Annotated in this window: 46 protein-coding genes (1 of these 46 running past the window's edge); 34 read left to right on the forward strand and 12 right to left on the reverse strand. The window is 62.7% G+C overall.

Annotation, left to right across the window (positions count from 1 at the left end):
- Nucleotides 1-254, forward strand: partial view of an acyltransferase family protein gene (locus BFE01S_RS17715; protein ID WP_028226666.1) — the final stretch only. The gene continues 856 nt to the left of window position 1, outside the view; 254 of the gene's 1,110 nt are visible here — the last part of the coding sequence; the start codon falls outside the window, past its left edge; it ends in the stop codon at nt 252-254.
- A 139-nt stretch (nt 255-393) separates the two neighbouring features.
- Complete coding sequence (locus BFE01S_RS17720; protein ID WP_084170007.1) at nt 394-2,418, forward strand: acyltransferase family protein; 2,025 nt, start codon at nt 394-396, stop codon at nt 2,416-2,418.
- Nucleotides 2,419-2,509: 91 nt separating this feature from the next.
- On the opposite strand, the gene BFE01S_RS17725 is transcribed toward BFE01S_RS17720, so the two are convergent.
- The 5 genes from BFE01S_RS17725 to BFE01S_RS45060 form a co-directional block, all read right to left on the reverse strand.
- Nucleotides 2,510-3,802: an oligosaccharide flippase family protein gene (locus BFE01S_RS17725; protein ID WP_028226668.1), complete on the reverse strand. Its 1,293-nt coding sequence runs from the start codon at nt 3,800-3,802 to the stop codon at nt 2,510-2,512.
- Complete coding sequence (locus BFE01S_RS17730) at nt 3,790-5,754, reverse strand: HAD family hydrolase (protein ID WP_028226669.1); 1,965 nt, start codon at nt 5,752-5,754, stop codon at nt 3,790-3,792. The genes BFE01S_RS17725 and BFE01S_RS17730 overlap by 13 nt, the downstream gene beginning before the upstream one ends.
- A 294-nt stretch (nt 5,755-6,048) precedes the next feature.
- Entirely contained in the window at nt 6,049-7,623 is a 1,575-nt protein-coding gene (locus tag BFE01S_RS39110; protein WP_042337870.1) for a hypothetical protein, read from the reverse strand.
- Nucleotides 7,624-7,695: 72 nt separating this feature from the next.
- Nucleotides 7,696-8,706: a glycosyltransferase family 2 protein gene (locus tag BFE01S_RS39115; protein WP_084170009.1), complete on the reverse strand. Its 1,011-nt coding sequence runs from the start codon at nt 8,704-8,706 to the stop codon at nt 7,696-7,698.
- A 31-nt stretch (nt 8,707-8,737) separates the two neighbouring features.
- A complete protein-coding gene (locus tag BFE01S_RS45060) occupies nt 8,738-9,139 on the reverse strand; it encodes a GtrA family protein (protein WP_042337871.1) in 402 nt (133 codons plus the stop codon).
- Between the two features lie 341 nt (nt 9,140-9,480).
- Between BFE01S_RS45060 and BFE01S_RS17750 the strand changes: the two genes are divergently transcribed.
- From BFE01S_RS17750 to BFE01S_RS17810, 12 genes are all read left to right on the forward strand, one after another.
- Nucleotides 9,481-10,440, forward strand: a complete 960-nt coding sequence (locus BFE01S_RS17750) for a 4-hydroxyproline epimerase (protein WP_028226670.1) — start codon at nt 9,481-9,483, stop codon at nt 10,438-10,440.
- Nucleotides 10,440-11,597 carry an NAD(P)/FAD-dependent oxidoreductase gene (locus tag BFE01S_RS17755; RefSeq protein ID WP_028226671.1) on the forward strand — a complete coding sequence of 386 codons (1,158 nt, stop codon included), beginning with the start codon at nt 10,440-10,442 and terminating at the stop codon, nt 11,595-11,597. The genes BFE01S_RS17750 and BFE01S_RS17755 overlap by 1 nt, the downstream gene beginning before the upstream one ends.
- Complete coding sequence (locus tag BFE01S_RS17760) at nt 11,590-11,883, forward strand: 2Fe-2S iron-sulfur cluster-binding protein (RefSeq protein ID WP_028226672.1); 294 nt, start codon at nt 11,590-11,592, stop codon at nt 11,881-11,883. Before BFE01S_RS17755 ends, BFE01S_RS17760 begins: the two co-directional genes overlap by 8 nt.
- A complete protein-coding gene (locus BFE01S_RS17765; RefSeq protein WP_028226673.1) occupies nt 11,880-13,166 on the forward strand; it encodes an FAD-dependent oxidoreductase in 1,287 nt (428 codons plus the stop codon). The genes BFE01S_RS17760 and BFE01S_RS17765 overlap by 4 nt, the downstream gene beginning before the upstream one ends.
- Before the next feature lie 110 nt (nt 13,167-13,276).
- Complete coding sequence (locus BFE01S_RS39125; RefSeq protein WP_042337873.1) at nt 13,277-14,071, forward strand: AraC family transcriptional regulator; 795 nt, start codon at nt 13,277-13,279, stop codon at nt 14,069-14,071.
- Nucleotides 14,072-14,273: 202 nt separating this feature from the next.
- Entirely contained in the window at nt 14,274-15,194 is a 921-nt protein-coding gene (locus tag BFE01S_RS17775; RefSeq protein WP_028226674.1) for a dihydrodipicolinate synthase family protein, read from the forward strand.
- 64 nt (nt 15,195-15,258) lie between these two features.
- On the forward strand, nt 15,259-16,281 hold the full coding sequence (locus tag BFE01S_RS17780; protein WP_028226675.1) for an Ldh family oxidoreductase: 1,023 nt from the start codon (nt 15,259-15,261) through the stop codon (nt 16,279-16,281).
- Between the two features lie 181 nt (nt 16,282-16,462).
- Nucleotides 16,463-17,641 carry a branched-chain amino acid ABC transporter substrate-binding protein gene (locus BFE01S_RS17785; protein ID WP_084170013.1) on the forward strand — a complete coding sequence of 393 codons (1,179 nt, stop codon included), beginning with the start codon at nt 16,463-16,465 and terminating at the stop codon, nt 17,639-17,641.
- Between the two features lie 751 nt (nt 17,642-18,392).
- On the forward strand, nt 18,393-18,683 hold the full coding sequence (locus tag BFE01S_RS17795; protein ID WP_027816722.1) for a co-chaperone GroES: 291 nt from the start codon (nt 18,393-18,395) through the stop codon (nt 18,681-18,683).
- Nucleotides 18,684-18,727: 44 nt separating this feature from the next.
- Nucleotides 18,728-20,368, forward strand: a complete 1,641-nt coding sequence (gene groL / locus BFE01S_RS17800; protein WP_028226677.1) for a chaperonin GroEL — start codon at nt 18,728-18,730, stop codon at nt 20,366-20,368.
- Between the two features lie 338 nt (nt 20,369-20,706).
- Nucleotides 20,707-21,600: a glycosyltransferase family 9 protein gene (locus tag BFE01S_RS39130; RefSeq protein ID WP_042337874.1), complete on the forward strand. Its 894-nt coding sequence runs from the start codon at nt 20,707-20,709 to the stop codon at nt 21,598-21,600.
- Between the two features lie 13 nt (nt 21,601-21,613).
- Complete coding sequence (locus BFE01S_RS17810) at nt 21,614-22,897, forward strand: O-antigen ligase family protein (RefSeq protein WP_028226678.1); 1,284 nt, start codon at nt 21,614-21,616, stop codon at nt 22,895-22,897.
- 81 nt (nt 22,898-22,978) lie between these two features.
- Here BFE01S_RS17810 and BFE01S_RS17815 read toward each other — a convergent pair whose 3' ends face one another.
- The gene (locus tag BFE01S_RS17815; RefSeq protein ID WP_028226679.1) at nt 22,979-23,851 is read right to left on the reverse strand and encodes a hydroxymethylpyrimidine/phosphomethylpyrimidine kinase; all 873 of its coding nucleotides are present in this window, start codon (nt 23,849-23,851) and stop codon (nt 22,979-22,981) included.
- A 260-nt stretch (nt 23,852-24,111) separates the two neighbouring features.
- On the opposite strand from BFE01S_RS17815, the gene BFE01S_RS17820 reads away from it, so the two are divergent.
- From BFE01S_RS17820 to BFE01S_RS46570, 9 genes are all read left to right on the forward strand, one after another.
- Nucleotides 24,112-24,282 (forward strand): rubredoxin, encoded by a 171-nt coding sequence (locus BFE01S_RS17820; protein ID WP_008342674.1) that lies wholly within the window; start codon nt 24,112-24,114, stop codon nt 24,280-24,282.
- A 179-nt stretch (nt 24,283-24,461) separates the two neighbouring features.
- Nucleotides 24,462-25,946, forward strand: a complete 1,485-nt coding sequence (locus tag BFE01S_RS17825; protein ID WP_028226680.1) for a hypothetical protein — start codon at nt 24,462-24,464, stop codon at nt 25,944-25,946.
- Nucleotides 25,947-26,251: 305 nt separating this feature from the next.
- Nucleotides 26,252-26,830 carry a YqgE/AlgH family protein gene (locus tag BFE01S_RS17830; RefSeq protein ID WP_028226681.1) on the forward strand — a complete coding sequence of 193 codons (579 nt, stop codon included), beginning with the start codon at nt 26,252-26,254 and terminating at the stop codon, nt 26,828-26,830.
- Nucleotides 26,827-27,297 carry a Holliday junction resolvase RuvX gene (ruvX, locus tag BFE01S_RS17835; RefSeq protein ID WP_028226682.1) on the forward strand — a complete coding sequence of 157 codons (471 nt, stop codon included), beginning with the start codon at nt 26,827-26,829 and terminating at the stop codon, nt 27,295-27,297. Before BFE01S_RS17830 ends, ruvX begins: the two co-directional genes overlap by 4 nt.
- Complete coding sequence (gene pyrR, locus BFE01S_RS17840; RefSeq protein ID WP_028226683.1) at nt 27,294-27,860, forward strand: bifunctional pyr operon transcriptional regulator/uracil phosphoribosyltransferase PyrR; 567 nt, start codon at nt 27,294-27,296, stop codon at nt 27,858-27,860. The genes ruvX and pyrR overlap by 4 nt, the downstream gene beginning before the upstream one ends.
- 60 nt (nt 27,861-27,920) lie before the next feature.
- Nucleotides 27,921-28,943 carry an aspartate carbamoyltransferase catalytic subunit gene (locus tag BFE01S_RS17845; protein ID WP_028226684.1) on the forward strand — a complete coding sequence of 341 codons (1,023 nt, stop codon included), beginning with the start codon at nt 27,921-27,923 and terminating at the stop codon, nt 28,941-28,943.
- Between the two features lie 25 nt (nt 28,944-28,968).
- Complete coding sequence (locus BFE01S_RS17850; protein WP_028226685.1) at nt 28,969-30,246, forward strand: dihydroorotase; 1,278 nt, start codon at nt 28,969-28,971, stop codon at nt 30,244-30,246.
- Between the two features lie 64 nt (nt 30,247-30,310).
- Nucleotides 30,311-31,057 carry a lysophospholipid acyltransferase family protein gene (locus BFE01S_RS39135; protein ID WP_042337875.1) on the forward strand — a complete coding sequence of 249 codons (747 nt, stop codon included), beginning with the start codon at nt 30,311-30,313 and terminating at the stop codon, nt 31,055-31,057.
- A gap of 137 nt (nt 31,058-31,194) precedes the next feature.
- Nucleotides 31,195-31,389: a hypothetical protein gene (locus tag BFE01S_RS46570; protein ID WP_407668221.1), complete on the forward strand. Its 195-nt coding sequence runs from the start codon at nt 31,195-31,197 to the stop codon at nt 31,387-31,389.
- A gap of 618 nt (nt 31,390-32,007) precedes the next feature.
- Here BFE01S_RS46570 and BFE01S_RS17865 read toward each other — a convergent pair.
- On the reverse strand, nt 32,008-32,856 hold the full coding sequence (locus BFE01S_RS17865) for a symmetrical bis(5'-nucleosyl)-tetraphosphatase (RefSeq protein WP_028226687.1): 849 nt from the start codon (nt 32,854-32,856) through the stop codon (nt 32,008-32,010).
- Nucleotides 32,857-33,040: 184 nt separating this feature from the next.
- Between BFE01S_RS17865 and galU the strand changes: the two genes are divergently transcribed.
- The 10 genes from galU to BFE01S_RS39150 all read left to right on the forward strand — a co-directional run bounded on the left by galU (nt 33,041) and on the right by BFE01S_RS39150 (nt 43,644).
- Nucleotides 33,041-33,928 carry a UTP--glucose-1-phosphate uridylyltransferase GalU gene (gene galU, locus BFE01S_RS17870; RefSeq protein WP_028226688.1) on the forward strand — a complete coding sequence of 296 codons (888 nt, stop codon included), beginning with the start codon at nt 33,041-33,043 and terminating at the stop codon, nt 33,926-33,928.
- A 36-nt stretch (nt 33,929-33,964) separates the two neighbouring features.
- Nucleotides 33,965-35,020 carry a dTDP-glucose 4,6-dehydratase gene (rfbB, locus tag BFE01S_RS17875; protein ID WP_028226689.1) on the forward strand — a complete coding sequence of 352 codons (1,056 nt, stop codon included), beginning with the start codon at nt 33,965-33,967 and terminating at the stop codon, nt 35,018-35,020.
- Between the two features lie 19 nt (nt 35,021-35,039).
- Nucleotides 35,040-35,933, forward strand: coding sequence for a glucose-1-phosphate thymidylyltransferase RfbA (gene rfbA, locus BFE01S_RS17880; RefSeq protein WP_028226690.1), 894 nt, complete (start codon nt 35,040-35,042; stop codon nt 35,931-35,933).
- A complete protein-coding gene (gene rfbC, locus BFE01S_RS17885; protein WP_028226691.1) occupies nt 35,918-36,469 on the forward strand; it encodes a dTDP-4-dehydrorhamnose 3,5-epimerase in 552 nt (183 codons plus the stop codon). The genes rfbA and rfbC overlap by 16 nt, the downstream gene beginning before the upstream one ends.
- Nucleotides 36,462-37,427, forward strand: coding sequence for a dTDP-4-dehydrorhamnose reductase (rfbD, locus tag BFE01S_RS39145; RefSeq protein ID WP_042337876.1), 966 nt, complete (start codon nt 36,462-36,464; stop codon nt 37,425-37,427). Before rfbC ends, rfbD begins: the two co-directional genes overlap by 8 nt.
- Before the next feature lie 436 nt (nt 37,428-37,863).
- Nucleotides 37,864-38,736 carry an ABC transporter permease gene (locus tag BFE01S_RS17895; RefSeq protein WP_245621127.1) on the forward strand — a complete coding sequence of 291 codons (873 nt, stop codon included), beginning with the start codon at nt 37,864-37,866 and terminating at the stop codon, nt 38,734-38,736.
- Nucleotides 38,737-38,748: 12 nt separating this feature from the next.
- Entirely contained in the window at nt 38,749-39,477 is a 729-nt protein-coding gene (locus tag BFE01S_RS17900; RefSeq protein ID WP_028226693.1) for an ABC transporter ATP-binding protein, read from the forward strand.
- A gap of 66 nt (nt 39,478-39,543) precedes the next feature.
- Nucleotides 39,544-41,406, forward strand: a complete 1,863-nt coding sequence (locus BFE01S_RS17905) for a DUF4422 domain-containing protein (RefSeq protein WP_028226694.1) — start codon at nt 39,544-39,546, stop codon at nt 41,404-41,406.
- A 181-nt stretch (nt 41,407-41,587) separates the two neighbouring features.
- Nucleotides 41,588-42,739, forward strand: a complete 1,152-nt coding sequence (glf, locus tag BFE01S_RS17910) for a UDP-galactopyranose mutase (RefSeq protein ID WP_028226695.1) — start codon at nt 41,588-41,590, stop codon at nt 42,737-42,739.
- A complete protein-coding gene (locus BFE01S_RS39150) occupies nt 42,736-43,644 on the forward strand; it encodes a glycosyltransferase (protein ID WP_042337877.1) in 909 nt (302 codons plus the stop codon). Before glf ends, BFE01S_RS39150 begins: the two co-directional genes overlap by 4 nt.
- A gap of 43 nt (nt 43,645-43,687) precedes the next feature.
- Here BFE01S_RS39150 and BFE01S_RS41945 read toward each other — a convergent pair whose 3' ends face one another.
- The 3 genes from BFE01S_RS41945 to BFE01S_RS17930 all read right to left on the reverse strand — a co-directional run bounded on the left by BFE01S_RS41945 (nt 43,688) and on the right by BFE01S_RS17930 (nt 48,069).
- The gene (locus tag BFE01S_RS41945; RefSeq protein WP_084170016.1) at nt 43,688-45,232 is read right to left on the reverse strand and encodes a glycosyltransferase family 2 protein; all 1,545 of its coding nucleotides are present in this window, start codon (nt 45,230-45,232) and stop codon (nt 43,688-43,690) included.
- 6 nt (nt 45,233-45,238) lie between these two features.
- On the reverse strand, nt 45,239-46,378 hold the full coding sequence (locus tag BFE01S_RS17925) for a glycosyltransferase family 2 protein (protein ID WP_245621128.1): 1,140 nt from the start codon (nt 46,376-46,378) through the stop codon (nt 45,239-45,241).
- 416 nt (nt 46,379-46,794) lie between these two features.
- Entirely contained in the window at nt 46,795-48,069 is a 1,275-nt protein-coding gene (locus BFE01S_RS17930) for a polysialyltransferase family glycosyltransferase (RefSeq protein ID WP_028226698.1), read from the reverse strand.
- A gap of 432 nt (nt 48,070-48,501) precedes the next feature.
- Between BFE01S_RS17930 and BFE01S_RS17935 the strand changes: the two genes are divergently transcribed.
- The gene (locus BFE01S_RS17935) at nt 48,502-49,611 is read left to right on the forward strand and encodes an acyltransferase family protein (protein ID WP_028226699.1); all 1,110 of its coding nucleotides are present in this window, start codon (nt 48,502-48,504) and stop codon (nt 49,609-49,611) included.
- 41 nt (nt 49,612-49,652) lie between these two features.
- On the opposite strand, the gene BFE01S_RS17940 is transcribed toward BFE01S_RS17935, so the two are convergent.
- Both BFE01S_RS17940 and BFE01S_RS39160 read right to left on the reverse strand, forming a co-directional pair.
- Nucleotides 49,653-50,765 (reverse strand): acyltransferase family protein, encoded by a 1,113-nt coding sequence (locus tag BFE01S_RS17940; protein WP_042337879.1) that lies wholly within the window; start codon nt 50,763-50,765, stop codon nt 49,653-49,655.
- A 69-nt stretch (nt 50,766-50,834) separates the two neighbouring features.
- Nucleotides 50,835-51,623 (reverse strand): hypothetical protein, encoded by a 789-nt coding sequence (locus BFE01S_RS39160; protein WP_156967055.1) that lies wholly within the window; start codon nt 51,621-51,623, stop codon nt 50,835-50,837.
- Nucleotides 51,624-51,874 lie beyond the last annotated feature (251 nt).

Consider the following 51,874-nt stretch of genomic DNA (forward strand, 5'->3'; position numbering starts at 1 on the left):
TCGGTACGGTCTCCTATGGAATCTACATGCTGCACGTGCCCGTTCCCGCGTTGTTCCGGGTAACGCAGGGATTGTCGCCGCACGCCTCGCTGGTGCATACGCTGGCATTCGACGCCGGCCTGCTGGCCTCGGTGGTGCTGGCGGCCGCGCTCGCGGAGAAGATCTACGACCGCCCGATCAGGCGGTTGCTGCTTCAGGGCACGGGGTATCGCCGGCGCCATGCCGGAATCGGCGCAGCGCCGATCAATCAGTAGCGGCAGCGAGCCGCTTCAATGCGCGGACATTCCGCGCATGCTGTCTTGCCGTGGCATCGGGCGGTCCTGCGTTTGGGCCAGAGTCGCCGCCATACGCGTCAATGCAGTCAATGCACAATAAAACCGGGGTAGAACAACAGTGAGCGACACATCACGTCGGCCCGCAGCGGGCTATCGGCCGGACATCGATGGATTGCGCGCGGTCGCGATCGTATCGGTCGTCCTGTTTCATGCGTTTCCGGGCAATTTCGCGGGCGGTTTCGTCGGCGTGGATATTTTCTTTGCGATCTCCGGCTATCTGATTTCGCAGCACATCATCGAAACACTCGACCGGCGCCGCTTCAACCTCGTGGACTTTTACGCGCGCCGTATCAAGCGCATCTATCCGGCGCTCATCGTCGTGCTGCTCGCGAGCCTCACGGCCGGCCTTCTGCTGATGACCTCGGGCGAACTCGAACGGCTCGCGCATGAAGCGCTCGCGAGCGTCGCTTTCGTCGCGAACCTCTACTTCTATACGACGCGCGACTACTTCTCGCAGGACGCGAGCGCGAGCGTCCTGCTGCACCTGTGGTCGCTCGGGGTCGAGGAGCAGTACTACATCGTCTGGCCGGTCGCGCTCTTCCTGCTCTGGCGCGTGCCGGGCCGGCGCATGGCGACGCTCGCCATCGTGATGGCGATTCTGTTGTCGCTGGCGAGCAGCGTTTATCTGAGCGGCGCCCATGCCGTCGCGGCGTTTTACCTGCCGCTCACGCGATTCTGGGAATTGCTGCTGGGATCCCTGCTCGCGTGGGCGCAGTTTCACGCGAGCCAGCGTGACAAGGTTACCGGGCGCGACGGAACACCGGTACGACGGCTGTTGCTGCGTGATTTCGTTTCGGCCGTAGGCCTTTCGCTCATTGTGGCGAGTCTGTTGCTGCTGAATCCTCACAGCGTGTTTCCGGGCTGGCGCGCGGCGTTGCCCGCCGGGGGCGCCACGCTCGTGATCGCGGCCGGCCCGCATGCGTGGCTCAATCGCCGCGTGCTGGCGCTCAAGCCCTTTGTGCTGATCGGGCTCGTCAGCTATCCGCTCTACCTCTGGCATTGGCCAATACTGGTTTTTGTGCGCCTGCTGAGCGGCGGAGCGCCAACGCTCGCCGTGCTGCTGGCTGCCCTCGCCGGTGCGCTTGCCCTGTCGTTCGCGACGTTCAGGCTCGTCGAGGCGCCTGCCCGTTTCAGCCGCCCGGCGCGGCGCTACCCGGTGCGCGTGGCGGGTGCGCTCTTCGCGGTGATGATAGGCGTGGGCTTCTCCAGTTACGCGATCTCGCGCGACAACGGCCTGCCCGAGCGCTTCCCCGATGCAAGCTTCGGCTCGAACCCCGAGCACTGGGTATCGACCGAGGCGTGCAAGAAGACCTTTCCCGGTTCCGAATTCTGCGTCATGCCTGCGTCTCGCGGGCAGCCGGAAGTCGCCCTGCTCGGCGACAGCCATGCCAATCACTATTACGACGGACTCGCGCCGGGATTGGCCGCCGAAGGCGCCGGGCTCTTCGCGGTCGGCAGCGGCAACTGCCCGCCGTTCTATGGCGTCGACGTCGATCTTGCGGGGCACGTCAAACGCTGCTCGGCGCTCTTTGACCGTGTGCTCGACTATGTCGTGAAAACCCCCGACATTCACTGGGTCGTCCTGTCGAGCTACGCGATTTCGACGATTGCGGGCAGCCTCGACTACGGCGCGGGCGCGCATGTCCGCCTCGTGGCGGCACCGGCAAAGGGCGCGCAGAGCAATCTGGACATCTATCTTGCCGGGCTCGAGCAGACTTTGAGCCGGCTCGACGCAGCGGGCAAGCAGGTGGTTTTCGTGCTCGATACGCCGGAGCTGGACTTCGATCCCGCCGACTGCGTGTACCGTCCCGTGCAGTTCGGGACGCACCCGCTGTGCGCGGTGTCGCGCGCCAAGGTGGATCAGCGGCTGTCAACTGCGCAGACGCACATCCTCGCCGTGCTCGACACGTTTCCCAATGTGAAGGTGTTCAATCCGGTGCCTCTGCTGTGCGACGCGCAGCATTGCTATGCACGCAGGAACGGCGAGTTCCTGTACGCGGACCGGGATCATCTGTCGCCCGACGGCTCGCGTTACGTCGGCCGCAGGCTTCTGCAGGAGATCGGGCCCGGAGGCGGAGCCTGATCAGGGCGGGCATGGTCCCTGGGGGCGACACGATCGAATCGGCGATCGTGTCGCCCCCGTTTGCGACGTTAGCTCATCCTGCGACGTTAGCTCATCCTTCTTCGCGCGGCCGCAGGGCGAGCACGGTTTCGCGGGTCGAGAGGAATTCGCCGATCAATCCGGAGCGGAACAGGCACACGAGCAAAGCGGTCAGCAGCGTCAGTTCGCCGATCAGACGGGCGCACACCATGCCCATCGCCCCCCAGTGGCTCGCGAGCGGAATGGCGGCGACCAGGCTGATCACCGCGCTCGCCACGCCGGCACGTGCGAGCAGGCTCTCGCAGTGGCGGGGAATCAGGAAATAGATGCCGATGGCCTGGTTGACGACGCTCAGCGGCAAGACCAGCACAAAGAGCTTCAGCACCGGGACCGTGTGCTGAAAACCGTTGCCGAAGACCAGCGGAATGGCCCAGCCGGCAAGCAGCATCGTGCACGCGACCGCCGCAATGGCGCCGCACAGGAAGAAGGCCAGGATCCTGCGCGCGAGCCGGTTGGCTCTCGCCGGGTCGGTGCTGACCAGATACGTGACTTTCGGCACCAGGACCTGGGCCGCGGGCCCCATCAGGCTAAGCCCGGCGGCAATCAGACGCTCGGCCACGCCGAACGCGCTGACTTCGGTTTCGGGCGCCAGCACGGAGAGGATGTAGGTCGAGGCGCTGATCAGCAGAACGGAGGTGCCGGTGTAGATGAAAATGACCTTGGAGCGGTGGATCAACTGAATGCCGGCGCGGAGCGACGAGACCACGCCGGAGAACTCATGCCGGATCGAGCCATAGGCCAGCGCGAGCTGCACGATGGTCGAAGCCAACAGCAGCGGGAACACGTGCGAGAGATCGGCGGGGTGATGAACGAACGAGAAGATCAGCGTCAGCGACGTGATGAAGCCGATCACCTCGATCATGACACTGCGTCTCGCGCGGCCGGTACTGGTGAAGTACCAGCCCAGGTTGAACGCGGCGAGGAGGCCGAGAACCACGGCGGTGCAGCCGGGCAGCGGATGCGCCGAGAGCACGGGCGAGAGCGCGACGGCCCCCAGTCCGAAGATCGCGGTCGGGGCGCAGAGCAGCAACCGGCCTGTCATCTGGCTCGCGAGTATCGCGGCGCGTTCTTCGCCGTTTTTTGCGTGGACCGTGTCGCGGCCGCCAACAGTCGGGAATCCGAAGCTTACGAACTGCCAGATCGAATTCGATAGCGACATGCCGGCCAGTATGATGCCGTAGCCGCCCGGCCCCAGGGTTCTGCCGTAGAACGGGAGGAGCAGGAGCGGATAGACATAGCGCAGCACGTAGGCGACGTAGACCGCCACCAGTTCCGCCTTGCCCAGCGAAGGTTTTACCGGATCCATGATTTCACTGTGTAGCCGAATCTGAACGTCTTTTGCACGAGCCGGTGCGCGTGGGGAAACGCGCGCACTGCCGCGCCGCCGGGCCAAAGCGAGTGCTTGGCGGCGCGGAGCCGGTTCCATACGTTGCCGCGATCGCAGTTGCGCGCGGTAATCGAAATCCTCTCGTCGCGCCCGTAATCGACCGAACATTCGAGCCCGGCGAGCCGGTTGACCAGTTCCCGGTCTGGAAACATGATGTCGCGCTCGAGCCGGCGAGCCGCCTGCTCGAATGCGCCAAGCGAGGCGTCGGCCGTGCGCTGCTTCGCGCTCCGTACGATGTATTGCGCGATTTCTTCGAAGCGCGGGTTCGGCATCTGCGTCAGTTTCTGTTGCCAGCCCTCGCTTTCGAGGTTGGAGACGAGGGTGCCGTCGGGCCGTCTGTCGAAGCGGCGCACGCTTTCCAGGTCGGGCTCGACGATCGTCTCGATCAGATGCCAGAACGCGAGGATCGACGAGATGGCGTCGCCGGGCTTGTATCCGTTGCGCTCCGTCAGGAGACCCGTGAGAGCCGGAAAGTGCTCCCGCCCGAGATGTTTGTAGTCGAAGCGCGCGAGCTGCACGCAATGGCTCTCGTGCGCGAGGGCGCTTTGCCTGAGCATCTTGAACGTCGTGCCATAGAGGCCCGTGTCGCATAGCACCACGGCCTGCCTGCCGACGGTATGGGCGTGCCATACCTCGCGAAAGCGCCGCGCCTGCTCGACGATCTGCTCGTACAGGCGGTCTTCGCGGCCGGCGCGCAGGGCTTCGACGAATGCCCGTACGTCGGCGTAGTTGCCCTCCGGCGCCATTTCGGTGCCGCTCAGTGCGCGTGCCAGCGGACCGACGTCCCAGGGATCAAACGCGTATTCGAGTTCGGCGACGATGCCGGCGCCGCCGTACACAAGCGCGTCGCGCGCCGCGACGAGGCGCGAGATCATCAGCGGTTCGGCACGGATGTCCGCGCGCGCCGGCAATTGCCCGGCATAGCATTGATACAGGGTTTCGAGCCCGAGGCCGCCGCGCGCGCAGAAGAGCGCCACCGCCGAGCCTTCGATGGCCGCGGTCTGCTGAAGGTAGACGTGCAGCCTCAAGCAGTATTCCGCGAATACGGGGCCCAGCACGTCCGGGCCCAGCATGCCGGCCGCCGTGCCCGGGCGGTTGCCGGCCGCGTGCTGTTGCTGCCGCTGGCGGCGCCAGTGCTGCCAGCGCGACTGGCCGCGGGCGAACACCCGGTTGGCGCGCATCAGCGTGGCGTGCAGGCGCGAACGAGGGCAGCGGATCGCGGTCATGCCGCACTGGCGCGGCATGAGCCAGTCCGCCACCAGGTCGTCGCCGAGGTGCGCAATGCTCGACAGCGCAACGTCGGCGGCATCGGCCACCGCGGCGAAAATCGTTCCGTCGCGCTTGGTGAGCTGCAGGTCGGCGCTGGTATGGACTTCATGCCACCGAAATCCGGGCGGACACACGGCGATCAGCAATTGCCGCAATGCGTCGGCAGACAGGGGCGTATCGCTCACCACGCGGATCGGGAAACCCCGCGCCTGGAGTTGTTCGAGCACGCGTATCAGCGGCCGGTTGGGCAGCAGGCATTCGCGCTCCACCGCGAGCTCGCACGCGATCCATTCGGGCACGTAGGCGGTATCGATATGGACGAGCTCCAGCAGGCTCGCCGCGATGCTCTCGAGCCGCACCTCGCCGCGCGCAGCGACGTTGCGCGCGCGGTGGGCGAGCTGCTCCACCTGGAGGCGCCGCTGCGCGAGCGCGTGAGGGGCGAGTTCGGCGGGACTCAGGTCCAGACGCTCGCAGAAGAGCCTGGCAGTTTTCACGACGCGTTGTTCCAGCGAAATGGGCTTGCGAAGCAGTAGCGTGTCGAAGGCATCGACCGTCAGCAAAGAGCAGTGCGCTTGTTCCAGCGTTTCGGGGAGATACTTCACGAAGTTCATCCTCTTGGCAATCAGGCGGTGCTCGATCCGCCGTTTCGATGTGCGGCCTTTTTTTCGCGAGGCAGGGCTTCAGGGTTCGGGGCGCTGTGAGGAAAGGGTGCGCGCGTATGACACCATGTCTCATTGTGAACAATGTGGGGCGGCCTGTTTGTGCGAATACGTACGCACGTTCGGGCATTTGCCTGCCGCAATGGCCGGATGAACGGTCAGGCGAACGGTGAAGCGAACGGTCAAGCGAACGGTGAAGCGCGCCGCCTTGCGGGGCCGATGTCGATGATTGGCCCGTCAACGGCAGGTGCGTCTTTCGAAGAGCGACCATTCGCCCGCTTCCTTCACGAGCGCCACCTCGCATTCGTCGTTCTTGAAGAGATTGGCGGGAAGCGGCTGCGTATGCCGGACGAAGAAGTAGCGGTAGAGGCGCCCATGAACCGCGTGCCAGTCGAATGCCTCGGGCGTATCGCCCATGCTGGGCCGCATGGCGGGAATCCGGTCGGGCTTGAAGCGGACGATCTGCGGGAGAAAGGCCGCGAAGTTGAAATCGACGAAACCGTTCTTGTCCACCTGATACCAGACCGGATAGCTGTGGTAGGTGAACGGATTGTGGATGATGGCGCTATCGGGCGCGTAGACGAGGCTGAGTGCGCGCTGGCCGGGCTCGGCTGCTGCGAGCACGGTTTCGAAGGAGGCACTGTCTTGCGCGAACCGATGGGCGCGCACGCCGAGGGTGGTCAGATAGCACCAGCAGAACAGCATGACCGCGGCGCGTGCAAGCATGGGACGGTCGAACCATGACAGGCGCCGCGCGGTCGCGCGTTGTTCCGTCGCGGTGGGCGCCCGGAACATCAGCGCGTAGGCGGGCAGGAGGAAGATCGCGAAGCGCTGATACAGGAACGAGGTGCCGAGTGCGTCGGAGGGGACGACGAACCAGATGAGGAGGAGAGCGGCGAACGGAAGGAAAGCAGTCGGGTCCCTTCTGTTGAGTTTCGCTCCCATGAGCCACGGCGCGGCGAGCAAGACCAGCACGCCAGGCAGGAGGTACCAGTCCTTGCTTTGCGTGGCGACCGTATAGAGCAGGAAGGCGCCGCAGCGGTACAGGCTCCAGCCCCACTCCGTGCCGCTATAGGGCGCGACGCCCCCCGGCACGAGCAGCGCACTGTGGTGAAGATGGACATACCAGGCCAGCGCCAGGACGCCGAGCAACGCGTAGGGCGCGAGCGCCGCCGCGAACCGCGCGGGCGTGCGCCGGAAAAACGGAATGAATGCCGCACCGGTCGCGCAGGCGAGCAGGAAGACGAGGCCGTGCGAGAAAAAGAGCCCGACACCGGCGAGCAGGAGAGAGACGCCTGTGGAAAAGCCGCCTGCCTGCGCGAAACGCCGCGCGAGGATCAGGAACAGAAGGGCGACAGGCACGGCGACGATAAAACTGTAAAAGCCGAACTGGTAGGCGAAACCGAAGAAGCCCGGGACATAGAGCCAGTCGAGGCGCGAATCGGCGTTGAACGCCTGGCGCAGTTTGATGCCGGCGCCGACATAGGCATAGAACGCCAGCATCATCACGAGCTTGAGCGAGGCCACCACCGGCATGACGAACGAGAGCGCGAGCGCCAGTCCGTAGGCGAGCAGGTAAGGCGTGAAGTAGTTCACGCGTACGAGGTCGCTCCATGACGAGGTGCCCGTAACAAGATCGTGCAGCATCGCGATCTGGGCCGCGTGCTGGGGCAGGTCGCCCATGCCCGGGCGCGGCGCGATCCAGAACAAGATCCCGGCGATCGCCACCGTGCAGGTCAGCAGGACACGTTCGAGGCGTTCGGCGGAGGTCCAGCCGAGGCGCGTTCGAGAGACGTTGGAGACGGCGTTCATGCGTGGCCTCGTAAGCGAAAGGCTGCGGGCGCGGCGCCGCGGAGCCGCCGCTGTGTCCGGATGTCGGCCCGGTCAGAGACGATTGACGAGCTGGCCGTTGAAAAGATGGCCGAGATCGCTGCGCGGCGTGTCGTGGGCAGCGGGCTGCTCCAGCGTCTGATCGATGAGAAAACGCGGGCGTTGCTTGGTTTCCGCGTAGATCTTCGAGATGTAGCCGCCGATGATGCCGAGCGAGAGCAACTGGATGCCGCCGAGGAAGTAGAGCGGGACCACGGTGGAGGTCCAGCCCGGCAGCGTCTTGTGCGTGCAGAAGTGGAGGAAGATCGCCCACATGCCGAAGCCGAGCGATGCAACGGAGAGCAGCGCGCCGAGGCGGGTGCTCCATTTCAGCGGCTCGGCGGAAAACGACGTGATGCCGTCGAAGGCGAGGCCCAGCATCTTGGGGAGTGTGTACTTGCTCGTTCCCAGCGTGCGCGCATGGCGTTCGTACTCCACGATCGCGCTGCGAAAGCCGAGGAGCGGGATGATGCCGCGCAGGAACAGGTTGACCTCCTGATACTGGCGCAGGGCTTCGATCGCGCGGCGGCTCATCAGGCGAAAGTCCGCGTGACCCGGCAGCATGTCCACGCCGAACAGGCTCATGAGCTTGTAGTAGGCCCTGGCGCTCAGGCGCTTGAACATCGTGTCGGTTTCGCGCTTGTGGCGCACGCCGAAGACGATTTCCGCGCCGCGCGCGTGCTCTTCGAGCATGCGCGGAATGGCTTCGATGTCGTCCTGGAGGTCGGCGTCGAGACTGATCAGCACGTCGCCCGGCGCCGTCATCAGGCCGGCGAGCAGCGCGTTCTGGTGGCCGCGGTTGCGCGAGAGCTTGATGCCCCGCACGCGGTGGCCCTGGGCGTGCAGCGCCTCGATCAGCGACCAGGTCTTGTCGCGCGAACCGTCGTCCACGAACGCGATCGTGCTTTCGGTGCTGACCGTGCCGGCCACGATGAGACGCTCGAGCAGTGCCAGCAGCTTCGCCGAAGTGTCGGGCAGCACGTCCTCCTCGTTGTAGCAGGGCACGACGAGAGTCAGGGTGGGCATGGCATCGAACTCCTTGCAGCGAGTGTTCCGGCTACTGGGCGGCGGCTGTGCCCGAGGCGGGGAAGGCGAAATACTTCAGACCCAGAAAGCACACGACGGTGTAGACGGCCATGCCAGGAAGCTGTGTCCAGACAGCGCCGGTTCCGAAGTGCGCGAGAAATTCAGTAAGCACACCATAATTTGCAAGCCAGGCAACGGCGTAAGTCAGCGTGACGCGAACGAGGCTGGTCGTGATCGAGCCGCGATGCCCGAACGTCCAGTTCCGGTTCCAGATGAAACTCCAGACAAACCCGGCGGCATAGCCGGCCACGTTCGCAACGACATCCGCAAGACCCAGGAGCTTGAGGCAACAGCCGATCACCGCGAGACTGAGCGCCGTATTCGAGAGGCCGATCAGGGCAAACCGGAATAGCTGGGATTGCGTCGGTTTCATGGCTTGCCGGCGCACTCGCGCGCGTGGTTTCGTTGAGCGTTGGGGCGTTGCTTGCCGCGTACGGACCTCGTCGCGTCGGGCGAAGCCGGTTTTCATGCTCATTCTATGGATTGATGCACCGCAGATCGTTCGGGAGGACACACATGGGCGGGGTTTTAGCGGGTACGGGCGCAGATGCCGCACGTTTAGTCCAGAGGGGCAGATGACGAAATGGGGATTTCCCTGGCGGGGCAGGGCGACAGGCGGCCTGGCTGGCCCCGCGGCGCAATATGCCGAAATCGTCATCCCCGCAGGACCATTGGCACAAGACGCTAATGTGTCCCCGTCATACGATGCCTGCCATGAAAGCCTCCCATCACATCGACGTCATCGACTCCCACACCGGGGGCGAGCCCACCCGCCTCGTCGTCTCCGGCGGCCCGGATCTGGGGCGCGGCCCGCTGGCCGGGCGCCTCGCGATCTTCCGGCGCGATTTCGACGCCGTGCGCTCGGCCATCGTCAACGAACCGCGCGGCTCGGACGTGATGGTCGGCGCGCTGTTGTGCGAGCCGCACGATCCCACCTGCTCGGCGGGCGTGATCTTTTTCAACAACGTCGGTTTTCTCGGCATGTGCGGCCACGGCACGATTGGTCTGATCGTTTCGCTCGCGTATAAGGGCCGCATTACGCCGGGCCTGCACCGGATCGAGACCCCGGTGGGAGTGGTCGAAGCCGAACTGCATGACGACGGGAGCGTCACGGTGCACAACGTGCCGGCGTACCGCTACCGCACCGAGGTGCCCATCGACGTGCCGGGCTACGGCCGCATGCATGGCGACATTGCCTGGGGCGGCAACTGGTTCTTCCTCGTGGCCGACCATGGGCAATCGCTGGCGCTCGCCCATGTCGAGGCCCTGACCGAGGCAAGCTGGGCCATTCGCGGCGCGCTGGAGGCGAACGGCATTACCGGCGAAGGCGGTGCGCTGATCGATCACATCGAGCTTTTCGCCGAACCCGATAGTGCCGATTTCGACAGCCGCAACTTCGTGCTGTGCCCCGGCAAAGCCTATGACCGTTCGCCGTGCGGCACGGGCACGAGCGCAAAGGTCGCGTGTCTTGCGGCCGATGGCGTACTCGCGCCGGGCGCGCGCTGGCGCCAGGCCAGCATTCTCGGCAGCGTGTTCGAGGCGAGCTATGCGCTCGAACCGGGTTTGCCCGCGGGCTCCGTGCGTCCGAGCATTCGCGGCACGGCCTACGTGAACGCCGAGGCGCGATTGATCTTCTCCGCGGCCGATCCGTTTGCCTGGGGTATTCGTCAGTAATGGCAGCGGTGGGGGGCTCGCCCGACGTGATCGTGGTCGGCGCCGGCATTGTCGGTGCGGCCTGCGCGTATGAACTGGCTGCTGCGGGCGCGGACGTGCTGGTGCTGGAGCGTGCGGTCGTGGGCGGCGGCGTGACGGCGGCGGGCATGGGCCATCTCGTCGTGATGGACGACACGCCCGCCGAGTTTGCGCTTTCGGCCTGGTCGCGGCAGTTGTGGAACGAACTCGGGCCGCGCCTCGATGCGCGCCATGCGTTTGTCCGTTGCGGCACGCTCTGGGTGGCCGAGGACGACGAGGAATACGCGCTCGCGCAGACGCGCCGGCAATCGCTCGTGCGCGACGGCGTTGCGTGCGAGTGGCTCGACGCGCAGCAATTGCGCGAGGCCGAGCCGGCGCTGCGCGAAGGATTGCGCGGCGGCATGCGGGTGCCCGACGACGGCGTGGTCTACGCGCCGGCCGTGGCCGTGTGGCTGCTCGCCCAGCCGGTTGCCGGGCGCATCGCGACGCGGCTCGATGCCGGTGTCGAGCGCGTGACCCAGAACGGCGTAGCGCTCGCCGGCGGCGAGACGATCGAGGCGGGCGCGGTGCTGCTCGCCAACGGTCTTCAGGCCGCTGCGCTCTTGCCGGGGCTGCCGCTGCAAGCGAAGAAGGGCCATCTGCTCATTACCGACCGCTACCCCGGAACCGTGCGTCATCAGATTCTGGAACTCGGCTATATCAAGAGCGCGCACAACGCGAGCGGCACCTCCGTGGCCTTCAACGTGCAGCCGCGTCCCACCGGGCAGTTGCTGATCGGCTCGTCGCGCCAGTTCGACAGCGTGGACCCTGCCATCGATGCGGCTGTGCTCGCGCGCATGCTGGCGAGGGCGGCGCATTACCTGCCGGGCTTGCCCGGGCTCAACGCGATTCGCGCCTGGACGGGTTTTCGTCCGGCCACCCCCGACGGCTTGCCCCTGATCGGACCCGCGGACCCCTTCGCCGGCGAAGACATGCATCGCTCGACGTGGCTCGCCACGGGGCACGAAGGACTCGGCGTGACTACGGCGCTCGCCACCGGAAAGCTGATCGCGGCCCAGATGACCGGCGCCGGCACGCCAATCGACGCTTCCCCGTATTGGCCCCGGCGCTTCGCACGCCAGGAGGTGAGCCATGGTTGAGCTGCAGGTTGCCGTGACCATGACCGTGGACGGGCAGACGGTTCAGGTGCAGGAAGGCAGCTCGGTGGTCGCGGCGATTGCGCAGGCCGCGCGCGCCGCGAGCGCGACGATCTCGGGCGCCGTGGTAACGCGCCGCTCCGTAACCGGCGAATTGCGCGGCCCGCTTTGCGGCATGGGCGTGTGCCAGGAATGCCGCGTGACGATCGACGGCGTGCCGCATCGGCTTGCATGCCAGACGCTGTGCGCACGAGGCATGACGGTAGCCACGGGGAAAGCGCTCGCATGAAATTCGATGTCCTTATCGTTGGAGCGGGGCCGGCCGGCTTGCATGCGGCGCTTGTCGCAACGCAGTCGGGCGCGCGAGTCGGTCTGGTGGACGACAACGCCCGCATGGGCGGCCAGATCTGGCGCCAGGGGCCGCGGCATCGCGCCGGCGGCCGTGCCCGCACAGTGCTCGACGGCCTCGACGCGCAGGTGCATCACGGCAATCTGCAGGTTCTCACCGGCACGCGTATCGTGCAGGCGCTGCCGGGGCGGCAACTGCTGGCCGAAGCGGCGCAGGGGGGCAGCCTGCTCGGCTACGACAAGCTGATCGTCGCAAGCGGCGCGCGCGAACGCTTCCTGCCTTATCCCGGTTGGACGCTCCCCGGCGTGACGGGGGCGGGCGGCTTGCAGGCGCTCATTAAAGGCGGGATGGACGTGCAAGGGCAGCGCATCGTGATTGCGGGCAGCGGTCCGCTGTTGTTCGCGGCGGCGGTGACTGCGCGCGCACAGGGCGCGCGCGTCGTCGCAATCGTCGAGCAGGCCCGCGCGGCTGCCGTGCGGCGCTTCGCCATGCAACTCTCTTCTACGCCGGCCAGGCTCGTCCAGGCGCTGCGCATGCGTTACGACCTGCGCGATACGCCGTACTGGCTCGATGCGAATGTGACCGAGGCGTGCGGAGAGGGACAACTGACTCATGCGAGGATCCGCCGCGGCCATGAAGCGATTCGCGTGGACTGCGACCGCCTTGCGTGTGCTTACGGGCTCGTGCCGAACACGTCGCTCGGCGCCATGCTCGGATGCCGGATCGACGACGGGGTGCCGGGCAGCGAGGCGCCGGCCATCGTCGTCGATACCGGGCAGGCGACCTCGGTCGAGCATGTCTATGCGGCGGGGGAATGCACGGGAGTCGGCGGTATGGAGCTCGCCGCCGCCGAGGGCAGCATTGCCGCTTATGCGGCACTCGGCCAGCGCGAGCGCGCCCAGGCGCAGTTCGCCGAACGCGAGCGCTACCGGCGCTTTGCCACGCGCCTGCATGCGGCTTTCGCGCTCGATCCGCGCCTGCGCGAGCTGGCCGCGCCGCACACTACCTTGTGCCGCTGCGAAGATGTCGCCTTCGGCGACGTGGCGCAGCACCGCTCCTGGCGCGACGCGAAGCTGCACACGCGCTGCGGAATGGGGCCGTGCCAGGGCGCGATCTGCGGCACGGCGGCGTCATTCTGCTTCGGCTGGACTCCGGGCGCGCCGCGGCCGCCGCTCGCGCCCACCCGCATCGGCACGCTGCTGGAGATCGACAAGGCCGCTTGACCACCGCGAATGGCCGTGAATGCCCGTCCCGGTCCGCCTGTTATTGATGGGGATGCGTTGCGGCGCGCGAGACGGCACAATGCCTCACACTCTTCGTTCGCCTTGCCGCCATGGTCGATCTGGTTCTGCCCGCCATTGAAAATGCCACGCTTGCCCAGATGGTGGCGCATTTTTCCGTGCTCGAACCGGTGTTCGACACCATGCCCGACGTCGTGTTCTTCGTGAAGGACCACGAGGCGCGCTATGTGCTCGTGAACACGACGCTCGCCGCGCGCTGCGGCTTCAAGGAGAAGCGCGCGCTGATCGGCAAGCTGGCCGCCGAGGTGTTTCCCGCGCGCTTCGGGCGCGTCTATACGGCGCAGGACGAGGCCGTCCTGCGGCTGGACAGCAAGCTCATCGACCAGCTCGAACTGCATCTCTATCCGGGGCGGCAGCCGGGCTGGTGCCTGACCTCGAAGGTGCCGCTGCACGACGCGCAGGGCACGGTGCTCGGCGTGGCCGGCATTTCGCGCGACCTGCAGGCCGCGGAGGGCACGCATCCCGCCTATCAGCGTCTTGCCGCCGCCGCGCGCTACATCCAGGAGCACTATGCGCAGCCGCTCAAGCTGAGCCATCTGGCCACGCTTGCCAACATGTCCGTCGCGCAGATCGAGCGGTACTTCCACAAGGTGTTTCACCTCACGCCGCGGCAGATGCTGCTCAAGACGCGCCTCGACGCCGCGTCGGAACTGCTGGCCGGCGACCTGAGCATCACGGATATCGCCGTACGCTGCGGCTATACCGATCACAGCGCCTTCACGCGCCAGTTCAAGGCCACGGTGGGCGTGACCCCGAGCGAGTACCGCACGCTGCTGCACCCCCAGGCGCCGGGCGGTGCCACGGCGGGCGAGGCCGCCACCTGCTGAACCTGCGCGCGCGGGCCTTATGCGGGTTTTCTCGGGGGAACTGCGAGCGCGCGCCGCGCGGCGGTGCGTTCGCCCGGCGCCACTATGCCGATTTCGTCATCCCGGGCCGCCAAAGTCTCCAAGCCGGCGCCGTTATGGCTGGCGATACTCCTTCGCATCGCCAGCCTTCTGGCACAACCTTTCAGCGAAGGAGTGAGTTACCGTGAGCCGCAACGCCATCCAGTGGAGTGGGGTTTTTCCTGCCGTCAGCACCCAGTTCAAACCCGATTTCTCGCTTGACCTCGAAGCGACCCACCGCGTCGTCGGCAATCTCGTGAAGGACGGTGTGTCGGGTCTCGTGGTGTGCGGGACGGTGGGCGAAAACACCTCGCTCGCCACCGCCGAAAAGATCGCCGTGATCGAAGCGGCGCGCGATGCCGCCGGCGGCAAGGTGCCCGTGATCGCGGGCGTGGCGGAGTTCACCACCGAATTCGCGCGGCAGACCGTACGGGAGGCAGCCCGCGTGGGCGTGGACGGCGTGATGGTGATGCCGGCGCTCGTGTATTCGGCCAAACCGCACGAGACGGCGGCGCACTTCCGGGCCGTCGCGTCGAGCACCGATCTGCCGGTGATGGTCTACAACAACCCGCCCATTTACAAGAACGATGTCACGCCCGACGTGCTGATCGCACTGCAGGACTGCGAAAACATCGTCTGCTTCAAGGATTCCTCGGGCGATACGCGCCGTTTCATCGACCTGCGCAATGCCGTGGGCGATCGCTTCGTGCTGTTCGCGGGCCTCGACGACGTGGTGGTCGAAAGTATTGCCGTGGGCGCCGAGGGCTGGGTCTCGGGCATGTCGAACGTATTCCCGAAGGAAGGCGAGACGCTGTTCCGCCTCGCGAAGCAAAAGCGTTTCGACGAAGCGCTCGCGCTCTATCGCTGGTTCATGCCGCTGCTGCACCTCGACGCGCGGCCCGATCTCGTCCAGTGCATCAAGCTGTGCGAGGAACTGGTGGGCCGCGGCAGCGCGCGCACGCGTCCGCCGCGCCTGGCGCTCGAAGGCGAAGCGCTCGCGCACGTGAAGACGGTTGTCGAGAAGGCGCTGGCGACGCGCCCCTCGTTGCCGGATGTCGGCCTCTGAGGCGCGAGGGGGGGATGGTGCGCGACACGTATCGGGAGTGCGAAATGCGGCAGCGGAGGCCACGATGAGCGAAGCCGGCGCGGACGTCATTCTCTCGCTCGACGAACTCGACTCGCTGGCGCGCGAAGTGCTCTTGCGCCATGGCGCATCGCCGGCGCACGCGGATGCCATCGCGCGCGTGATCGTGCAGGGCCAGCGCGACGAATGCCATTCGCACGGCATCTACCGGCTGATCGGCTGCGTGCGCTCGATCAGGAGCGGCAAGGTCGATCCGCGCGCCGAGCCGGCGTTGCGCGACATCGCGCCGGGCCTGCTCGCCGTCGATGCCAACCACGGCTTCTCGCTGCTGGCGTTCGAGACCGGCCTGCCGCGGCTTGCCGACAAGGCACGGTCGCAGGGCATTGCGGCCATGGCGATCAACCGCTGTTTCCATTTTTCCGCGCTGTGGCCCGAAGTCGAAGCCATTGCCGCGCTGGGTCTCGTCGGTCTCGCGATGAATCCGAGCCACAGTTGGGTCGCGCCGGAAGGCGGCAAGCGGCCGGTGTTCGGCACCAATCCCATCGCGTTTGCGTGGCCGCGCCCGGGCAGCAATCCGTTCGTGTTCGACTTCGCGACGAGTGCGATTGCGCGCGGCGACATCGAACTGCATGCGCGCGAAGGCAAGCCGATACCGGAGCATTGGGCATTCGATAGCGACGGCATGCCGACGACCGACGCGCGCGCCGCGCTCGATGGCGCGATGCGGACTTTCGGCGGCCACAAGGGATCGGCACTGGCCGCGATGGTGGAATTGCTCGCGGGGGCATTGATTGGCGATTTGATTAGCATGGAGTCCCAGGCATTCGATGCGGGGGCGGGCGCGAGTCCCTACCACGGCGAGCTTGTGATCGCCATCGATCCGCGGCGTTTTCTCGGCGACGACTACCGGGCCGGGCAGGCACGCGCCGAAAAGCTGTTCGAAGCGGTGACGGGGCAGGGCGCTCGTCTGCCTTCGCAACGCCGCTTTGAAGCGCGCTCACGCAGCGAACGCAACGGCGTGCGTATTCCCGCGCAGTTGCATCGAGACGTGATGGCGTTGCGCGCATGAAAGTGTTGCCAACGAATTTTTTGCCTGAGAGGATCGGGTCCGGGATGCCTTCGGTCTGGTCCTTGCGCAGTTGAAGGATGAGTATGATTTGATGTACTGATTAATTCGGGGTGTTAGAAGGCGTAAAGCCAGAACAACGCGGCGTTCGTGAACAACGTGAAATTGTGAGGAGAGAGATCCAATGAGCTATTCCCCATCCCGTCTGCCGGTGCGTGCGGGCGCTATCTACACCGTGGTTGCCGCCGTGGCTTGCGCGGCCGCCGCGATGGACAGCAGCGCGGCCTTCGCTCAGGCCACCGATGTGAAGATCGGCTTTGCCGCGCCGCTCACCGGCGGCCAGGCTCACTACGGCGCCGACTTCAAAAGCGGCGTGCAGCTGGCGATCGAAGACATGAACGCATCGAACCCGGTGATCGGCGGCAAGCCGGTGCACTTCGTGCTCGACGCGCAGGACGACCAGGCCGATCCGCGCACCGGCACGACGGTCGCACAAAAGCTCGTGGACGACGGCGTGGTCGCCGTGATCGGCCATTACAACTCGGGCACGAGCATCCCGGCCGCGCCGATCTACGCGAAGGCGGGCATTCCCGAAATCGCCATGGCCACGGCGCCTGCCTATACGCGTCTCGGCCTGCCCACCACCTTCCGCCTTCTGACCTCGGACACGCAACTGGGCAGCGTGCTGGGCGAGTACGCCGTAAAGGGCCTCAAGTTCAAGCGCTTTGCGATCGTCGACGACCGCACGGCCTACGGGCAGGGCGTGGCCGAAGAGTTCAGCAAGGCAGTGAAGGCGGCCGGCGCGACGGTTGTCGATCAGGAATACACGAACGACAAGGCGGTTGACTTCCGCGCGATTCTTACCAAGATCAAGGCGGCGAACGTCGATGCGGTGTTCTACGGCGGCGCCGATACCCAGGCCGCGCCGATGCTCAAGCAGATGCGCTCGCTCGCGATCAAGGCACCGCTGATCGGCCCGGACATGGTGCAGTCCGACAACCTGATCAAGGTGGCGGGACCGGCATCCGAAGGCACGCTGGCAGCGTCGGAGGGCAGCCCGCTCGAGCAGATGCCGAGCGGCAAGGAGTTCGCCGAGCACTACATGAAACGCTTCAACCAGCCCGTGGAGTTGTACGCGCCGTATGCCTACGACGGCACGATGGCCGTGTTCAACGCGATGAAGAAGGCGAACTCGACCGATCCGCATGTCTATCTGGCTGCGCTCAAGGCCACGAACATGAAGGGCGTGACCACCAACGAGCTTTCTTACGACCAGTATGGCGATCTGAAGTACGGCGGCGTGACGGTGTACAAGGTCGTCGATGGCAAGTGGGTGCCTTCGCAGACCGTGGGCGTGAAGTAAGCAGCAAGGAACCAGCAGGAACCAGCGGGAACAGCCGGCGGGTATCCGGCTGCGGCGGGCGCCAGCGGAGTGCTTCTCCATCCGTTGTTGCGCTCGCCGGATTTGGCACGGGCTACGCCTTGGGCGGCAGCCCGTTTTTTGTTCGTGGTTCGTCGCGCGTCGCCAGATAGTAGAAGCCGGATTCATGGCCGATATAGAAGCGCCTGCAGCGCCGGTCGCAGAGTGGCGCGGGCTTCATCGGCCGGCGCGGGATGGTACGGCGTGCAGCGCGGGATGAGGCCCGCCTTGAATTGGGGCGCGATTTGGCGAGTGCCCGATGCCGGAAGGCACTTCCCAGGGGCAGGGTCGTTTGCGGATCACGTTCGCCGCCCGGAAACCCTAACCAGGGAATTCACCAGGTCTCGTTTCATACGAGGCGCGGCGTGCTTTACGGCTTCCGGCGGCGGCACGTTGCCCTGCGTCAATCCGCTGGCCAAGGCAGCGGGCTTTCTCCCTACTTCCTTGTTTTCATTGATAAATGGCGATTTTTCCATCGCCTGGCCGGGGTTTCTGCGGCTCGGTTCGAGCGTACAAAATTCCGGCTCAAGAAGGATTCAACATTCCCATCCGCCCCCGTTCTTGAATTTGTCACTACCCGTCCATATAATTAGCACTCGTCGCACGAGAGTGCTAACAATTCGCTGGCTGGCCAACCGGTCCGTCAGGTTTGCTTGAGTTTTCAAGTCCCAATCAAGAGAGAGAGGATCTATCCATGAACCTTCGTCCTTTGCATGATCGCGTGATCGTCAAGCGCCTGGATCAAGAAACCAAGACCGCTTCGGGCATCGTGATCCCGGACGCAGCGGCAGAAAAGCCGGATCAAGGTGAAGTCCTGGCCACGGGCCCGGGCAAGCGCGACGACAAGGGCTCCCTGATCGCCCTCGACGTCAAGGTCGGCGATCGCGTCCTGTTCGGCAAGTACGCTGGCCAGACCGTCAAGGTCGATGGCAACGAACTGCTCGTGATGCGCGAAGAAGACATCATGGCCGTGGTGCAGAAGTAAGCTCAGCCCACCGCTCATTCATCAAGAATTCAAGGAGTTAGAAGATGGCAGCTAAAGACGTCGTGTTCGGCGATTCCGCCCGTTCCAAGATGGTTGAAGGCGTGAACATTCTCGCCAATGCAGTGAAGGTCACGCTGGGTCCGAAGGGCCGCAACGTGGTCCTCGAGCGCTCGTTCGGCGGCCCGACGGTCACCAAGGACGGTGTCTCGGTCGCGAAGGAAATCGAGCTGAAGGACAAGCTCCAGAACATGGGCGCGCAAATGGTCAAGGAAGTCGCTTCCAAGACCAGCGACAACGCCGGCGACGGCACGACGACGGCTACGGTTCTGGCCCAGTCGATCGTCCGCGAAGGCATGAAGTACGTCGCATCGGGCATGAACCCGATGGACCTGAAGCGCGGCATCGACAAGGCCGTCGCAGCAGCAATCGAAGAGCTGCGCAAGATCAGCAAGCCCTGCACGACCAACAAGGAAATCGCGCAAGTCGGCTCGATCTCGGCGAACAGCGATTCGTCGATCGGCGACCGTATCGCTGAAGCGATGGACAAGGTCGGCAAGGAAGGCGTCATCACCGTCGAAGACGGCAAGTCGCTGCAAGACGAGCTGGAAGTCGTCGAAGGCATGCAGTTCGACCGCGGCTACCTCTCGCCGTACTTCATCAACAACCCGGACAAGCAAGTCGCCGTGCTGGAAAGCCCGTTCGTGCTGCTGTTCGACAAGAAGATCTCGAACATCCGCGATCTGCTGCCGGTTCTGGAACAAGTCGCGAAGGCTGGCCGTCCGCTCCTGATCATCGCTGAAGACGTCGAAGGCGAAGCGCTCGCAACGCTGGTCGTCAACAACATCCGCGGCATCCTGAAGACCGTTGCCGTGAAGGCCCCGGGCTTCGGCGACCGTCGCAAGGCCATGCTGGAAGACATCGCGATCCTGACCGGCGGCCAGGTTATCGCGGAAGAAACCGGCCTCACGCTCGAAAAGGCAACGCTGAACGAACTCGGTCAGGCGAAGCGCATCGAAGTGGGCAAGGAAAACACGACGATCATCGACGGCGCTGGCGTTGCTGCGAACATCGAAGCGCGCGTGAAGCAAATCCGCACGCAGATCGAAGAAGCGACCTCGGACTACGACCGCGAAAAGCTGCAAGAGCGCGTTGCCAAGCTGGCAGGCGGCGTGGCAGTGATCAAGGTTGGCGCTGCAACCGAAGTCGAAATGAAGGAAAAGAAGGCACGCGTGGAAGACGCGCTGCACGCAACCCGCGCTGCCGTTGAAGAAGGCATCGTCCCGGGCGGCGGCGTTGCGCTGATCCGTGCACGCACGGCTATCGCCAGCGTGAAGGGCGCCAACGCAGACCAGGACGCCGGTATCAAGATCGTCCTGCGCGCGATGGAAGAGCCGCTGCGCCAGATCGTCACGAACGGCGGCGAAGAAGCGTCGGTGGTCGTGGCAGCAGTCGCGGCCGGCAGCGGCAACTACGGCTACAACGCAGCGACCGGCGAGTACGGCGACCTGGTTGAAGCCGGCGTGGTCGATCCGACCAAGGTCACGCGCACCGCGCTGCAAAACGCAGCTTCGGTGGCCGGCCTGCTCCTGACGACGGACGCAGCCGTTGCCGAATTGCCGAAGGAAGATGCTCCGATGCCTGGCGGCATGCCCGGCGGTATGGGCGGCATGGGCATGGACATGTAAGTTCAGGCCACAAGCCCGATACGAAAAACCCGCAGCGATGCGGGTTTTTCTATTTCTGCCGCGTTTCTCGACGCGGGCAGGAATCTTGCTGTTCCCTGCAAACCCTTGTGCGGCGGGCGGTTGCGCGATCCGGGAGCGTGGGCTTCCAGGGCAAATCTGCAGGTGGCCTGGCGGGGACGGTATACTCCCGCTGGTCCGCTATGCCTGCAGGCGCGGCGGCGCGACCTTCGGCAAGGAACCCTTTTCGGGGATCCAGCGGGTTATGCAGCGGGTATGCGGCAGGTATTCCAGCGGCGGCCCGCCATGGATCGAGCATCGGGTGGAATTTCACATCACCAATGAAAATTGAGACGAACAGCAGCGTGGCGGTCGTATTGCCACCGCCCATCGGCGACAGCCTCATTGGCATGGTCCTCGTGCATAACCTGGTGCGCAACGGCTACCAGCCGGTCGTGTTCGGCTGGGTGGCGGAGCAGCTTGCCGACTGGTTTCCTTACGTGCGCGTGGGGCGCATGGCCGGGTATGCCGGCGCCTTCGACACCGTGATCGAGCTGCGTCCGACCGAAACCGGCCACACGCTGTGCAAGTCGGGCAAGCCGTTTTGCCTCGCCGATCTGCCTGCCTATCACGGGCCGATTCATCATATGGTCGATCGCATCGTCGAGATTGCGGGCAGCGCGCTGGCGCTCAAGGACGTCACGCGTTCGAACGGGCTCACGGTGCCGCCGGGCGTCGTGCGCAACAGCGTGGCGAACCGCGTGGTGATTCATCCGACCGGCAGCCATCCGGAAAAGATGTGGAGCCGCGAGAAGTTTCTCGCGCTCGCCCGCTCGTTGACCGATCTCGGGCTGCAGCCGAGCTTTCTCGTCGCGCCGGACGAATTCGAGGCGTGGCGCGACATCGCCGCGCAAGGGCACGAGGTCAACGCGCTGGCGAAGCTCGGCGAAGTCGGGAAGTGGATTGCGAGTTCGGGCTGGTTCATCGGCAACGATTCGGGCCTCGGCCACCTCGCTTCGTCGATCGGCGTGCCCACGCTCACGCTCTTCATGCGCCGCGGCCTCGCACGTTCCTGGCGGCCGGGCTGGGGGCCGGGCGAAATCGTCCTGCCGCCCAATGTCGTGCCTTTCGGCGGGCTCAAGGAGCGGTTGTGGAAGCAATTGCTTTCGGTTCGCCGCGTGATGTCCGGGTTTCAAACGCTGCGCGATTCGCGCGCGGCCGCTACTGTTCGCTGAGTCTGATTAATCCATGCGTTTTTCTCCCGTGGCTGCCTCGGCGGTAGCCTTGCTGTTGTTGATCGCACCCGCCGTCAATCTGGTCTGGCGGGGCGGCACCGGATACTGCTTTTTCATCCTGCTCGCGATGGCGCTCTATGCCGCCGTGCGCTACCGCCGCGTGGAAGGCTATTTTTCCGCGCTCTGCGAGTACCGCTGGTTCGTCGCCGGCATGTGCGGGCTCGTGATCGCCGCGTTCGTGCAGCAGCTTGTCTATGGCATGTGGCTGCCGCGCCAGTTCGACGCCTATTCGCGCTTCGCGCTCGCGATTCCGGTTTTCCTGATGCTGCGGCAAATGCCGTCGCGCTACTTCCGCGCGCTCGGCTGGGGCTGTGCGCTCGGCGCGCTGGTCCTGGGCGGCCTCGCGCTCGCGCATCGCCCGGAAGGCGGCTGGACCGACGACGATCGCCTGAACAACGACTTCACCAACGCCATTCCCTATGGCGACACGGCGTTGCTGCTCGCGTTTCTCTCCGTGTTCACGATCGGCTGGAACGACGGCAAGTATCGCAAGCTGGCCACGGCCATCAAGCTCGCGGCACTGGTTGCGGGCGGCTTCTCCTCTTACTCGTCGGGCACGCGCGGCGGCTGGGTCGCCATTCCGGTCTTCCTCGTGATGCTCGGCATGCAGTACGGGTGGTTTGCCAGCCGCAGGCGCATTGCGGCCGGCGCGGCCATCGTCCTGATCGGCACGGCGGGCTTGCTGGCATCGCCTCGCATCGCGCAGCGGATTCACGACTTCTCGGTCGACATGACCCGGCTTCATCGCGGCGACCCGAACTCGTCCACGGGCATCCGCCTGGAGCTCTGGCGCGCTTCGGCGCATCTCTATGCGTCGCATCCGGTGTATGGCGTCGGCAAGGGGCGGCTGGAGAGCGCCATGGAGGATCTGTCGAAGCAGGGCCTCATGCCCGAGCTGGTCGTCAACGCGCGGGCGCATAGCGACTTCTTTTCGACCATCGCGGAATTGGGCTCGGTCGGTCTCGCCTGCCTTCTGCTCTACTACTACGGGACGATCGTCTATTTCTGGCGCAAGCGGCGCTCGGCCGACCGGTTTGTCCAGACTGCCGCATGGTCGGGGCTGGCGGTTTCGGCCAGTACGATCGTATTTGGCCTGACGATCGACGTGCTCGTGCCGATCATGGTGACTGTGCTGGTGGCGCTCTTCACGGTCACGTTCCTCGCGGCGATCGATGCCCGCGAGCGGGAGCTCGCCGCGGGCGGAGCAACGCGGGGTGTGCCGCCTCCGGTTCGCTAGTCCGCTAGTCCGCTAGTCCGGTTCAATAGCTCGACAGGGCGGCCGCCGCCGCTCCGGCGCCCGCGCCGTGCCGCCCGGTGCTCAGTGCCGCGCTTCGCCCGGCGGCGGCAAGTCCCCCGCGTCGCCCGCGGGCTTTTCGTCGTCTTCGCTATCGTTGCTGCGCGCCCAGAAGAAGCGGTCGGGCATCCATGCCCCCATCCCCGGCCGGAACGCGCTCTGCACCGCCTGATAGAGATATTCCTGCGCTTCGCGTACCGCTTCGGGCGGCTCCTGGCCGTTGGCGAGCAGGGCGGCGATGGCCGCGCCCAGCGTGTCGGTCAAGCCCAGCATCGGCTGCGTCGCGCGGTCCCAGAGGTCCTGGCGCAACTGGCCATCTTCGCAATAGAGCGTGTTCACCACGCGGTGCGTGCCCGTTTCCATCGAAAGGATGTACTCGCAGCCGGTCGAAAGCAGGTGAGCGATCGCCGCGTCGAGGCTGGGTGCTTCCGCGTCGCCGTCGGGCTGCGCCAGCGCGATCAGCGTGGCGGCGTCGGCGATCAGCAGCGTCGTCTGCGGGACGAGCAGGTCTGCAATCGTTTCGCGCAGTTCGTCGGCGGCGAGCACGTGTTCGTCGTCGAGCGTGAAGTCGGGGGCGAGGATGAGCGGGACGTCGTCGTAGTCGGCCACCACTTCGGCAATCGCGCTCACTACTTCGGCGCGCGTGGTGGCGCCCACCTTGAAGGCGGCCACCGGCATGTCTTCCAGCAGCATGCGCGCCTGGTTCGCGACGACCTCGGGGTCGAGTCCGGTGACTTCGTCGCTGCCCGCCGAATCGCGCACCGTATAGCCGGTGAGCGCGCTCACGCCGTGGCAGCCCATGCTGGCGAGCGTGAGCAGGTCGGCTTGCAGGCCGGCGCCGCCGGTCGGATCGGAGAGGCCGAAGGTAAGGACGATGGGAGGGGTGTCGCTGGACATGGAGGTGACGAAATGGTGGCTGGCCTGACGCGGTTGCGCCGACATGGCCAATTATGCGGCTTATCCGCGTTCCCGGGGACGGATGGCGCGCGCGGCGCGGGGGTTTTTGCGCGGCAGGCTTTTGCGCCCCCGATCCCGAAGCCGGCGGTGTGCCGCGACGATTCCCCGCTCACGGTTGCTAGGCACACAATCGGCAACACGGTACCATTCAGGCTCTTGTTTCCCGACCGATTTTTTCGACCTTTCGACGCGGCATAAGAATGGAATATAGAAGCTGGATGTGCCTGATCTGCGGCTGGATCTACGACGAAGAAGCCGGTTTGCCGGACGAAGGTATTGCGCCCGGCACGCGCTGGGAGGACGTCCCGATCAACTGGACCTGTCCCGAATGCGGCGCGCGCAAGGAAGACTTCGAGATGGTCCAGATCTGACGCGCTGTGCCGGGGCGTGCGCGCTGGCGACAGCGGCAGGCTTCGCGCGCCCGGTGCCGGCAGTGCAGGTCGTGCAGGCAGTGCGGGTCATGGCGAAGGCCTGGCCTCAGCGGTAAGGTACGTCTTCCCGGGTTGCAATCCTTTTGGCAACTTTTGGCAATTGCCTTCGGCGCTCGCTCATGAGTCTTCGTTCAACGTCCGCTGCCCGTTTCGAAGCCCTGCCTAATCCGCGTGGCGGCCACGTGCCGTTTGCCCAGGCGGCGCTTGCCGATGCGCTCGACGCGCTCGATACCCACGCCGACGCGGCCACGCCGCTGCGCCGTGCCGCGCGCGCGTTGCGCGACGCGGGCTGGCTCGCGGCGGCGCGCTTCGCCGATACGCTGCTGCTGGCCTCGCCGCTCGCGCTGTCCGCGCCGGAACCGGTGGCGACGCCGCACAGCCTGCCGTCGCGCCAGGTCGCCGACGAGGACGGCGATGGCGACGTGCGCGCGCTCTTCAGGGCGGCGACCGGCGACCTGCTGGCGGCGCTCGGCCGCCATAACCTGCGCGAGCTTGCGTGCTCGCCCGCGCTTTTTGCGCGCCAGCATGCGCTCTTCGAGGTGCTGGCGGGGCATACGCCCGGCGTGGCGCTCCACTACGAGGATGTGGCGCTGCTCGGCCGGCCTGTCGCGCCCGCCACGCTGCGCGCGCAGCCGGCGCACCGGCTCGCCCGGCTGCGCGCGCGCTACGAGGCGGCGCTGCTGCCCGCGCTCAAGACGCGCACCGCCAACGGCAGCCGCGCGGCGGCCGCCTGGGCGGGCGCGGCCTTCGACGAGATGGACGCCTGTTTCGCCGAACTCGCGAGCGCCGATCCCTACGACTACTGGCGCCTCGCGGCGGCCTGCGCGCGCACGCTGCGGCGTGGTGCGGGCTTCTGGGGCGACGAGGACCTGCGGCGCTTCTACGCGCGCTGCAATCTGCTGCTGGCCGACCATGCCCATGGGCTGCGCCTCGCGCCTCAGTCGCTCGTGCGCGCGACGCTTGCGCTCCTGTGGCGCGATTACGCGCTTTTCGGCGCGTCGGCGGAGGACACCGCCGACGTGGACCTGCTGAACGACCACGGCCTGACGGTCGATTGGCACGTTGCCGGCACGCAGGCCTCCGAGGCGCTCTGGGAAGCGGGCGCGGCGCAGGCCGACGCGCTCGCCTCGCAGGTGGCGCACGTGCGCGATCTCGGCGCCCTCGCGGTCAATGCCAACGCCTACGAAGACTTTCTGCAGACAGCCGATGCCGCCATGATTGCGCTGACCGACCATGCGCGCGCGCTTTCGCGCCGTACGCGGCGCGAGGCGGCGGACGCGCTGCTCGCGGCCGAGGCGGCCTATCGCCTCGCGGCGGCGGCCTGGGCGCTCGGGCTGGGCCATGTGGGGCTGCTGGCGGATGCGCTGGGCCTCGCGTGGCGGCGCACGGCGCATGCGATGTCGCAAACCGAGGCGGCGCAGGTGCCGCTCGCCGCGAGCGCGATTGCGGCCCCGGACCCGGACGCCATCGAACAGGCCAGCGAGGCCCTGCGCGCGATGCTGCACAAGATCGCGGCCGGTGTGCCGCAAACGGATGCGTCGGCCGCCGTGCGTGCGCTTGCGGCGGCGATTACGGCTTCACCGGCGCGCCCCGCGGCGCAATGAACGCGAGCAGGCATCGTGCTTGCATGCTGTCGCTGATTGCCGTTCTTGCCCGCTTGCCGATCCCCGTCCGGCACGTCTTCTTCTTCCGCCTCGTCCCGCTCTCCGCGCCCGTTTTCCGGCGGGCTGGCGGCCGGCCTCGCAGGCTCGGCGCGTCAGCGTGTTAGAGTGAGCGCAAGGCCCTGTAACAGGGAGTGTGGCCACAGGGCGCAGTGGTATCGCGGCGCACCACGCCAAGGCGCCCGGCCAGGGCCTGGCACACCGGCAGCCGTCCGCCATTGCCCATCGTCTTTGCTAGAATTCAAACCATGTCCAAGAGTAACGATCGCATCAATCTGACCAACCAGTTCCTGATCGCCATGCCCAATATGGCAGATCCTACTTTTTCAGGAACGGTGGTGTACCTTTGCGATCATTCCGAGCGCGGCGCGCTGGGCCTCGTTATCAATCGTCCCACCGACATCGATCTGCAGGCGCTCTTCTCGCGCATCGACCTCAAGCTCGAAATCGAACCGCTGTTGCACGTGCCCGTCTATTTCGGCGGCCCCGTGCAGACCGAGCGCGGCTTCGTGCTGCACGCGCCCGAAGAGGGCACCAACTACACCTCGTCGATGTCCGTGCCGGGCGGGCTCGAGATGACCACGTCGAAGGACGTGCTCGAAGCCGTCGCGAACGGCAACGGCCCCGAACGTTTCCTGCTCACGCTCGGCCATGCCGGCTGGGGCGCGGGCCAGCTCGAAGACGAAATCTCGAAGAACGGCTGGCTCACCGTGGAAGCCGATCCCAAGATCGTCTTCGACGTGCCCGCCGAAGAGCGCTTCGAAGCGGCGCTTGCGCTGCTCGGCATTTCGTCGTCGATGCTCTCGGGCGAGGCGGGTCACGCATGAGCGTGGCTGCCGGGCGGGGAGCGGCCGAGGCCACCCTGCTTGCGTTCGACTACGGCGAAAAGCGCATTGGCGTGGCGCTGGGCAATGTGCTCACGCATAGCGCTCGCTCGCTCACCGTCATCCAGAACCGCAGCCGCGATTACCGCTTCGAAGCGATCGGCGCGCTCGTGCGCGAATGGCAGCCCGACCTGCTCGTCGTGGGCCTGCCGTGCCACCCGGACGGTACGCCGCACGCCATGACGCAGCACGCCAAACGCTTCGGCAACCAGTTGAACGGCCGCTTCAATCTGCCCGTGGTGTGGGTGGACGAACGCTATTCGTCGGTCGATGCCGAAGCGCGCCTGCGCGAACGCGGCGAATTTCGCGTCGAATATGGCGGCAAGCACGCGAGCGGACAGATCGACGCCGAAGCCGCCTGCGTGATCCTGCAGCAATACCTCGACGAACGCTCCGCCTCCCCGTCATGAACGTCACACGTGTCGCGACTCCTGGCGAAACGCCGGATGCCGAGGCGCTCTATCGCGCCTTGCTCGACCAGATCCGCGCGGCGTATGCCCCGTCCGCGACGACGGGCGACAGCAGCGCCTTCAGCGGTCCGGACGCCATCGCGCTCGCGGGCATCCACAGCGGCGGAGCGTGGCTTGCCGCGCGGCTTGCGCAGGACCTGGGCGCGGGCGCCGCGGGCATCGTCAACGTCGCGCTGCATCGCGACGACTACGCGAAAAAAGGCTTGCATAGCGAGGCGCGGGCCACTTCGCTGCCGTTCGACGTAGAAGGGCGCCGCATCCTGCTGGTGGACGACGTGCTGCACACGGGCCGCACCGTGCGCGCGGCGCTCAACGAACTCTACGATTACGGCCGTCCCGCCTCGGTGACGCTTGCCGTGCTCGTCGATCGCGGCGAACGCGAACTGCCCGTGGCCGCGCGCTTTGCCGGCACGAGCGTCGCATTGCCCGCCGGTGCCACACTCGTGCTCGAGCAAGACGGCGACGCGCGCTTTGCCTTCCGTGTGGAGCCGCCACGCACCTGATTGCCGCGCCCACCTTCGTTGTTGCGTTTGACCCGGCCCTGCATCCAGAGGACCCCTACCATGAACACCCAGCCCACTTCCCGCGAAGCCCGCAGCACCGATAGCGGACGCTTTCGCCATGGCTTCCTGAAGGGCAATCCGCAGCTCACGAAGAACGGAGAGCTCAAGCATCTGCTGACGATCGAGGGCCTGCCGCGCGCGATCGTCACGCATATTCTCGACACGGCCGCGCAGTTCGTGAGCGTCACCGACCGCGACGTGAAGAAGGTGCCGCTCCTGCGCGGCAAATCGGTGTTCAACCTGTTCTTCGAGAACTCCACGCGCACGCGCACGACCTTCGAAATCGCTGCGAAGCGCCTCTCGGCGGACGTGCTGAACCTGAACATCAACGCCTCGTCGACGAGCAAGGGCGAATCGCTGCTCGACACGATCGGCAACCTCTCGGCCATGCACGCCGACATGTTCGTCGTGCGCCACGCGTCGAGCGGCGCACCGTATCTGATCGCCGAACACTGCGCACCGCACGTGCACGTGATCAACGCGGGCGACGGACGCCACGCGCACCCCACCCAGGGGCTGCTCGACATGTACACGATTCGCCACTACAAGCGCGACTTCACGAACCTGCGCGTGGCGATCGTGGGCGACATCCTGCATTCGCGCGTGGCGCGCTCGGACATTCACGCGCTCACGACGCTGGGCGTGCCCGAAGTGCGCGCGATCGGTCCGCGCACGCTCCTGCCGGGCGGCCTCGAACAGATGGGCGTGCGTGTGTTCCACAACCTCGACGAGGGCCTCAAGGACGTCGATGTCGTCATCATGCTGCGCCTGCAGAACGAACGCATGAGCGGCGCGCTGCTGCCCTCCGCGCAGGAATACTTCAAGAGCTGGGGCCTCACGTCCGAACGGCTGGCGCTGGCCGCGCCCGACGCGATCGTGATGCACCCGGGGCCGATGAACCGCGGCGTCGAAATCGACTCGCAGGTGGCCGACGGCCCGCAGTCGGTGATCCTCGACCAGGTGAGCTTCGGCATCGCGGTGCGCATGGCCGTGATGGGCATTGTCGCCGGCAACCACGAGTGAACAGGCGAGACAACAAAGGCAGCGCATGAAGATCCATATTCAAGGCGGCACGCTGATCGATCCCGAGGGCGGCACCGAACCCAGACAGGACGTGTACATCGCGGCGGGGAAGATCGTCGCGCTGGGCGAGGCGCCCGCCGACTTCCACGCCGACCGGACCCTCGACGCGCGCGGGCTGCATATCGCACCGGGCCTCGTGGACCTGTGCGCGCGGCTGCGCGAACCGGGCTACGAGCACAAGGCGACGCTCGACTCCGAAATGGCCGCGGCGCTGGCGGGCGGGGTGACGAGCCTCGTGTGCCCGCCCGACACCGACCCCGTGCTCGACGAGGCGGGCCTGATCGAAATGCTCGGCTTTCGCGTGAGCAAGCTCGAACGCGCGCGCGTGTATCCGCTGGGCGCGCTCACGGTGGGCCTCAAGGGCGAGGTGATCACCGAAATGGTGTCGCTGACCGAAGCGGGCTGCATCGGCTTCACCCAGGCCGACCACCCGATCGCCGATACCCAGGTCCTGCTGCGCGCGCTCCAGTACGCGAGCACCTACGGCTACGCCGTCTGGCTGCGGCCGCAGGACGCGTATCTCGCGAAGGGCGGCGTGGCGGCGAGCGGCGCGGTGGCCTCGCGCATGGGCCTCTCCGGCGTGCCCGTGAGCGCGGAGACGATCGCGCTCTTCACGCTCTTCGAACTGATGCGCGTGACGGGCGCGCGCGTGCACGTGATGCACCTCTCGTCGGCGGCGGGCGTCGCGCTCGTGCGCGCGGCGAAGGCCGAGGGTCTGCCCGTGACCTGCGATGTGAGCGCAAACCACCTCCACCTGATCGACATGGACATCGGCTATTTCAATGCGCAGTTCCGCCTCGACCCGCCGCTGCGCCAGCAGCGCGACCGCGAAGCGATACGCGCGGGTCTCGCCGACGGCACGATCGACGCGATCTGCTCCGACCATACGCCCGTGGACGACGACGAAAAGCTGCTGCCCTTCGGCGAGGCCACGCCGGGCGCGACGGGCCTCGAACTCCTGCTCTCGCTCACCGTGAAATGGGCTCAGGAAGCGGGCGTGCCGCTCGCGAAGGCGCTCGCGCGCGTGACCTCGGTGCCGGCCGCGGTGATCGGGGCGCAGGCAGGGCATCTGGCGCCGGGTGCGCACGCCGACCTTTGCCTCTTCGACGCCAGGGCGCACTGGCACGTGGAGCCGCGGGCATTGAAGAGCCAGGGGCACAATACGCCGTTCCTCGGCTACGAACTGCCTGCCGTGGTGCGCGCGACGATTGTCGCTGGGCGCATCGGCTTCGAGCGCCATTGAAGGCCTTTCGTACCATCCACCTACACGGCACGCACCGATCGATACCGTTTTCGTCTCGTTGACCATGAGCCTCTTCGTACGCAAGACCCGTCTGCTTGCCCACCTGCTGCGCGGTGCCTGCACCGTCGCGCTGCGCTTTCCGCGCGCGAGCGCCGAGGCGCGCCACGCCATGAACCGCGCGTGGTCGCTCAGGATGCTCGAACTGTGCGGCATGAAGCTCGTCGTCCACAACGACGCGGCGACGCTCGATGCGGGCGCGCTCGTCGTCAGCAACCATATCTCGTGGATCGACATCTACGTGATCAATGCGTGGCGGCCGACGCCGTTCGTCTCCAAGGCCGAGATCCGCAACTGGCCGCTGATCGGCTGGTTTGCGCAAAACCTCGATACGGTGTTCGTCGAGCGCGAAAAGCGCAGCGACGCGCGGCGCATCATGCACGAACTCGCGGCGCGGCTTCAGCGCGGCGAACTGATGTGCGTGTTCCCCGAAGGCACGACCTCGGACGGGCGGGCGCTCAAGCCGTTTCACACGAACCTGTTCCAGGCGGCGGTGGAAGCGGAGCAGCCGGTGCAGCCGCTGTGCATCTACTACGAGGATGCGCAGGGGCGGCAGTCGCTGGCGCCGGCGTATATCGATGACGTGTCGCTCAAGCAGTCGCTCGATGCGCTTTTAAAGGCGGGGCCGCTTACCGCGCACGTGTATGTGGGCGAGCCGATCGCGGCCGAAGGCGACCGGCGCAAGCTCGCCGGGCAGGCGCAGGCGGCGGTGGAGGCGGCGCTGGAGTCGATGCGGGGGGCGGTGGGGGTTTGAAGGGCAGAGTCCGAACGCCTTTTTGCCAGGAGAGTTACCCATGACGCTTCAATCCGGCGCCCAGGGGCGGGTTTCATTGCCTGCCTGGCTTGATTGGCACCCATATCGCAGCGGAGTTGGCCGCTGCGGACCACGACATGGTCGGCTGCTCGATGTCAGGAAACGCGGCTGTGTGTGATATCGAAGAAAGGCTCGCTATCACACCGATTGAGCGGTGCTGCAGCCTGATTTGCGAATTCCGTCCAATGCACCTCGTGCATCTCGCCGCAATCAGCTTTGTTGGCCATTCCAAGGGCGCGATTTTTATCGCGTCACGTGCTCGGCAGCCTTAACCTGGTGCAGGCCTTGGAGGGCGCGACCCACACGCCGGACTGGAGTCTGATTGCGAGCCGCGCGATTATCTTGGGCGACGTGTTGGGAGATCCGATCAACGAGACGTTCCCTATAGCGCTGATCAACCACTGCGCGGCGAGCGGGGCGGCGATGGAGTCGCCCGTGCGGACTTGGTTCAACCGTCTTCCGATCGTGGTCACGCGACCGTTTAACTACACTGACGTAGTCGATCGGAGCGCTTCCTCGTGCCAAAGATAGTCTCGCACTTCGCGCGGCGAGAGCGCATGATTTCACTTGGTAATATCGATGTCGCACGTGATTTTTTCGGATGCGCGCTATATCGTGTAGGTATACCAGCACCTGCTCGAATCGAACGTGGCTGGAGAAGCGGTCGAGGTTTGCACGGGGTACCCTTCGCGCTGTGCCGCGAGCTTACGGACCACTCGCTGAAAGTCGAGGTCAATCCTGCGTGCGTGCGCAGGACCGATGTCCGGGTGCTGGCTGGCTCGCAGAGGAAATTGTAGATGCTCGTGCCCGCCGCAGAGGCGCCCCCCGTTTATCCGCAAGCTGCGCCGGATGTTTGCCAGCGAGTGAGAGAGTGGCGCCAAGGCTACGCTTCAGGCTGCGGCCCTGCACCCGCTGCAGTCGACCTGTGTGAGCAAACGGTCCTCCTGGTGGGGCGCGAGTCGCACCGCTGAGAGTCGGCCGCCCCACACGCAGCCCGAGTCGAGGCCGATCAGGTTATCACGCATCATGAGGCCGAGCGCAGCCCAGTGCCCGAACACGACTGTGCTGTTTTTGGTCTTTCGCCCCGGGACATCGAACCACGGCATGTAACCGGCGGGCGCGGAGTCGAGCCCGCCGCTCGCGCTGAACTCCATCGCACCGTCATTGTTGCAAAAGCGCATGCGGGTTAGCGCGCTGCACGTGATGCGCAGGCGATCAATACCCTTCAGGTCTTTCGACCACCGGTTCGGCTCGTTGCCGTAGAGACCGGCGAGCGTTTCCTTCCAGTTGTTACGGCGGAGTGCCTTCTCGAGATCGCGGGCCAATTCCAACGTCAAATCGATGTCCCATTGCGGTAGCACGCCGGCATGCACCATCAGAATGTCGTGCTCGTAATGCGCGATCGGGCGATGACGCACCCAGTGCAGCAGGTCGGCGGCGTCGGGGGCGCGGAGAATCTCGTCAATCGTGTCGCCCCTCTTCGACTTGCGTATACCTGCTGAGACCGACAGAAGATGCAGGTCGTGATTGCCGAGCACGGCCACCGCGCGATCGCCCAGTGCGATCACGTCGCGCAGCGTCGCGAGCGAATCGGGGCCGCGGTTGATGAGATCGCCGGCGAACCAGAGCGGGGTATCGAGCGAGGGCTCAGCTTTGACCAGGAGCTCACGGAATGAGGTGCGGCACCCCTGCAGATCACCGAAGGCGAGCGGAACGGAAGGGCGTTGCTGGTCGGTCATTCGCGGTGCAATGTGTAATGGAAAAGCGTTACACCCTACCAGATTGAGGCACGGTCGATGCACTCTTGTGCCCGGCGAGAACGAGAATCACGTCGTAGGGGTTTCGAGGACTGTATACTATTAGCGCGCCACGTCCACGCGGTGGATTTTTACTAAAAAGTGTTCGATCCGAGTAACGCTCCCAATGCTGAACGTCACCAAAGCGGTCTTTCCAATTGCCGGTCTCGGCACCCGGTTTCTGCCGGCAACGAAGGCTAGCGCCAAGGAAATGTTGCCAATCGTCGACAAGCCGTTGATTCAATATGCTGTCGAGGAAGCGATCGCTGCTGGTATCACTGAAATGATCTTCGTGACCGGTCGTAGCAAGCGGGCCGTAGAGGATCACTTTGATAAGTCATACGAAATCGAGGCTGAACTGGAGATGCGCGGCAAGACGCAGTTGCTCGATATCGTCCGCAGCATCAAGCCGAGCCATATCGATTGCTTCTATGTGCGCCAGCCAGAAGCGCTCGGTCTTGGGCACGCTGTGCTTTGTGCCGAGAAAATGGTAGGGAACCACCCGTTCGCCGTGATGCTTGCCGACGACCTGCTTGAGGGCGACCCGCCCGTCATGAAGCAGATGATCGAGGTGTTCGATCATTACCATAGTTCCGTGCTGGGCGTGGAGATCATTGCACCTGAGGACTCGACGTCGTATGGCGTGGTCGCGGGCAAGGAGTGGGAGGAGTCGATCATCAAGCTTTCGGGTATCGTAGAAAAGCCGGAGCCGAATGTGGCGCCGTCGAATCTCGGCGTTGTGGGTCGCTATATCCTCAAGCCGCGCATTTTCGAGCACTTGCGCCGGATCAAACCAGGTGCTGGCAGCGAACTCCAGCTTACGGACGCAATCCAGTCGTTGCTCGCCGACGAGCAGGTGCTGGCGTACAACTATCGAGGCCGTCGCTTCGACTGCGGCAGCAAACTGGGCTACCTGAAGGCGACAGTTGAGTTTGCGTTGCGACATCCTGAGGTGGCACAGGAGTTCGGCGCTTGGCTCGAGTCGCGCTGGAGCAGCGCCCAGGCCAAGGCTTGAGGGCAGACAAGGCATGAACGGTGTAAGGAGCAAGTCGTGATTCTGGTGACTGGTGGTGCCGGCTTTATCGGCAGCAATTTCATTCTCAACTGGCTGGCTCACCGAGACGAGCCGGTCCTGAACGTTGACAAGCTGACGTATGCGGGCAACGCGGCCACGCTCCGGGGCGTCGAGCACGATTCACGCTATGTGTTTGCCCAGGTGGACATTTGCGATCGCGAAGCCATCGATGGGCTCATCCAGAAGCATCAACCGCGTGCGATCCTCCACTTCGCCGCGGAAAGCCATGTGGATCGCTCTATCCGCGGACCCGGAGAGTTCGTGCAGACCAATGTAGTCGGTACATTCACAATGCTCGAAGCAGCGACCGCCTGGTATCGGACGCTTTCGGGCGGGCAGCGTGAGGCCTTCCGATTCCTGCATGTCTCGACCGACGAGGTGTATGGTTCGCTCGAGCCCAACGATCCGGCGTTCAACGAGCGGACGCCTTATGCACCCAGCAGCCCGTATTCGGCGAGCAAGGCCGCATCTGATCATCTTGTGCGTGCCTGGCACCATACCTATGGCTTGCCGACGCTCACCACGAACTGTTCGAACAACTACGGGCCGTATCAGTTTCCTGAGAAGCTGATTCCACTTACGATTACTAATGCGCTAGGTGGCAAGGCGCTTCCCGTCTACGGCGATGGCCGCAACGTGCGTGACTGGCTCTACGTTGAAGACCACTGCGAAGCCATTGATGTCGTTCTCGATCGCGGCGTGCCCGGAGAAACATACAATATCGGCGGTTGTAACGAGTTGGCCAACATCGATGTCGTGAAGACTATTTGCCGCTTCCTGGACGAGCTGAAGCCGACTTCTTCGGGAGTACCGTATGCACAACAGATCCAGTTCGTTACGGACCGCCCTGGACACGATCGCCGCTACGCGATCGATGCGCGACGCATCGAGTCGGAACTCGGCTGGCGACCCGCGCAGACGTTCGAAACGGGTCTACACAAGACGGTGCAGTGGTATCTGGACAATACAGAATGGGTCGAGGGTGTGACGAGCGGCGAATATCGCTGCTGGATCGAAACACACTATGTCTGAGTGGTCCGAGGATGCACCCATGAAGCGAAAAGGTATTATTCTAGCCGGCGGTTCGGGCACGCGGCTTTATCCGATCACGCAGGCCGTATCGAAGCAGTTGTTGCCTGTCTACGACAAGCCGATGATCTACTATCCGCTCACTACGCTAATGCTGGCGGGGATACGGGACATCCTGGTGATTTCCACGCCTGCCGACACGCCGCGTTTTGAGACGTTGCTCGGCGACGGCTCGCGGTGGGGAATCAATTTGCAATATGCCGTGCAGCCGTCGCCCGACGGTCTCGCTCAGGCGTTCGTGATTGGCCGTGAATTTGTCGGCGGCGCGCCAAGTGCGCTGGTGCTTGGCGACAACATCTTCTACGGGCATGACCTTGCGCGCCAGCTCGTTGCTGCGAACGCACGCGCGGAAGGTGCAACGGTCTTCGCCTACCATGTGACAGACCCGGAGCGCTACGGTGTCGTCGAATTCGATGATGCCTATCGTGCATTGTCGATCGAGGAAAAGCCAAAGGTACCCCGTTCGAACTACGCGGTTACGGGGCTGTATTTCTACGACGGTGATGTATGCGATATCGCGGCGGATGTCCGGCCCTCTGCGCGAGGCGAACTGGAGATCACCGATGTCAATTCCCGCTATCTTGAGAAGGGACAACTTCGGGTGGACATCATGGGGCGCGGCTACGCCTGGCTCGATACTGGCACGCATGATTCGTTGATCGAAGCGGCGACGTTCATCGCGACGCTACAGCGACGTCAGGGACTCGTGGTCGCTTGCCCGGAAGAGATTGCATATCGCAACCGCTGGATCGATGCAGCGCAGCTCGAGACGCTCGCTGCTGCGCTGGGCAAGAACGGCTACGGCCGCTATATCAAAAGCTTATTGTCTGACAAGGTGATATGGCAATCTCAGTGACTGCTACGACGTTGCCAGAGGTGGTGATAGTCGAACCGAAAGTTTTCGGCGACGCCCGAGGTTTCTTCTTCGAGAGCTTCAATGCGCGTGAATTCGCTGCGCAGGTGGTGCCGGGTGTCGAGTTCGTACAGGACAATCATTCTCGCTCGGTCCGTGGAGTGCTGCGTGGTATGCACTATCAGATCGAACACGCACAAGGCAAACTCGTGCGCGCGGTGGAGGGTGACGTGTTCGACGTGGCTGTCGATCTGCGCCGTAGTTCTCCGAACTTCGGTAAATGGGTTGGCGTGCACCTTTCTGCAGAAAATCATCGTTCGCTATGGGTGCCGCCTGGCTTCGCGCACGGTTTCGTTGTGCTTTCGGAGAGCGCCCAGTTCCTCTACAAGACGACGGACTATTGGCACCCGGAGTTCGAGCGCTGCCTCGCATGGGATGATCCGCAAATCGGCATCGACTGGCCCATCGATTTTCAACCGATCCTGGCGGGGAAGGATGCGATGGGCTGCCGCCTGGCAGATGCGCAACTCTATGCATAACCTCGCTCTGTATTCACAAAGGTCGGGCGGAAGTGAGCTGCCGGTGATTCTGCTGCTGGGCACCAACGGTCAGCTCGGCCAGGAGTTGATGTGCCTTTTGCGGGGATTCGGTCGTCTCGTGGGGCTAGATCGGCGCGGGCTTGATCTGGCAAATCTGGACCAGATACGGCAAGTTGTGCGTGCGCTGGAACCGGCGGTCATTGTCAATGCGGCGGCATATACCGCCGTGGATCGTGCGGAGGACGAGTCGTTGCTCGCGCAACGGGTCAATGCAGAAGCACCGGGCGTACTGGCGGAAGAGGCGAAACGGTTGGGCTCGGCGCTTATTCATTACTCGACCGATTACGTCTTTGATGGCACATTGACGCATCCCTATATCGAGACTGATCTGGCTAGCCCAGTCAATGTCTATGGCCGTAGCAAGCTGGCCGGCGAAGTGGCGATTGCTGAGGTTGGTGGGCGTCATCTCGTATTCCGCACAAGCTGGGTATACGGGTTGCGTGGCGGAAACTTCCTGTTGACCATGCTGCGCATCGCGGAAAATCGCGACGAACTGAGCGTCGTGGTGGATCAGCGCGGCGCCCCGACCTGGAGCCGCACGATCGCAGCGGCGACCACGCAAATCCTGGCGCAAGTGCCTCGGGAAAGAGGGGAGCAGGAGGCGTGGTGGGCGCGCAACGGTGGGGTGTACCATCTGACGGCCGCAGGGAGTACGTCGTGGCACGGTTTCGCGTCAACCATCTTCAGCTACCTGCCTCCGACGCGTCGCCCAAATGTGGTCCCTATCAAGACTCAGGATTACCCATCCAAGGCCGCGCGTCCGGCCAACTCGTGCTTGGGCACGGACAAGATCAGGCAGGCATTCGGTATCTTTGCTCCCGATTGGCAGGACACGCTTGATTGCGTAATGAAGGAATATTCTGACTATGCTGCACGGTTCGCCGGCGCCCGGTGGTGATGTACGCTGAGCAATTTTCGCAAGAATGTAAATCCGGACAGTTGGGGATGTAACGGATGTCTCAGAATGTACATTACATGTACTGGACAGTGGCTCCGCTATAATGGAAAGCTTATTTTTCACGCTGAACCTTGGGTGTCGGGCTCGAAAGGTACTGGTAATCCCTAGGGGCGTTGCACTGCTTTTCGCGACTTCTGCACAATGAATCAAGCGGTCGGCCGAGATTGCAGGGTATGCGTAATCACTTACCGTTTGGATTTTCCGCTGATGGATGAGGCGCCGGATACGCCCGCTGGCGAGTTCAAAGAATTCGCGTGCCTGGGCATTGATGACCCCCGATCTGCTTTCGAAAGGTATGGCTTGTCAATAGCGCCGGTATGCAATTGAACCCGGCGCGATCGGGCGGCAACTGTATGCAGCTGCCCGACGTAACCTGATGGCTTCGGCAGTTGGCCGCCGCAGCGATATCGTCGGCTTTCGTCGAGCGATGACAATTAAATTCACCACATCTCGATTTATGGGACGAATAGATTTTCGCAGGAATGAACTGTGGGATACGGCCAGAGCACCTCATCTCTGGTGCCTGCTCGCATGGTACGACATCAAGCAGCGTTATCGCCGTTCGGTGCTTGGCCCGTTCTGGATGACGCTCAGCACCGGCATCCTGATTGCCACGCTGGGCGCGGTCTGGTCGCTCATTTTCAACATGCAGATACATGAATACTTGCCGTTTTATGCGGTGGGGCAAGTGTTTTGGTCGTTCTACTCGACGCAAATCAATGAGTCGTGCTTGGGATTCACGCAGTTCGAGGGTGTGCTGAAGCAGACGCGCTTGCCAATGCCATCGTATATTCTGCGGCTGGTCATGCGCAATCTGATTATCCTGGCGCACAATTTTCTCGTCGTCGTCGTTGTGATCTCGTTTGTCGGGCCGGGCTGGTCATGGACAGCGCTCGTGGCGATACCTGGTCTGCTGCTCGCCTCGACGGCGGTCTATTTCGCGTCGCTGTGCGTCGCCATTCCCTGCACCCGGTTTCGCGATCTGCAGCCAGTCGTCCAGAATCTGACCATGATTGGTTTTTATGTCACACCGATCCTGTGGCAACCGAAGACGCTTGGAGCGCGCTTCTCGTGGCTTGTGGATCTCAATCCTGCGACCCATCTCATCAACCTTGTGCGCGATCCGTTGCTCGGTACCCCGCCTCCTTTGCAGTCGTGGGTCTGGGTATTGGGGACGACGGCCGTTTTCGCGGTGATGGCGTCACTGCTGCTTTCCCGCTTCCGGCATCGCATTGCATATTGGCTTTGACAGGATCGTCGAATGGACTCCGCACATATTCGCGCCGACCACATCACGGTCGAGTTCCCTATTTTCAACGCATCGCACAGGTCTTTGAAGAAGGCTATGCTACGTGCGACCACAGGTGGACGGGTCGCGCGCGACGCGGGCAAGCACGTAGTGGTGCGCGCCGTGAGCGATGCGAGCTTCGAATTCAAGCCAGGAGACCGGGTCGCGTTGGTCGGGCACAATGGCGCGGGAAAGACCACGCTGCTGCGGGTCCTGTCGGGCGTTTATGCGCCGGTGTTTGGCACCCTTGACGTGAAGGGCAAGATTGGCTCGTTGCTCGACCTCTCACTTGGAATGGATCCCGAAGCGACCGGCTACGAGAACATTTTCCTGCGCGGCGTTGTGATGGGGCTGCATCCGGGCGAGATTGAGGAGAGAATCGACGAGATCGCCGCGTTCAGCGAATTGGGGGACTACCTCAACATGCCGACACGCACTTATTCGAGCGGGATGGCCTTGCGCCTCGCATTTGCCGTATCGACCGCGGTGCATCCCGATATCCTTCTGATGGACGAATGGCTGTCCGTGGGGGATGCGTCGTTCAACAAAAAGGCGTCAGACCGATTGAGTTCGCTCGTGGAGCGGTCTTCGATCCTTGTGATGGCATCGCATTCGCCGCAGCTCGTTCAAAAGGTCTGCAACCGCAAAATTCTGCTAGAAAAGGGTACGCTGACCGAAGTACCGGTCGACCAGCCGGTCTAGCGTTTCTCGTGCGATCGAGCATTCGATTTTATCTATCCGTTTTTCCGCTCACCGATTCAAACAGCCATGTCGACGACGTCCAGTCATGCTCACATCTACGTCTGCCAACACAAGCCGGTACCGGCTACGGTGTCGGATTCGTGCTTTCATCCGATACAGGTAGGTGCGGCGCGGTCATTGGTCGATCTTGGCCTGATGCGCGACGATACGGGCGACAACATTTCCCTTAAGAACGGAACGTTTTGTGAACTGACAGCGGTATATTGGGCTTGGAAGAACGACCGCGACGCAAAATGGGTAGGCCTGATGCATTACCGGCGTTTTCTCGATTTCAGCGGCGCGACGCATGAGATCGACGTGCACGGTTGCGCGAACTACGATCGTCTCGACGAAGTAACAATCGGAGCTCTGGGCCTGACGGCATCGCGCGTCGAGGCGTTGCTTGCCTCCAAGCCTGGCCTGCTAGCCGTGCTGCCGCAGAAGTGGTCGGTGCGCAACGCCAGTAACCGCACGCTTCGTGAGCATTACGTGAGAGCTGATCACCACTACGAGCCGGATCTCGACGTGCTGCGCTCGGTGATCGGTGACCTGTATCCCGCCGACGTCACGCATTTCGACGCTGTTATGGATTCGCACGATGGGTACTTCACGAATATTTTTGTGTTGCGCCGCGACCTGTTCGACGAGTACTGCGAATGGGTGTTTTCGATTCTGTTCGAGGTGGAGCGCCGCCTCGACCTGACGAACTACTCGGTTGCCGCGCAGCGCGTGTTTGGCTACATGTCCGAGCGCCTTTTCAACATTTTTGCGCATAAGCGCCTTGCCGACCCGGCAACCTACGTCGAGTTGGAACGTGTCTTCGTCCGTGACGAGCGTTCCGCGTATCGTGCACCCGCGCGTCCGGCGGGTAACGTGGTGAGTGTCGTCACCGCATCCGATGGCAATTTTGTGCCGCACCTCGCGACCTTTATGACGTCCGTGCAGGCCAACCTCGATCCGCGGCGCGAACTCGACCTTGTCGTGCTGGATGGCGGCATCCCCGCCGATCAGCGTGCCTTGCTGGAGCGGCAATTCCGCCTGAACGGACGCGGCAGCCTCACGTTCGTGGCGTGCTCGCACATGTTTTCGGATATTCCGTTGCATGCACACTTTTCTGCGGCGACGTTTTATCGACTGAGTCTCGGCGAACTGCTTGCCAACCACGATCGCGTTGTCTATGTCGACGCGGACACGGTAGTGCTGGGAGATCTTTCGAGCCTCTACGACATGAATCTCGATGGTCGCGCCGTGGGTGCCGTGCCTGACATCATCATGCGCAGCTTCGCGGCAACTGGCGTGCCTGCGCTCAAGGAGGCCGGCGGCGCGCGTGCGGGTGACTATCTGCGTGACTGGCTCGGCATGGGCGACCGCGGTGACGATTACTTCCAGGCTGGACTGATCGTCATGGATCTAAAGGCTTTGCGCGAGATGAACCTGCGCGAGAGCGCTAACGCCGACCTTACCAGCAAGCGCTACTGGTTCCTCGATCAAGACGTGCTGAACAAGCATCTGCTCGGTCGCGTCAAGTTTCTCGATCTTGGCTGGAACGTGGTCAATGTCTCGATGGATGTCGTTTCCGGCCTCCATCGGAATCTGGCCGAGAAGGTACGCGAAGCATTCGCGAACCCGCAGATGATTCACTACGCGGGATTCGAGGCGAAGCCTTGGAACAACGCCGACGCGCCGCTCGCGTATTTCTACTGGTATTACCTGCGCCGTACGTTCTGGTACGAGGCGGTGATTGAGCGTCGTCCGATTGCCGTTCCGACTCTCGATGCCGGGATGAACCGGAGCTTGTTTTATCGCTTCTCACGCAAGATCTGGCGTCAATTGCCGAACTTCGTGCAGCGGCGCCTGTTCTGGGCCCGCGATGTGATGATGGGGCGGTGAGCGGCGTTCGCCTCGGTGGTGGTGCACGATCAGGTTCGTGCCCCCAAATATTCGTTACACGGCCGAGCTTGCATGCGCTCCGGGCCGCAGGGAGAATGCGGGCAGACTGATGCTTTGCCGCGAACGTGGTGACTGTGGGTGTCCGCGCGGGATTTGTTATTAATCGTTGAAAGGGCTGGAAGTGAAGAAAATCGGAATCGTTGGAGCGGGCTTTACCGGGGCTGTTCTAGCTTACAGGCTCGCGCGCGAAGGCTATAGCGTCGACGTGTTCGATACGCGGCCACACCTCGCGGGCAACTGCCATTCGGAACGCGATGCCGATACGGGCGTGATGGTTCATGTCTATGGTCCGCATATCTTCCATACCAACGACGAACAGGTCTGGAAATTCGTGAACCAGTTCGATGAGTTCATGCCGTTCGTCAATCGCGTGAAGGCGATCGTCAAAGGTCGAGTCTATACGCTGCCGATCAACCTGCTTACGATCAACCAGTTCTTCGGCAAGGCGCTTTCACCGTCAGAGGCAAAGGAATTTCTCGCGTCGCTCGGCGACAAGTCGATCGAAACGCCGCAGAATTTCGAGGAGCAAGCGCTCAAGTTCGTTGGCCGTGACCTCTATGAAGCCTTCTTTCTCGGCTATACAACGAAGCAGTGGGGCATGCATCCGACCGAACTGCAGGCAAGTATTTTGAAGCGCTTGCCGGTACGGTTCAATTACGACGACAACTACTACAACAGTGCCTTCCAGGGCATGCCCAAGAACGGCTACACGTACATTGTCGAAAAGCTGCTGGACCACCCGTCCATCAAGGTTCATCTGAACGAGCGCTTTGACCGCGCGCAAGCCGGCGAATATGCACACGTTTTCTACAGTGGCCCGATCGACGGATGGTTCGGCTACAAGGATGGCCGGCTTGGGTACCGTACGCTTGACTTCGAGGCGTCGCGTCACGACGGCGACTATCAGGGTAACGCAGTGATCAACTATTGCGATGTCGATGTGCCCTGGACGCGCATTTCGGAGCATAAGCACTTCGCGCCTTGGGAATCGCACGAACGCACGTTGATTTTCAAGGAGCACAGCCGATTCTGCGGCGAGAACGATGTACCGTACTATCCGATCCGTCTCGCGAAGGAAAAGACGATGCTCAAGCATTACGTCGACCTCGCGAATCAGGAGCGCGGCGTAAGCTTCGTCGGCCGTCTGGGCACCTATCGCTATCTCGATATGCACGTGACGATTCGCGAGGCATTGGACGCAGCCGATGTGTTCCTGGCCGCCGAGGCCGCTGGTCAGGAAGTGCCGCGCTTCTTCGTGGATCCGCTGCAGTGAATGTTGCGGCTGTCGTCGTTACTCACAACCGGCCACAACTGCTTGCTGAGGCGCTAAGAGCGCTGAGCACCCAGACATACGCCCTGCAGTCGATCGTGGTGGTCGACAATGCGAGCGGGCCGGCAACGCCGCAGGTGCTGCAAGGTTTTGACCACGTTGACGTCCTGCGGCTTGACGAGAATCTTGGTGGGGCAGGCGGCTTCGCGGCCGGCGTTGACCGCGCGATGCAACACGATCCTGACTGGATACTGTTACTGGACGATGACGCGATCGCTGCTCCCGATCTTGTGGCGCAGCTTATGGCCGCCTTGCCCGAATTGCGGGCACAGCGTGTGGGTGCGCTGTGTACTGCCGTGGTCGAATTCGGGCAGCTCGCGTTGATGCATCGGCGCTTTTTCGATCCGAAGACATTACGTGAGCCACCAGTGGCGAGCGAGAGCTATGCAAAGCCGCTCGTCAAGGTCGATACGGGTTCGTTCGTTGGCTTTTTGGTGAACGCGGAATCCGTGCGTGAGGTTGGGGTGCCGAACGCTTCGTTCTTTCTCGCCTACGACGACACGGAGTATTCGCTGCGTCTAGGTAAGGCAGGGTGGTCGATCTGGCTGGTGCCCAAGGCTTCCGTTACGCATTTGCGCGGCGCAAAGGGGCGTTTGCGGGATGGGCCGTACGGGCTCAAGCACTATTACAACCTGCGCAATCAGCTTGCCGTGTTTCGGCACTATGGCTCCGCACCGGGGTGGCGATTGTGGCGGCCAATTCTGTCGCATGGCCTGGTTGCCGCCAAGGACCTTCGCTTTGCCTCACTGTGTACTTGGGGCAAAGCGTTGCGGGATAGCCGGCGCGTTCGTATTACGAGTGCACAGGATGTGAGTGGGTCGCGGCGACCGACTGCGCGTTGCAAGTGATCGCCGCTTCAAGCGCCCAGGCATCCGACGCCTGGCAGCCCACTCAGTTATGTATGTGCTTGGCCAGATTGCGCACGAAGGCTTCTTTTTCCCGGGAGAGATGGCCGGCGAGAGCTAACACGCGATCATGCTTCAGAAGTTGAAGCGTGGAAAAAATATCCTTTGACGCATTCTGTTCATATTTTTCCTTGAGCGAGTCTTCAAGCAGGCCGTGTACCCAGAAGTGGGTACTAATTTGAATCTGCTTGAAAAGCGTCTCGGCCTCCAGGTTACCGAGAATTTGGATGCGCTCGAGTAGCGCGTTGAAAATATCAAAATGAACGAACAGGCGTTCGTCTTTGAAGCCCACAGTTTGACCGGGGCGCTCCAGTCGGTAGTGGTACATGTATCCGCTTGTTGCAACCACATACGGGCGACACAGTAGTGCTTCGGCATTAAACAGGAGGTCATCGAAGCGGCGGATGTTCGTATGAAATCCTACGCGATTCACGTCAAGAAAATTCTTTCGGAATATCTTGCGCCAGATAGTCGGTGCGTGCAGAACGACCTCATCCGGATCAACCTGATAGCAGTCGAAAAACATTCGACGTGCCGACCCAAAGTGCTCTTCCACATTTGCGCTTTTACCGCTCGCTGTGTATTCCTCGACGTATCCGCATAGAGCCACGTCAGCATTGGTATCGACCGCGCAGCCGAACAGCTTTTCGAACATCCCGGGAGTTACCCAATCGTCGCCGTCGACAAAACCGACATAGGTGCCGCGCGCTTCATCAAGGCCGCGTTGACGGGCTGCTGCGCACCCGCCGTTAGTCTGAGAGATGAGCCGGATATGACTGTACTTCTTCTCGTACTCGCGGACGATCGCGGCGCTGCTGTCTTTCGACCCGTCGTCGATTACGAGCACTTCCGCGGTAATGTCGCGGATTCCGGCCAGGGAGTCGAGGCATTGTGGCAGATACGCCTCGATATTGTAGGCCGGCACAATAATACTTACGTCAACCGCCTGACTGCGATTCCAGTGAATCACGTTCCAACGGTCGTGGGAGTAGAGGCGGAACGACCGCGTCAGCGGCTTGAGTGCCTGATACAGATGACGCCCAGGGATTCGATGCTCTTCGAAGCCGCCGATGAGTACGTCGATGGTCGCAATCGACGCGATCTTGCTGATCGTCTGGAGGTCGAAGTAAGGCCAGTCGAAGTAGACACAAATATCGCTGCCGCAATTGAGGGTGTCTAACGTATCACCGAACTCCGACATGTCATTGATGCAGATGACACCGCAGTCCGGCTCCTGTGTGATAAGCGCTTTCAACTCTTCTCGCGTCGTTGCGAGCGGGTGATAGACGACAGCTCGCCGTGTTGAGTCGGATTTTGCGAACTGAAATGCTCGCGGAGCCGCGTTCCCACCGATATGAAGCATGACCTTTGCGGGGCTCGCGGCAAGAAGTGCCTCAGCATGAGCCGAGTTGCTGATTGAGTCGCAAGCCTGCTTGATCGCGGGGAGGTTGTTCGCAGACGACAGCCAGTGCGAGCGACGGCTATCTGCGATTGCGGCCGGGAGGAAATCGGAAAGTGCGTGTAACGACATGTCTGATTAAGCGAGCTTGAGTCGGCGAGCCAGTTGCGATGCAGCGGAACGGGTCCGTCTTTGTATGGCAATACGGGCATGCTGCTTGCGCCCGGTGTCGAGATAAAAACGGAACGACGTGCGCGCTTCGGTGACGCCGGTTTGGTAAAGCGACAGGTCGCGTGCGAGCCCGTTAAGAATCAGCCATAACCTGTAAGACTGCCTGTCTTCGCGCCAATGGTTGCTCAATACCTCGTTGATCCAGTCGGCGGGAAAGCGGCGCAGGGCATCGGCGAATTCGCCAATGAAGCGCTCGCGCAGGGGGAAACTAATGCTGTTGAAACACCAGATGCCGAAGTCGACCAGGTAGCTGATCATTTCCGGCGCGGCAAGGGTGGACATTGTCCGCAGTGAGTTGTCGCCCGCGATTTCGTTCAGGATCTTGATGTAGTCGAAGCGCTTCTCATCGTTGCGGCTCGTGATTTGCCCTGGCCGATTGACCCGGTAATAGTAGCCGGTCATCGACGTAATCAGGATCCGCGACGCGCCAACGAGCGCGCGATAGTGCGTTGGGACGTCCTCGTAGAGAAGACTAACGCGGAATGGCCCTACCTTCTCGCGGAAGAAGCTGGCACGATACACGCGGTTGCACGATGACGGCTCAAAGCGGCATAGCGAAGGTGTTTCAGCAAGATTGGTCGCTACCACCGTGCGGCCGCTGAGCACTCCGTTGCGCAATGCCTCGTCGTTGAACGACGTGAATTCGTCCGATCGCTGGTTGTAGGTGACGGCGCGCAGCCAGCCGAAGTCTGCGTTATCGCGATCGAGCAGTACGACCAGATTGGCGAAAGCACGTGCTTCGATCCAGTCGTCACTGTCGACGAAGCTCAGGTAGCGACCCTGTGCAAGCGAGACCCCGACGTTACGGGCGGCACCAAGTCCGCCGACCTTATATTCATCATGGTCCTGAGTGGATGCCAGCACAAATCGGGTTTCAGGATGTTGCGCAGCGAGCTTTCGCACAACGGACATCGTGTCGTCCGTCGACCGGTCGTCGACCACAACAATTTCGTATGTCATTCCGACAGAGCGCGCGAGGCTAGTCAAGCATGGCTCGATAAACGCCTCGACATTATGTGCAGGAACTATATACGACAGATCTATCACAATACCCTCCGGCCGCTCATTCCTGGCAGCTTACTTTTCGATACATTTGAGTGGCAACGGTGGATTGGGCATAGGCCCATGTGGCCCCACCAACGTAGTGTGAGCCGACCTGGCTCGGTATGTGATGTATGCGAGGATGCGTAAGGCCCGGTGCGACTCCGCAGGAATTATACCTAACTGTGAGGTTACAGGGCGGCGGTGGCCACGTTCTGCACTGCCGCAAAGGATTTGGGCGATGAGCGTTGATGCTGTGTAGGCGACCAGTCGGGCGAGGCATCACACCAGTGTCTCCCGGCTTGGGTCCGCGTCGCCAGGGTGGAATTGTTGTCAATACCACTAACGTATCAGAGTCCGCAGATTGAACTTATCGAAGGTTTCAAGCATTGGACGTGTTTGCTGCTGGTGATGACTGTGATTTACACGGGGGGCACCCATTGGAGGTTTTGATTGTGAAAATCGCGCGTCACGCGGTCGAGGTCGTTGGGGCACGAATTTTCAAGATCGACAACGTCTGGGACGATAGCGTCCTGGACACCCTTCCACCATCGTTGGGTCTCACCGGTCGGTTGCGCATGCAGCGAAAATGCGGGTATGCCAAATAACGAATACGCATGCACGAGAATGCTTGAGTAGACCGAGACGATTGCAGCGATTGCGGGTGCATTATGCGAAATCACTGTCTCTAGCAGTGGTGCGTCAGTTTCGAGCAATCGCCCACCCATTTGGGCCACTTTCGAGGTAGGGAAGGTCTCTTTGAGGGGCACGCGCGGATGATCTTTCACCCACACCGTATAGCCCTTGCCAATTAGCGTTGCTACCAGTTCGGTATAAGGGTCCAGGTAGGCTGCTGGGGACATGCCGTCGTGAGGTGCTGCACCGCTGGTAACGATGATGATGTTACGCTTACCGGCCAGGCGCGGAATTCGGTAGCATTGCGCACTGCGGCGTAGAAGCTGTGTGAATACAGCGCAGTCCACAGGGACCGTGTCAATGTCAGCATTCCGAAGCACTGTCGGAGCCAGCGCAAAGAATCGCGAATTCGTGTCGTGGGGCGCGAATCGCAACGCCTGGAGGTAACTTGTCAGCCCTTCTTCATAATATTCGTAACGTTGGGCAGGAAAATTGTGACGCACGAACTCGCCCATCTCGACAAACGGAGAATAGATTTCAGCGAACTCGATATCCGAGAACGGCAGTTCTGGTGAAGCCTGGGTGCGTTCATAGTAATCCTCGTGGGAGATGGTTTGAACGCCAACCCAGTCTTCTTTCAACTGATACGCCCACTTGCGATTCTCGGTGCCTGATTGCCTGTCGAGGGTCACCAGAAGATAGTCATCGAACACCCGGTTTTGCTGCTGCGCGATTGCTGCTGCCACTGTTGTGGCGAAGTAGCCAGTCGAGATGAAGAGCCGCCTCGGGTGCTGTGTTGCGAAGACCTCGGTGACTTTCTGGCTTAGTTCGTTGAGCGTTTCGTGCTCTCGGGAGAGCTTTTGCTTGAGTTGCTCAAATGACTGCTCCAGCAACGTGGCATGTGCTTCGAACTGGTCGCGTTGTTGATCGAGTCCACTGGTAAGTGCCTGCCGGTTATCATTCAGTAGTTGCACGACCAGCTCTTCGAGATGCTGCAGGTTACGCGCCACGCGCCGCGAGGGAAACAGGCGCGTCGCCAGCTCACTGAGGGTTGCTCTCATAATTTGTTACGCCTCCGAGGCAATCGGAAACTGCGCGGATCGGCTGATCGTGGCCATAGGAGCATGTGGGACAGGGGTTGAATGGGCGCGAAAACGTTTGCATCGACGCGGCAGGTCTGTCTCGATGCAAGCAAATATGACAGCCATGACGCCCTCTAGCACGGCTGTATTGCAATATGGCGGAAACGTTTGCGTGTGCTAGCTACTACACAAAGATTGTACCCAAGCATACACATTCATGACATAAATGTAACGATCTGTAATGTTACAAAATGCTAGCCATACATCGGGCTGGTATTGCCTTGCAGGCTTATGTGTGTAGTTGATGGTACGACGCAGACTTGTGTAGCATCCCGACCTTGACGTGTTGTCTTCCGGGAATCCGGAATCAGCGAAGGTACTACGTTTGAACTTACGAGCTGGAAGGTAAAAATGATTGCGGAAGTTGCACCGGCGAAGATCCGGGACATCCAGGTTCTCCGCGCGCTGGCCATCATTGCCGTCATTTTTCAGCACTACTGGCGCCTACCTGTTCCTCCGGCCTTTCAATATCTGCATAGCCATGTATCCGGCTGGACCGGCGTGGATATTTTTTTGGCTATTTCGGGCTTTCTGATGTGCCAGGCGTGCGTGCGTTACGCAGAGAAAACGGATGGAAAAGTTGCTGCGCTCAAAATGTTTGCAGAACACCGGGTTCGCCGTTTGCTCCCAGCGCTCCTTTGCTGGAACTGCTTCTCCATCATACTCGCTGCATACCTCGACGATCCGCCTCTGCGGTCAGTCTTTCTCGCGACAAGGGGTGCGTTGGCTGCCCTTTTCGGCGTTTCGAACGTTTATTGGTCATACTGCTTTCAGGTTGCGCAAGGGACGTGCGGCAATGGCGACTACAACGGGGTCACCTGGTCGCTTTCGCTGGAGTGGCAGCTTTACGCGGTCCTGGCGCTATCGTTCTACTTCCTTGGGAGGTACTACGTACTTGGCATCCTGCTGGTGCTGACTGCCGTTCTCTCCTTTTTCCCCGCAACCATGTTTTCGTTGCCATGGGTTTTCCGGCCCGCAGCATTCACAGCAGGTTGCGTTGTGTACTTTCTCGGCAATACCTACGCTCCGGGCATTCGCGGACTGCCTGTCTGGGGTTGCCGGATTGTGCTGGGTGTGGGCCTCGTGCTCTGCCTGATTGCTCCGAACGTGCTACCGCCGCATTGGATTTTCTGGGGAATGGGGGCAGGCGCTGGTTTGTGCATGCTTTCGGCGCTGCGGGGGGATAGCTACTCGAATGGCCGCCTGGGTTCACTGGCCTTGTGGATAGGAGAACGATCGTATTCGATTTATCTTTGTCACCTGCCGCTTATGGTATTGGTTGTGGACATCCTCAAGCGGCTGAATGCTGCAGCGTTTGCGCATGGGCAGACCTTGATTGGATTCGGGCTGTTCTCTGCACTGACCATCGTTTGCTCGAGTTTATCCTATCACTTCGTGGAGCAGCGCTTTCTGCATCGCGGTGCGGGTAAGCGCGCTGTAGCCGAGCGGCTGCCCGGGTAGCTTCTACGAAGCCTGTATGGTTCTGCTGTGCGGGGTCGAGCTTAGCCGCCACTAGTGGCGATGGTCATGCGGCTTGCCAGCTTACGCCCCTTTCGCCGCAGTGGATTTTCGACAAATCGATAATTGAACTCGGCAAGGATTGCCGTGAGCGCCACGGCGGCAATCGTATAACGCAATGTCCAGGTCGAATCCAGGTGCGTCCCTTCCGGCATCACGCGAATGCAGAGGTCATTCAAGACGTAGAAGATTAGCGGGTGGATGAGGTAGATCGCAAACGAGCGCTCACCGATCCAGACCAGAATTGGCGCAAATATCGACGGCGGCAGAAAGTACCCGCGCTCAAACGATGCGAGGCATATTGCGGCGGCCGAGATTGCGGCTGCGAGGCCAGTATAAAAACTGACGATTTCGAATCGTGTGCATGCGAACAGGCTTGCGAGCAACAGGACCGGTAGCAACCGGCTGATACCTGCCCGGTTGAACTGTTGTGCCAGGACGCGGTGATACTGGGTGCGTGAAAACTGTGCGATCAGGACGCCAAGCATGATTGCATCGGTTTTGATGAACGCAAGCAGATTTCCCAACTGGGGGCGGTAGAGGAATATCTGTAGCAGCACGAGTGCGGCGAACGCCACCGTGAGGCGCCTGCCTAGAATGAGAATTGCGAGGGGAAGGAGGAGATAGAACTGCTCCTCGAGCGACAGGGTCCAATAGTATTCGAAACTTCCGCAGTTCGCGGCACCTCGAAAGCACTGGTAGAAGTGCAGGTTGGCAACGTTCAGAACGATGGACGTGAGGTCCGCGAGGTTCTGTTCCCGGAAGCCGTGCTGGCCGGCCGCCGTCAGCACCAGAACCCCGATGAGGGCCCATAGCCAGGCCGACGGCACGATCCGGTAGATGCGTCTCAGCCAGAAGGCCCACGTTTCGTACCAGAATTCGAGGCCGAGTTTGCCTTCGAGCCGGGGAAGCAGACTCTTTGCGATGACGTAGCCGGAAATGCAAAAGAACAAATCGACGCCTACCCAGAGTCCCCGGCCTGCGTTTTCCCAAATAGCGTGATTCCAGGGGTACAGAATAGGAAGGTGCCGAACAAAGACCGCCAGTATTGCCGCTGCCCGAATGACCTGAATTTCCTTGTTGTATTTTTCGTGCATGGGTAGCGAGCGGTTAGTCCGATTCAAGGAGTCTTTTTACCTTCGAGCGTGCGGTGCTGCCAGAACTAGCTACTTTTCGGCCGCCCGGTATGGGCTTTGGTACTCCGTACCTTTGATATAGATCGTGAGCGCAAGCGTGTCTCGCACTTTCTCCGTGAGCGCGAGCCGTTGCACGCTATGCCAGCTGTTTTCCGCGCGAACAAAGGCGTAGGCTGAGTTGGGCTTGAATTCATTCGTCTTGTGCAGTTCGAATTCCGTTCCATTCCGGATATGAAAGGACGTACCGAGGTGAACTTGCGAGAGGTCGCGGGGGAAATAGAATTGCATCGTTGCAATCTTGCACGCGATGTCTGGATGAATCCCAATCCGATATCCCGGATAGTCGCGGTAGAAAACGGGCACGGGTATCAACTCTGGCCATTCGTCACCGTAGGCGGCTGCAATGCCCTTCGCGAACTTGGTGGTAATCGCATCGACCAGCGCGGGTGACGTCATCACACCGAGCATGCGTTTCCAGAATGCCCGTTGTTTCGGATTCAACCGTGGCAGGGTGCGTTCGCTCAGATCCAGCAGTTTGCGCGTGACCGTGCCATCTGGTAGCACAGCATCGGGATGCACGATGAAGTCGTAGGCATTCTCGTCTGGAAGATATTCGAGAATCTGCGCGTAGATTCTCGAGGTAAAAGCATTCTCGATATAGATGTTGTCGTTCGGAACGGGATCGATCGGCGCATTCCTGATTCGCTCAGCCAGCCGGTTTAACACCCTCTGCATTTCCGGATCGAGGTTGGGGTCGGTCCTGGCGCCGGGTATCTGCACGGCTACCCGATCGAACAAGCTATGTAATGCGCTAAGCATGGCATCTCCAAACACGCTAGAGTTCGAGGTCTGAGCGAGACGATATCACACGGGCATATTGGGATGTGGCGATGATATTGCCGAGGCTGGCCGCGTTCGTCTGTGTGAATGGGGTCCGACTTGCGGGTGCGGTTCGGGCCAGGAGTATCTGCATGGTCTGATACTAATTTCATCGAGCCTCGGTAGACTTCGTCGCCGGCCAGGGAAATCGGACCCAGGAGGGCGGCACATACCGCATGCTAAAATCAAGC

This window comes from Paraburkholderia ferrariae NBRC 106233 (genome assembly GCF_000685035.1).
GTDB lineage: Bacteria > Pseudomonadota > Gammaproteobacteria > Burkholderiales > Burkholderiaceae > Paraburkholderia > Paraburkholderia ferrariae.

Coding starts and splice junctions, on each gene's coding strand:
- BFE01S_RS17785 (WP_084170013.1), top strand. CDS start 16,463: ATGAGCTATTCCCCATCCCGTCTGCCGGTGCGTGCGGGCGCTATCTAC.
- BFE01S_RS39115 (WP_084170009.1), bottom strand. CDS start 8,706: ATGCCCACCCTGACTCTCGTCGTGCCCTGCTACAACGAGGAGGACGTG.
- BFE01S_RS17930 (WP_028226698.1), bottom strand. CDS start 48,069: ATGAGAGCAACCCTCAGTGAGCTGGCGACGCGCCTGTTTCCCTCGCGG.
- rfbD (WP_042337876.1), top strand. CDS start 36,462: ATGCATAACCTCGCTCTGTATTCACAAAGGTCGGGCGGAAGTGAGCTG.
- BFE01S_RS17815 (WP_028226679.1), bottom strand. CDS start 23,851: ATGTCCAGCGACACCCCTCCCATCGTCCTTACCTTCGGCCTCTCCGAT.
- BFE01S_RS46570 (WP_407668221.1), top strand. CDS start 31,195: ATGGTCGGCTGCTCGATGTCAGGAAACGCGGCTGTGTGTGATATCGAA.
- BFE01S_RS17850 (WP_028226685.1), top strand. CDS start 28,969: ATGAAGATCCATATTCAAGGCGGCACGCTGATCGATCCCGAGGGCGGC.
- BFE01S_RS39110 (WP_042337870.1), bottom strand. CDS start 7,623: ATGAACGCCGTCTCCAACGTCTCTCGAACGCGCCTCGGCTGGACCTCC.
- BFE01S_RS17825 (WP_028226680.1), top strand. CDS start 24,462: ATGAGTCTTCGTTCAACGTCCGCTGCCCGTTTCGAAGCCCTGCCTAAT.
- BFE01S_RS17795 (WP_027816722.1), top strand. CDS start 18,393: ATGAACCTTCGTCCTTTGCATGATCGCGTGATCGTCAAGCGCCTGGAT.
- BFE01S_RS17765 (WP_028226673.1), top strand. CDS start 11,880: ATGAAATTCGATGTCCTTATCGTTGGAGCGGGGCCGGCCGGCTTGCAT.
- rfbC (WP_028226691.1), top strand. CDS start 35,918: ATGGCAATCTCAGTGACTGCTACGACGTTGCCAGAGGTGGTGATAGTC.
- BFE01S_RS17845 (WP_028226684.1), top strand. CDS start 27,921: ATGAACACCCAGCCCACTTCCCGCGAAGCCCGCAGCACCGATAGCGGA.
- BFE01S_RS17940 (WP_042337879.1), bottom strand. CDS start 50,765: ATGCACGAAAAATACAACAAGGAAATTCAGGTCATTCGGGCAGCGGCA.
- rfbA (WP_028226690.1), top strand. CDS start 35,040: ATGAAGCGAAAAGGTATTATTCTAGCCGGCGGTTCGGGCACGCGGCTT.
- BFE01S_RS17755 (WP_028226671.1), top strand. CDS start 10,440: ATGGCAGCGGTGGGGGGCTCGCCCGACGTGATCGTGGTCGGCGCCGGC.
- BFE01S_RS45060 (WP_042337871.1), bottom strand. CDS start 9,139: ATGAAACCGACGCAATCCCAGCTATTCCGGTTTGCCCTGATCGGCCTC.
- pyrR (WP_028226683.1), top strand. CDS start 27,294: ATGAACGTCACACGTGTCGCGACTCCTGGCGAAACGCCGGATGCCGAG.
- BFE01S_RS39125 (WP_042337873.1), top strand. CDS start 13,277: ATGGTCGATCTGGTTCTGCCCGCCATTGAAAATGCCACGCTTGCCCAG.
- BFE01S_RS39135 (WP_042337875.1), top strand. CDS start 30,311: ATGAGCCTCTTCGTACGCAAGACCCGTCTGCTTGCCCACCTGCTGCGC.
- BFE01S_RS17760 (WP_028226672.1), top strand. CDS start 11,590: ATGGTTGAGCTGCAGGTTGCCGTGACCATGACCGTGGACGGGCAGACG.
- BFE01S_RS17935 (WP_028226699.1), top strand. CDS start 48,502: ATGATTGCGGAAGTTGCACCGGCGAAGATCCGGGACATCCAGGTTCTC.
- BFE01S_RS41945 (WP_084170016.1), bottom strand. CDS start 45,232: ATGTCGTTACACGCACTTTCCGATTTCCTCCCGGCCGCAATCGCAGAT.
- BFE01S_RS17865 (WP_028226687.1), bottom strand. CDS start 32,856: ATGACCGACCAGCAACGCCCTTCCGTTCCGCTCGCCTTCGGTGATCTG.
- ruvX (WP_028226682.1), top strand. CDS start 26,827: ATGAGCGTGGCTGCCGGGCGGGGAGCGGCCGAGGCCACCCTGCTTGCG.
- galU (WP_028226688.1), top strand. CDS start 33,041: ATGCTGAACGTCACCAAAGCGGTCTTTCCAATTGCCGGTCTCGGCACC.
- groL (WP_028226677.1), top strand. CDS start 18,728: ATGGCAGCTAAAGACGTCGTGTTCGGCGATTCCGCCCGTTCCAAGATG.
- BFE01S_RS17895 (WP_245621127.1), top strand. CDS start 37,864: ATGGCTTCGGCAGTTGGCCGCCGCAGCGATATCGTCGGCTTTCGTCGA.
- BFE01S_RS17905 (WP_028226694.1), top strand. CDS start 39,544: ATGTCGACGACGTCCAGTCATGCTCACATCTACGTCTGCCAACACAAG.
- BFE01S_RS17810 (WP_028226678.1), top strand. CDS start 21,614: ATGCGTTTTTCTCCCGTGGCTGCCTCGGCGGTAGCCTTGCTGTTGTTG.
- BFE01S_RS17820 (WP_008342674.1), top strand. CDS start 24,112: ATGGAATATAGAAGCTGGATGTGCCTGATCTGCGGCTGGATCTACGAC.
- BFE01S_RS17900 (WP_028226693.1), top strand. CDS start 38,749: ATGGACTCCGCACATATTCGCGCCGACCACATCACGGTCGAGTTCCCT.
- BFE01S_RS17725 (WP_028226668.1), bottom strand. CDS start 3,802: ATGGATCCGGTAAAACCTTCGCTGGGCAAGGCGGAACTGGTGGCGGTC.
- BFE01S_RS39130 (WP_042337874.1), top strand. CDS start 20,707: ATGAAAATTGAGACGAACAGCAGCGTGGCGGTCGTATTGCCACCGCCC.
- BFE01S_RS17830 (WP_028226681.1), top strand. CDS start 26,252: ATGTCCAAGAGTAACGATCGCATCAATCTGACCAACCAGTTCCTGATC.
- BFE01S_RS17750 (WP_028226670.1), top strand. CDS start 9,481: ATGAAAGCCTCCCATCACATCGACGTCATCGACTCCCACACCGGGGGC.
- BFE01S_RS39160 (WP_156967055.1), bottom strand. CDS start 51,623: ATGCTTAGCGCATTACATAGCTTGTTCGATCGGGTAGCCGTGCAGATA.
- BFE01S_RS17780 (WP_028226675.1), top strand. CDS start 15,259: ATGAGCGAAGCCGGCGCGGACGTCATTCTCTCGCTCGACGAACTCGAC.